Source organism: Nonomuraea sp. NPDC049028, assembly GCF_043197735.1.
Lineage (GTDB): Bacteria > Actinomycetota > Actinomycetes > Streptosporangiales > Streptosporangiaceae > Nonomuraea.
Genome location: NZ_JBICTR010000009.1, coordinates 56,025 through 111,646 on the forward strand (window position 1 = coordinate 56,025; position 55,622 = coordinate 111,646).

At 68.9% G+C, this 55,622-nt stretch carries 57 protein-coding genes and 2 pseudogenes (2 of these 59 cut by a window edge); 29 read left to right on the forward strand and 30 right to left on the reverse strand.

The features are described from left to right. The 3 genes from ACGFJ2_RS33755 to ACGFJ2_RS33765 form a co-directional block, all read left to right on the forward strand. Positions 1-650 carry the 3' portion of a helix-turn-helix domain-containing protein gene (locus ACGFJ2_RS33755; RefSeq protein WP_393475211.1) on the forward strand. 448 nt of this gene lie to the left of the window's left edge, so 650 of the gene's 1,098 nt are visible here — the last part of the coding sequence; its start codon lies off the left edge, out of view; it ends in the stop codon at positions 648-650. Next, positions 647-1,192 (forward strand): hypothetical protein, encoded by a 546-nt coding sequence (locus tag ACGFJ2_RS33760; protein WP_393475214.1) that lies wholly within the window; start codon positions 647-649, stop codon positions 1,190-1,192. The genes ACGFJ2_RS33755 and ACGFJ2_RS33760 overlap by 4 nt, the downstream gene beginning before the upstream one ends. Before the next feature lie 136 nt (positions 1,193-1,328). Beyond that, positions 1,329-1,775 carry a GNAT family N-acetyltransferase gene (locus ACGFJ2_RS33765; protein ID WP_393475217.1) on the forward strand — a complete coding sequence of 149 codons (447 nt, stop codon included), beginning with the start codon at positions 1,329-1,331 and terminating at the stop codon, positions 1,773-1,775. Between the two features lie 56 nt (positions 1,776-1,831). Here the strand turns inward: ACGFJ2_RS33765 and ACGFJ2_RS33770 are convergent, their stop codons facing one another. From ACGFJ2_RS33770 to ACGFJ2_RS33810, 9 genes are all read right to left on the reverse strand, one after another. Beyond that, complete coding sequence (locus ACGFJ2_RS33770) at positions 1,832-4,684, reverse strand: CDP-glycerol glycerophosphotransferase family protein (RefSeq protein ID WP_357944422.1); 2,853 nt, start codon at positions 4,682-4,684, stop codon at positions 1,832-1,834. Between the two features lie 95 nt (positions 4,685-4,779). After that, a complete protein-coding gene (locus ACGFJ2_RS33775) occupies positions 4,780-5,103 on the reverse strand; it encodes an MGMT family protein (RefSeq protein ID WP_357944419.1) in 324 nt (107 codons plus the stop codon). After that, on the reverse strand, positions 5,091-5,450 hold the full coding sequence (locus ACGFJ2_RS33780; protein ID WP_357944416.1) for a hypothetical protein: 360 nt from the start codon (positions 5,448-5,450) through the stop codon (positions 5,091-5,093). Before ACGFJ2_RS33780 ends, ACGFJ2_RS33775 begins: the two co-directional genes overlap by 13 nt. A 22-nt stretch (positions 5,451-5,472) precedes the next feature. Beyond that, entirely contained in the window at positions 5,473-6,630 is a 1,158-nt protein-coding gene (locus tag ACGFJ2_RS33785) for a S8 family serine peptidase (RefSeq protein WP_357944413.1), read from the reverse strand. Further along, a complete protein-coding gene (locus tag ACGFJ2_RS33790) occupies positions 6,624-7,424 on the reverse strand; it encodes a hypothetical protein (RefSeq protein WP_357944410.1) in 801 nt (266 codons plus the stop codon). The genes ACGFJ2_RS33785 and ACGFJ2_RS33790 overlap by 7 nt, the downstream gene beginning before the upstream one ends. Positions 7,425-7,579: 155 nt before the next feature. After that, positions 7,580-8,842 (reverse strand): S8 family serine peptidase, encoded by a 1,263-nt coding sequence (locus ACGFJ2_RS33795; RefSeq protein ID WP_393475222.1) that lies wholly within the window; start codon positions 8,840-8,842, stop codon positions 7,580-7,582. Further along, a complete protein-coding gene (locus ACGFJ2_RS33800) occupies positions 8,836-9,555 on the reverse strand; it encodes a hypothetical protein (protein ID WP_357944406.1) in 720 nt (239 codons plus the stop codon). The genes ACGFJ2_RS33795 and ACGFJ2_RS33800 overlap by 7 nt, the downstream gene beginning before the upstream one ends. 91 nt (positions 9,556-9,646) lie before the next feature. Next, positions 9,647-10,828 carry an adenylyltransferase/sulfurtransferase MoeZ gene (gene moeZ, locus ACGFJ2_RS33805; RefSeq protein WP_393475225.1) on the reverse strand — a complete coding sequence of 394 codons (1,182 nt, stop codon included), beginning with the start codon at positions 10,826-10,828 and terminating at the stop codon, positions 9,647-9,649. 47 nt (positions 10,829-10,875) lie between these two features. Next, positions 10,876-11,775, reverse strand: a complete 900-nt coding sequence (locus ACGFJ2_RS33810) for an alpha/beta hydrolase (protein WP_393475228.1) — start codon at positions 11,773-11,775, stop codon at positions 10,876-10,878. A gap of 406 nt (positions 11,776-12,181) precedes the next feature. Here ACGFJ2_RS33810 and ACGFJ2_RS33815 point away from each other — a divergent pair, with 406 nt between their 5' ends. Then, positions 12,182-12,538 carry a hypothetical protein gene (locus ACGFJ2_RS33815; RefSeq protein ID WP_357652003.1) on the forward strand — a complete coding sequence of 119 codons (357 nt, stop codon included), beginning with the start codon at positions 12,182-12,184 and terminating at the stop codon, positions 12,536-12,538. Positions 12,539-12,845: 307 nt separating this feature from the next. On the opposite strand, the gene ACGFJ2_RS33820 is transcribed toward ACGFJ2_RS33815, so the two are convergent. Continuing rightward, the gene (locus tag ACGFJ2_RS33820; protein WP_357944393.1) at positions 12,846-13,733 is read right to left on the reverse strand and encodes a Ku protein; all 888 of its coding nucleotides are present in this window, start codon (positions 13,731-13,733) and stop codon (positions 12,846-12,848) included. Positions 13,734-13,793: 60 nt separating this feature from the next. Here ACGFJ2_RS33820 and ligD (ACGFJ2_RS33825) point away from each other — a divergent pair, with 60 nt between their 5' ends. The 5 genes from ligD (ACGFJ2_RS33825) to ACGFJ2_RS33845 all read left to right on the forward strand — a co-directional run bounded on the left by ligD (ACGFJ2_RS33825) (position 13,794) and on the right by ACGFJ2_RS33845 (position 16,820). After that, positions 13,794-14,696 carry a non-homologous end-joining DNA ligase gene (ligD, locus tag ACGFJ2_RS33825; protein WP_393475232.1) on the forward strand — a complete coding sequence of 301 codons (903 nt, stop codon included), beginning with the start codon at positions 13,794-13,796 and terminating at the stop codon, positions 14,694-14,696. Continuing rightward, a complete protein-coding gene (ligD, locus tag ACGFJ2_RS33830) occupies positions 14,693-15,574 on the forward strand; it encodes a non-homologous end-joining DNA ligase (RefSeq protein WP_393475235.1) in 882 nt (293 codons plus the stop codon). The genes ligD (ACGFJ2_RS33825) and ligD (ACGFJ2_RS33830) overlap by 4 nt, the downstream gene beginning before the upstream one ends. Positions 15,575-15,607: 33 nt before the next feature. Further along, entirely contained in the window at positions 15,608-15,820 is a 213-nt protein-coding gene (locus ACGFJ2_RS33835) for a hypothetical protein (protein WP_358179376.1), read from the forward strand. A 62-nt stretch (positions 15,821-15,882) separates the two neighbouring features. Then, positions 15,883-16,503: a TetR/AcrR family transcriptional regulator gene (locus ACGFJ2_RS33840; RefSeq protein ID WP_357944383.1), complete on the forward strand. Its 621-nt coding sequence runs from the start codon at positions 15,883-15,885 to the stop codon at positions 16,501-16,503. A gap of 83 nt (positions 16,504-16,586) precedes the next feature. After that, a complete protein-coding gene (locus tag ACGFJ2_RS33845) occupies positions 16,587-16,820 on the forward strand; it encodes a DUF3107 domain-containing protein (protein ID WP_225300631.1) in 234 nt (77 codons plus the stop codon). A 105-nt stretch (positions 16,821-16,925) separates the two neighbouring features. On the opposite strand, the gene ACGFJ2_RS33850 is transcribed toward ACGFJ2_RS33845, so the two are convergent. Then, the gene (locus ACGFJ2_RS33850) at positions 16,926-17,570 is read right to left on the reverse strand and encodes a ferritin-like fold-containing protein (RefSeq protein ID WP_358551581.1); all 645 of its coding nucleotides are present in this window, start codon (positions 17,568-17,570) and stop codon (positions 16,926-16,928) included. Between the two features lie 337 nt (positions 17,571-17,907). Between ACGFJ2_RS33850 and ACGFJ2_RS33855 the strand changes: the two genes are divergently transcribed. The 3 genes from ACGFJ2_RS33855 (at position 17,908) to ACGFJ2_RS33865 (ending at position 21,871) form a co-directional block, all read left to right on the forward strand. Then, positions 17,908-19,878: a DEAD/DEAH box helicase gene (locus ACGFJ2_RS33855; RefSeq protein WP_358179372.1), complete on the forward strand. Its 1,971-nt coding sequence runs from the start codon at positions 17,908-17,910 to the stop codon at positions 19,876-19,878. Positions 19,879-20,049: 171 nt separating this feature from the next. Further along, positions 20,050-20,946, forward strand: coding sequence for an alpha/beta hydrolase (locus ACGFJ2_RS33860; protein ID WP_357944374.1), 897 nt, complete (start codon positions 20,050-20,052; stop codon positions 20,944-20,946). Positions 20,947-20,959: 13 nt separating this feature from the next. After that, positions 20,960-21,871: an oxygenase MpaB family protein gene (locus ACGFJ2_RS33865; RefSeq protein ID WP_357944371.1), complete on the forward strand. Its 912-nt coding sequence runs from the start codon at positions 20,960-20,962 to the stop codon at positions 21,869-21,871. On the opposite strand, the gene pqqE is transcribed toward ACGFJ2_RS33865, so the two are convergent. The 9 genes from pqqE to ACGFJ2_RS33910 all read right to left on the reverse strand — a co-directional run bounded on the left by pqqE (position 21,822) and on the right by ACGFJ2_RS33910 (position 28,678). Continuing rightward, the gene (pqqE, locus tag ACGFJ2_RS33870) at positions 21,822-22,979 is read right to left on the reverse strand and encodes a pyrroloquinoline quinone biosynthesis protein PqqE (RefSeq protein ID WP_358179370.1); all 1,158 of its coding nucleotides are present in this window, start codon (positions 22,977-22,979) and stop codon (positions 21,822-21,824) included. The genes ACGFJ2_RS33865 and pqqE overlap by 50 nt on opposite strands. Then, positions 22,976-23,263: a pyrroloquinoline quinone biosynthesis peptide chaperone PqqD gene (gene pqqD, locus ACGFJ2_RS33875; protein ID WP_393475242.1), complete on the reverse strand. Its 288-nt coding sequence runs from the start codon at positions 23,261-23,263 to the stop codon at positions 22,976-22,978. The genes pqqE and pqqD overlap by 4 nt, the downstream gene beginning before the upstream one ends. Further along, the gene (gene pqqC / locus ACGFJ2_RS33880; protein ID WP_357944362.1) at positions 23,260-23,931 is read right to left on the reverse strand and encodes a pyrroloquinoline-quinone synthase PqqC; all 672 of its coding nucleotides are present in this window, start codon (positions 23,929-23,931) and stop codon (positions 23,260-23,262) included. Before pqqC ends, pqqD begins: the two co-directional genes overlap by 4 nt. Next, positions 23,928-24,728 carry a pyrroloquinoline quinone biosynthesis protein PqqB gene (gene pqqB / locus ACGFJ2_RS33885; RefSeq protein ID WP_393475246.1) on the reverse strand — a complete coding sequence of 267 codons (801 nt, stop codon included), beginning with the start codon at positions 24,726-24,728 and terminating at the stop codon, positions 23,928-23,930. The genes pqqC and pqqB overlap by 4 nt, the downstream gene beginning before the upstream one ends. A 12-nt stretch (positions 24,729-24,740) precedes the next feature. Then, on the reverse strand, positions 24,741-24,896 hold the full coding sequence (pqqA, locus tag ACGFJ2_RS33890; RefSeq protein ID WP_357944357.1) for a pyrroloquinoline quinone precursor peptide PqqA: 156 nt from the start codon (positions 24,894-24,896) through the stop codon (positions 24,741-24,743). A gap of 108 nt (positions 24,897-25,004) precedes the next feature. Next, positions 25,005-26,162, reverse strand: coding sequence for an MFS transporter (locus tag ACGFJ2_RS33895; protein ID WP_393475249.1), 1,158 nt, complete (start codon positions 26,160-26,162; stop codon positions 25,005-25,007). Between the two features lie 101 nt (positions 26,163-26,263). Then, complete coding sequence (locus ACGFJ2_RS33900) at positions 26,264-27,286, reverse strand: RecB family exonuclease (RefSeq protein WP_393475252.1); 1,023 nt, start codon at positions 27,284-27,286, stop codon at positions 26,264-26,266. Beyond that, positions 27,267-27,977 (reverse strand): MBL fold metallo-hydrolase, encoded by a 711-nt coding sequence (locus ACGFJ2_RS33905; RefSeq protein ID WP_357944349.1) that lies wholly within the window; start codon positions 27,975-27,977, stop codon positions 27,267-27,269. Before ACGFJ2_RS33905 ends, ACGFJ2_RS33900 begins: the two co-directional genes overlap by 20 nt. 77 nt (positions 27,978-28,054) lie before the next feature. After that, the gene (locus ACGFJ2_RS33910; protein WP_357944346.1) at positions 28,055-28,678 is read right to left on the reverse strand and encodes a DUF6758 family protein; all 624 of its coding nucleotides are present in this window, start codon (positions 28,676-28,678) and stop codon (positions 28,055-28,057) included. A gap of 74 nt (positions 28,679-28,752) precedes the next feature. On the opposite strand from ACGFJ2_RS33910, the gene ACGFJ2_RS33915 reads away from it, so the two are divergent. Next, positions 28,753-29,175 carry an NUDIX domain-containing protein gene (locus ACGFJ2_RS33915; protein WP_358179363.1) on the forward strand — a complete coding sequence of 141 codons (423 nt, stop codon included), beginning with the start codon at positions 28,753-28,755 and terminating at the stop codon, positions 29,173-29,175. 47 nt (positions 29,176-29,222) lie between these two features. Here ACGFJ2_RS33915 and ACGFJ2_RS33920 read toward each other — a convergent pair whose 3' ends face one another. Then, on the reverse strand, positions 29,223-30,536 hold the full coding sequence (locus tag ACGFJ2_RS33920; protein ID WP_393475257.1) for an RNA-guided endonuclease InsQ/TnpB family protein: 1,314 nt from the start codon (positions 30,534-30,536) through the stop codon (positions 29,223-29,225). Positions 30,537-30,589: 53 nt separating this feature from the next. On the opposite strand from ACGFJ2_RS33920, the pseudogene tnpA reads away from it, so the two are divergent. Further along, positions 30,590-30,997: pseudogene (gene tnpA, locus ACGFJ2_RS33925) on the forward strand (IS200/IS605 family transposase); the annotation flags it as partial. 205 nt (positions 30,998-31,202) lie between these two features. Here the strand turns inward: tnpA and ACGFJ2_RS33930 are convergent. Further along, entirely contained in the window at positions 31,203-32,507 is a 1,305-nt protein-coding gene (locus tag ACGFJ2_RS33930) for an MFS transporter (protein ID WP_357944341.1), read from the reverse strand. A gap of 125 nt (positions 32,508-32,632) precedes the next feature. Between ACGFJ2_RS33930 and ACGFJ2_RS33935 the strand changes: the two genes are divergently transcribed. Continuing rightward, on the forward strand, positions 32,633-33,142 hold the full coding sequence (locus tag ACGFJ2_RS33935; RefSeq protein WP_393475260.1) for a GNAT family N-acetyltransferase: 510 nt from the start codon (positions 32,633-32,635) through the stop codon (positions 33,140-33,142). 78 nt (positions 33,143-33,220) lie between these two features. Here the strand turns inward: ACGFJ2_RS33935 and ACGFJ2_RS33940 are convergent, their stop codons facing one another. After that, positions 33,221-33,736: a GNAT family N-acetyltransferase gene (locus tag ACGFJ2_RS33940; protein WP_393475263.1), complete on the reverse strand. Its 516-nt coding sequence runs from the start codon at positions 33,734-33,736 to the stop codon at positions 33,221-33,223. A gap of 200 nt (positions 33,737-33,936) precedes the next feature. On the opposite strand from ACGFJ2_RS33940, the gene ACGFJ2_RS33945 reads away from it, so the two are divergent. Then, positions 33,937-34,779, forward strand: coding sequence for an SMP-30/gluconolactonase/LRE family protein (locus ACGFJ2_RS33945; protein WP_357944332.1), 843 nt, complete (start codon positions 33,937-33,939; stop codon positions 34,777-34,779). 74 nt (positions 34,780-34,853) lie between these two features. On the opposite strand, the gene ACGFJ2_RS33950 is transcribed toward ACGFJ2_RS33945, so the two are convergent. Beyond that, complete coding sequence (locus ACGFJ2_RS33950; RefSeq protein WP_357944329.1) at positions 34,854-35,597, reverse strand: class I SAM-dependent methyltransferase; 744 nt, start codon at positions 35,595-35,597, stop codon at positions 34,854-34,856. Positions 35,598-36,099: 502 nt separating this feature from the next. Between ACGFJ2_RS33950 and ACGFJ2_RS33955 the strand changes: the two are divergent. Continuing rightward, positions 36,100-36,924: pseudogene (locus ACGFJ2_RS33955) on the forward strand (ATP-binding cassette domain-containing protein); the annotation flags it as partial. Positions 36,925-37,163: 239 nt separating this feature from the next. Here the strand turns inward: ACGFJ2_RS33955 and ACGFJ2_RS33960 are convergent. After that, the gene (locus ACGFJ2_RS33960) at positions 37,164-40,037 is read right to left on the reverse strand and encodes a hypothetical protein (protein ID WP_393475267.1); all 2,874 of its coding nucleotides are present in this window, start codon (positions 40,035-40,037) and stop codon (positions 37,164-37,166) included. A gap of 274 nt (positions 40,038-40,311) precedes the next feature. Next, the gene (locus tag ACGFJ2_RS33965) at positions 40,312-41,313 is read right to left on the reverse strand and encodes a CPBP family intramembrane glutamic endopeptidase (protein WP_393475270.1); all 1,002 of its coding nucleotides are present in this window, start codon (positions 41,311-41,313) and stop codon (positions 40,312-40,314) included. Positions 41,314-41,412: 99 nt separating this feature from the next. On the opposite strand from ACGFJ2_RS33965, the gene ACGFJ2_RS33970 reads away from it, so the two are divergent. After that, the gene (locus ACGFJ2_RS33970) at positions 41,413-42,144 is read left to right on the forward strand and encodes a hypothetical protein (RefSeq protein ID WP_393475273.1); all 732 of its coding nucleotides are present in this window, start codon (positions 41,413-41,415) and stop codon (positions 42,142-42,144) included. Next, positions 42,141-42,683: a DUF6529 family protein gene (locus ACGFJ2_RS33975; RefSeq protein ID WP_357944317.1), complete on the forward strand. Its 543-nt coding sequence runs from the start codon at positions 42,141-42,143 to the stop codon at positions 42,681-42,683. The genes ACGFJ2_RS33970 and ACGFJ2_RS33975 overlap by 4 nt, the downstream gene beginning before the upstream one ends. 14 nt (positions 42,684-42,697) lie before the next feature. Here the strand turns inward: ACGFJ2_RS33975 and ACGFJ2_RS33980 are convergent, their stop codons facing one another. Next, entirely contained in the window at positions 42,698-43,636 is a 939-nt protein-coding gene (locus tag ACGFJ2_RS33980; protein WP_357944315.1) for a CoA ester lyase, read from the reverse strand. Between the two features lie 560 nt (positions 43,637-44,196). On the opposite strand from ACGFJ2_RS33980, the gene ACGFJ2_RS33985 reads away from it, so the two are divergent. Further along, positions 44,197-44,568, forward strand: a complete 372-nt coding sequence (locus ACGFJ2_RS33985; RefSeq protein WP_393475277.1) for a hypothetical protein — start codon at positions 44,197-44,199, stop codon at positions 44,566-44,568. A 284-nt stretch (positions 44,569-44,852) separates the two neighbouring features. Here the strand turns inward: ACGFJ2_RS33985 and ACGFJ2_RS33990 are convergent, their stop codons facing one another. Beyond that, positions 44,853-46,118, reverse strand: a complete 1,266-nt coding sequence (locus ACGFJ2_RS33990) for an ATP-binding protein (protein WP_393476271.1) — start codon at positions 46,116-46,118, stop codon at positions 44,853-44,855. Positions 46,119-46,472: 354 nt separating this feature from the next. On the opposite strand from ACGFJ2_RS33990, the gene ACGFJ2_RS33995 reads away from it, so the two are divergent. Next, on the forward strand, positions 46,473-46,880 hold the full coding sequence (locus ACGFJ2_RS33995) for a RidA family protein (RefSeq protein WP_393475280.1): 408 nt from the start codon (positions 46,473-46,475) through the stop codon (positions 46,878-46,880). A gap of 222 nt (positions 46,881-47,102) precedes the next feature. After that, positions 47,103-47,468 carry a hypothetical protein gene (locus ACGFJ2_RS34000; protein WP_393475283.1) on the forward strand — a complete coding sequence of 122 codons (366 nt, stop codon included), beginning with the start codon at positions 47,103-47,105 and terminating at the stop codon, positions 47,466-47,468. Positions 47,469-47,547: 79 nt separating this feature from the next. On the opposite strand, the gene ACGFJ2_RS34005 is transcribed toward ACGFJ2_RS34000, so the two are convergent. Continuing rightward, positions 47,548-48,534, reverse strand: coding sequence for a DMT family transporter (locus tag ACGFJ2_RS34005; RefSeq protein WP_393475286.1), 987 nt, complete (start codon positions 48,532-48,534; stop codon positions 47,548-47,550). 71 nt (positions 48,535-48,605) lie between these two features. Between ACGFJ2_RS34005 and ACGFJ2_RS34010 the strand changes: the two genes are divergently transcribed. Then, positions 48,606-49,817, forward strand: a complete 1,212-nt coding sequence (locus ACGFJ2_RS34010; protein ID WP_393475289.1) for a magnesium transporter MgtE N-terminal domain-containing protein — start codon at positions 48,606-48,608, stop codon at positions 49,815-49,817. Next, positions 49,807-50,295 (forward strand): DUF1003 domain-containing protein, encoded by a 489-nt coding sequence (locus ACGFJ2_RS34015; RefSeq protein WP_357944296.1) that lies wholly within the window; start codon positions 49,807-49,809, stop codon positions 50,293-50,295. Before ACGFJ2_RS34010 ends, ACGFJ2_RS34015 begins: the two co-directional genes overlap by 11 nt. A gap of 56 nt (positions 50,296-50,351) precedes the next feature. Here ACGFJ2_RS34015 and ACGFJ2_RS34020 read toward each other — a convergent pair whose 3' ends face one another. Next, positions 50,352-50,855: a MarR family winged helix-turn-helix transcriptional regulator gene (locus ACGFJ2_RS34020; protein ID WP_393475293.1), complete on the reverse strand. Its 504-nt coding sequence runs from the start codon at positions 50,853-50,855 to the stop codon at positions 50,352-50,354. A 158-nt stretch (positions 50,856-51,013) separates the two neighbouring features. On the opposite strand from ACGFJ2_RS34020, the gene ACGFJ2_RS34025 reads away from it, so the two are divergent. From ACGFJ2_RS34025 to ACGFJ2_RS34045, 5 genes are all read left to right on the forward strand, one after another. Beyond that, positions 51,014-52,150 (forward strand): Mrp/NBP35 family ATP-binding protein, encoded by a 1,137-nt coding sequence (locus tag ACGFJ2_RS34025; RefSeq protein ID WP_357944292.1) that lies wholly within the window; start codon positions 51,014-51,016, stop codon positions 52,148-52,150. Between the two features lie 104 nt (positions 52,151-52,254). Beyond that, positions 52,255-52,740: a SigE family RNA polymerase sigma factor gene (locus tag ACGFJ2_RS34030; protein WP_357944289.1), complete on the forward strand. Its 486-nt coding sequence runs from the start codon at positions 52,255-52,257 to the stop codon at positions 52,738-52,740. Then, positions 52,737-53,915: a hypothetical protein gene (locus ACGFJ2_RS34035; RefSeq protein ID WP_393475297.1), complete on the forward strand. Its 1,179-nt coding sequence runs from the start codon at positions 52,737-52,739 to the stop codon at positions 53,913-53,915. The genes ACGFJ2_RS34030 and ACGFJ2_RS34035 overlap by 4 nt, the downstream gene beginning before the upstream one ends. Before the next feature lie 163 nt (positions 53,916-54,078). Beyond that, complete coding sequence (locus ACGFJ2_RS34040) at positions 54,079-55,011, forward strand: sulfotransferase domain-containing protein (RefSeq protein ID WP_357944285.1); 933 nt, start codon at positions 54,079-54,081, stop codon at positions 55,009-55,011. A 45-nt stretch (positions 55,012-55,056) separates the two neighbouring features. Continuing rightward, positions 55,057-55,622, forward strand: partial view of a peptidogalycan biosysnthesis protein gene (locus ACGFJ2_RS34045; RefSeq protein ID WP_393475300.1) — the start only. It continues 637 nt past the right edge of the window; the window shows 566 of its 1,203 coding nt (coding positions 1-566); the start codon lies at positions 55,057-55,059; its stop codon lies beyond the right edge, outside the window.

The window sequence follows — 55,622 nt, forward strand, 5'->3', positions numbered from 1 at the left end:
TTGATCCCATCGACTCGATGATGTCCGTATGCGAGCGACTCGGACAGCTGGTGGCCATAGTCGAGACGCCCGGTGACGGAGCTTCCTTGGTCGAAGACGATATCGCCGTGGCGGTCGTCAGCAGCAACGGCGATCCAGGCCGCCGCCGCGCGACGGCGGCCCACGAGCTCGGACATCTGATAATCGGCGACGAATACTCCTCCGACATCGGTGTCCACAGCTCGCGCGCCGAAAGGGAGTCGATCATAGATTCCTTCTCCGCGGAATTACTGCTGCCGATCGACACGCTCACCGAGTGCGTCCCCGCCGGCCCGACCACGAAGCGGGACATACTGATCACCTTCGCCGCGAAGTACCGGACATCGTGGTCGTTGACCCTTCGTCAGGCGACCGAGGCCGGTTTCATCGACAGGGACGCCGCCAAAACACTGCGTCAACGCAATCCGACGCGAGCGGAGCTGATGGAAGCGGTCGGCTGGGCTCCACAGCCGGATCTCGAGGCGGTTCTCGTTCCGCCGCGCTACGCGCACGCCGTACTGCAGACGTTCAAGAACGGGCTCATCACGACATCCCGCGCGGTTGAGATGATGCGCGGCCAGGTCTCGGCGGCCGACCTCCCTGCCCGGGATTACACGGACCTGGAGCCATGAACGGCGACGAGCCCGATCCCCCTTTGGTGTTCGACGCAACCTGTCTCAGCCATTTCTGCCGCGCCGAACGTTTCGATGTGCTGCGAGATCTACTGCTCGGGTCCACCTGTCTCACGACTCATGTGGTGCGCGAAGAGATACGACAGGGACTGACAAAATATCCAACTCTCCGCAGCGCTCTGGACGCGGATTGGCTGGGCGTGGCAAGACTTGACTCCTTCGAAGAGCTCCAGTGTTTCGCCAGATGGGTCAAGCGCATCGGCTCCTCCGACAGGGACCGAGGAGAAGCAAGCGTGTTCTCAGCGGCCGAACTGTCCGGCGGCATCGCGATCACGGATGACAGGGAAGCCGTGCAGGTGGGCCGGGCCTACGGTTTGAAAGTGCACGGCACCATCTGGTTGCTCGCCAACGCACGTCGCGATGGGAAGCTCACCGACGTATCAGCCGGGAACCTCATCGATGCCTTGCGCGCGACCAGCATGCGGTTGCCGTGTTCTGGATCGACGTTCGGTGCGTACATTCGCTCGTTCGATCCGCGCTGAGGCGAATAGCGTCCACCGGGTGGTGTACCGAGGTGGTCCTTAGATTCAGCCGAAGAGTGGCTGTGTCATAGGAGACCACTCTGCCCCTACCTTGTGGCGTGCCGCGACCGACCGTGCGAAGTCCTCAGGAGGCGCCGTGATCAGCATCCGCAAGCTCCGCCCGTCTGACAGAGCGGCTTGGGAGAGCCTGTTCCGCGCCTACATCGACTTCTACCAGCGAGTCGAGCCGGACCTGATGTACGACAGGGCGTGGGATGAATTCCAGGCGGACACGCGTCTACACGCCCTCGGCGCGACACTGGACGGCAGGCTCATAGGGATCACGCATTTCCTCACCCATCCGAGCACCTCGGCACCGGATACTGACGTCTGCTATTTGCAGGACCTGTTCACGGCTGAGGATGTGCGTGGGCTGGGTGTGGGTCGTACGTTGATCGAGAGCGTGGTCGACTGGGCCCGGGATCGTGGTTGCGATCGCGTCTATTGGAACACCCACGAGTCGAACGCCACCGCGCGGCGCCTTTACGACAAGGTGGCCGTGAACCGGGGCTTCATCCGGTATCAGATCGACCTGCCGCGATAGGGATCGATCCTGGGTTCTCGACGGCCACCCACCCAGACGGGTGGGTGGCCAGCTGTCTAGGAGAACAGGTGGTCCACAACTCGGGCCGTTGCCTTGCCGTCGTCCCTAGGAGCGAAGGTGGCGCGGAAGGCGTCGTAGCGGTCCGCGTGGGCCGCGGCCACCGAGTCGATCGAGCGTAGTGCGTCGATCACCTCCGCCGACGTCGACAGCACCGGCCCCGGCGCCTGCTCCGGGAGGTCGATGTAGAGACCGCGCTTCGATGAGTATTTCGCCAGGTCGTACCCGTAGAAGACGATCGGGCGGCCGGTGGCGGCGAAGTCGAACATGACCGAGGAGTAGTCCGTGACCAGCACGTCCGTCACGAGCAGCAAATCCGCCATATCGGGATAAGTCGTGACGTCGTGGGCGATGTCGGGGACGGCGGGCATGGCTTGCATGGGGTGGGCTCTGACCAGGAGTTCGTGGTCGGCGCCCAGTGCCTCGCGGGCCTTGGCCAGGTCGAGCTTCACCATCGCGTTCTTGCGGTCATAGTCTCGCCAGGTCGGCGCGTACAGCACCACGCGCTTGCCCTCGACCAGGCCCAGCCGCTCCCGCACCGCGGCCGCCAGCGAGTCGCGGTCCGGCGAGGTGAGCACGTCGTTGCGCGGCAGCCCACTCTCCAGGATCTCCCCCTGGTAGCCGAACGCGCGCCGCAGCACCGGCGTGGCCCAGGGCGACTGCGACAGCAGCACGTCCCAGCCGCGCACCTCGGCCGCCTGCCGGTGCCAGATCGGCGGGCGGGGGTCGCGGGTCATGTGCGGCTGGTCGTTGCCGATGCGCTTGGCCGGCGTGCCGTTCCAGGTCTGCAGGACGACCTGGTCCTCGCGCGAGCGGAACCAAACCGGCAGGAACGCATTTGTCACGATAAATCTGGAGCGGGCGAGCGCAGCGTGGTGCTCGCGGCTGCCGGCGCGTACCGAGGTGGTGCCCGGAGGCGGCGTGAACGCGCCGTCCTTGACGATCCAGATGTGCTCGCGGTCATCACCCCGCCGCACCCGCTCCTCGTAGATCGCCCGGACGCTGTCGGCGTAGAGGCGGCCGTCGTTGACCACGTAGACGGTCGCGTCGGTCAGCGGCTCGGTGCGCTGTGCCGGATAGAAGACCCGCCGCAGCACGTGAGTGCCCGCGACGCCCTTCTCGTCGGCCGGCCGCTCCTCTTCCACGGCCACCACCGGCACGTCGAAGCGCGTCGAGAGCATCCGGAAGGACCGCCCCTCGGACGCGCGCGGCTCCTCGTCGAGGCCGGGCAGCGCCGCGTGGTCCATGCGGACGGGGACGATCTCCCCGGACGGGTGCCGGAGCGACATGTTCCAGGTTCCGGACGACAGCGGCACCACCTCGCCGAAGCGGTCCATCGACGCGGGCTCGAGGCGTACGGAGAACTGATCGCCCGTACGCTCCATCGGCACGTGGTAGGACAGCCCCGACCGGTGGCGCAGCGTCAGCACGCGCGGCCCGGCCGCGTCGGGGTAGTTGCCACGCAGCACCAGCGTGAGCCCCTCCCACACCGCCGAGGTGATCACCGGGCGGATGCGGTGGGCGGAGACGAGCACGCGGTCGCGCCGGTCGCCCAGCACGGTGATCTCGCGGTCGCCGGACGGCATCCTGGTCTCCACCAGGTCGGCGAGCATGACGGACGCGGCGGGATCGCCCTTCGGCTCGACCCAGAGCCGCCGCCCGTCCTTCTCCTGCAGCAGGGCGGACACGGCCTGGCTGACCAGCACCTCCGTGCCGTTGGCCACCGGCGTGAACTCGGCGGCCATGCGGTGGCCGCCCAGCCGGGCATGGCCCTTGGTCACCGTACGGCCGGCCAGGAAGATCTTCAGCTCCAGGCGGTCGCCCTCGACGGAGACCCCGGTGAGCTCGGCGCGGTTGGGCTGGAGCACGACCTGCAGCGCCCGGTCGGAGGTCCACACCGGCCTGGCCCACCAGCCCGGCCGCAGCTTGAGCCCGGCGGGACGCTCGGTGCGGCCGGGGGACGCGCCACGCAGCAGGCCCGTCGCCCGCGCGCCGCGGCTGTAGAAGACGATCTCGGCCCGCCACGTCGTGGTGTCGTGGACGGCGGGCCGGTGGCGCATCCGCCTGCGTACGGCGTGCACGAGGCCGCGCACGGCTCCGCGCCAGCGCAGGGACCATGGGCTGAGGTCGGCGGTGAACCCGGACCAGTCGTAGTTGCAGCCGGGCTCGCGCGCGCCGTGCGTTGCCTCGGGGGCCAGCACCCGGCGCGTGCGCAGGCGCACCGGAGGCAGCCAGCGCGGCCCGCGCAGCACCACGGTCGCCCAGTTGAACCGGCGGCTACGCACGGACAGGCCCGCCAGGTAGGCGAAGCCGGTGACGCGCAGCTTGCCGTTGACCCAGACGATGTCGTCGATGTGGGTCACGGGCACCAGGTCGGCGCGCCGCAGCCGGTAGAGGGCGGCGGGGAGCTCGTCACGGAAGGGCAGGTCGGCGTACCAGCGCAGACCCGCGCGGATCCGCTTGGACGGCTCGGCCGCCGCCGCCACGACCTTGGTGAGCGTGTCGCCGTCGACGAGCTCGTCGTCCGGGCGATGCTCGATGAGGTGGCAGATCAGGCGCCGCGCGACCGGCAGGTCACGCTTGACGCCCGCGTCCACGGCCGCCAGGTAGGGGCGCAGCAACGTGATGAGCTCACGCCTGCGCGCCGCGCCACGCTTGACGGCCAAGTCCATCCGCGCGCCCAGCGGTCCGCTGAGCACCTCGGTGTCGAACGCCGAGTCGCGGCCGCCCGGTCCGACGGCCTTCATGACCGCGTCGAGCGGCTCGCCTCGGTCACAGAGATCCTGGACAGCCTTCAGGCGATCGGCGATCAGATCGCCGCCCTGACTCAGGGCTGTGACGCCGGTTGCCATCGGTAAGGCACCGCCTTTCGAACCGCCATCACTGGTTCTAGCCATCGTAAGGGGAGTCACGTGCGGCGGATTCGCTTAACGAGCGAATCCGCTGGTCAAACTCGTTTCTGAGAATCGGCTGAACGACCGTCCCAGCGCGCCTGGCGCATGTCGACGCGCTCACCGCGCAGGGGGGTGCCCTCTTCGCGCCAGTGCTCCAGACAGCGTCGCACGTGGTCAGGGGCCGCGCCGGTGCCGTCGGAGTGCACCACGCGCCACCACGGCACGCCGCCGCCCCAGGTCGACATGACCTGCCCGACCTGACGTGGTCCGCCCTCGCCGAGATATTCGGCGATGTCGCCGTAGGACATGACCATGCCCGGCGGGATGGACTCCACTACCTCGAGGACCCGTTCGGCGAACGGATTCACGGAGTCCATGCGTTGGGCCCCGCCTCGATCATTTCGTGAAACTTGCCGATCTCGACCACCGAACCGCCGGCCACCAGCTCCACGATGCCGTCGCGCAGCGTGTAGCTCTCGCCGTCTTCGCCGACGAGCCTGGCGCCGAGGGCGGCCGCCAGCAGGACGAGCTGCGCCACTTGCCAGTCGGAGCCCGGCTCGCCGATCACCTGATCGCGCCAGTGCCCCACGACGTGCGTGTCACCGGCGTGTCCGGTGACGATCTCGTCCGACCCGCGCACCCCGAAACCGGCCGGCGCGATCGCCTTCGCGAGCTCGGAAAACGCCAAGGGCGCCTCACGAACCACGCGCAGCTCGTATCCCATGACGCGCGACCATAGCGGATCTTTACTCTCTACGCTGATTGAGCACGATGATGGCCCCGCAGAACATCACCAGCGCCAGCAGCACGCCCCCTCCATAGAGCCACAGCCGCCACGGATCGGGCCCCGGACGCGACGGCCCGGGCGAGTCCTCGCCGACGCCGAAGTGCCGGTCGTCGGGCACGGCGACCTCGCGCTGCTCTCCGGCCAGCCGTTCGGCCGCGTTGAGCGCGGCACCGGCGTCGACCACCCCGAACCCGGTCTTGTCGTCATAACCGGCGGCGGGCCGTCCCCGGGCGCTCGCGGCCAGGGCCTGCGCGACCTGCTCGGGCGCCATGGCGGGATAGCGCGACTTGACCAGCGCGGCCACCCCGGCCACGAGCGCGCTGGCCGAGCTGGTGCCCTCCGAAAGCTCGTAGCCGCCCTTGCGCTTGACGACGGGTACGCCCACCCCCGGCGCGGAGACGAGGACGGACAGGTTGTCGCTGCTGAACGTCGCGCCCTTGCCCTGCTTGTCGACGGCCGCGACGCCGATGACGCCCGAATAGCCCGCGGGGAAGCTCCAGAACGAGGTGCCGTTGTCCTTGGCGTACTTGGTCTGCCCGTCGTTGCCGACGGCGGCGACCAGCACGACACCCTTGCCGAGCGCGTAGGAGACGGCCTCGCGTTCGGACTTGAGCGGCCCGTAGGAGCCGATCGACATGCTGATGACCTTGGCGCCGTGGTTGGCGGCGTAGCGGATGGCACGGGCCAGCGGGCTCTCCAGCGCGCTCTGCTCCTCCTGCTGGGGGTCGATGGTGCCGGCGCCGGGATCCTCGTCGACCGCCAGGGCCAGGGAGAGGATGCCCGACTCCGGTGCCACGCCGATCAGCCCGTCGTCGGCCCCGGACCCGGCGATGAGGGCGGCCATCGCGGTGCCGTGCTCGCCGGGTTTGGCCTGGCGCTGGACGGTGGCCTCGGTCATGTCGGGACCGGCGGTCACGCGGCCGCGCAGCTCCTTGAGCTTGCCGTCGACCCCGCTGTCGACCACGGCCACGGTGACGCCCTTGCCCTTGGTGACCGTCCACGCCTGCTCGACGTTGAGCGCGTCGAGGACCCACTGCTGCTGGTCCCGGACGGGGGCGGCCGCCGGGGCGTGCAGCATGACCAGGGCGGCGGTCAGCGCGCGTACGACGGTCAGCACACGTTCCCCTGAGTGCAGGGCGGAACCTTCGGCGGGTCCGCCAGGAAGTAGGCGATCTGGTTGCCGATCGACTTGCCCGCCGGCCACAGCTCGCTGTGGAGGATCTCCTCGGGCGGGATGGCCGCCCGGGTCCTGCCGTCGGTGTAGCCCGCCGTCGAGAACACGATGTACGGTCCGGCGCCCACCCAGCCCGTACGCTGGCGCTGGTCGGCCCCGAACCGCTCGGTCACCGTGCCGGGGAAGGCCACGGGCAGCACGCCGACCCGGTCGTCCTGGGTGAGCTGCTCCGTCGCCGATAGCCTGGAGTCCTCGTCCTTGAGTACGGCCACGCCGACCGTGAAGACGAACATGGCCGTCTGATCCACGTAGGTGGCGCGGAGCATGGTCACGCATCCGTTGTCGTCGAGGACGCCCGCCACGGACGGGTCGACGCCCTTGCCGCACTCGGTCTCGGGGGCGATGCCGACGCGCCGGGCGTATTGCTGGGCCTTGTCGAGCCCGACGTACTTGACCTCTTCGGGGAAGACGTCGGTGGCGGGCCACGCCTGCCAGCGCCTGGCGATCTCCTCTTGTTTGTACTGGTTCTGCTCGGCGGCGGTCAGCGGGCGCGACCGGGTCTCTTCGAGCAGCCCGATCGTGCCGAGCAGCACGAGGACGGCCGAGGCGACCACGATGGTGCCGACCAGCGTCACGAACAGACGGCGGAAGCGCACACCCTGCCGGAGCACGGCCTGCTCCACCCGCTCCTTGCTCGCCAGCCTGTCGCGGCCGGTGGCGGCCGGCCAGGAGCGCACGCGAGAACGGCGGCCGGCTGGAGCACCGAGCGGGTTCCTTCGTCCCGATGTGGCTCCCCCGGCGCGCGGCAACCCTGAGGTGGACCTACGTGCCTTCACCACCGCCTCGTTCCCAGGCTCGGTTCGTGTCTATTTCGTCCCCCTTAGCGGGCGGATCATGCGTCTTGCCCATTCTGAGCGCGACGCACGCGTCTGACCAGGGCGAATATCGCCCACATGGAGGAGAGCGCGCCGAGGGCGGCCGCCAAGGCGATCGTCCCATAGACCTTTACGCGCGCTTGGTCCCTGTTGACGACCTCGATCCGGCCCACCGATCCGCCGGCGAGCGGCCGGGCGGGGTCCTGCGCCTGCGCCCCCGCGGCCGTCTCGGTGTGCTTGGCGAGCCGGGCCGCCTCGGCGAGCGCCTTGGCGGCGTTGACAACGCCGAAGCCGGTGGCGGTGTCGTAGCCGCCCGGTGGCCGGTCGGTGGCGCTCGCCGTCATGGCCTGCGCGACCAGCGGCGGCGACATCGCCGGATATTTGGCCTTGATGAGGGCGGCCACCCCGGACACCAGCGCGGTGGCCTGCGAAGTGCCCCTGCCGACCCAGTACTCGTCGTCGGGGCCCGCGCCCATGATGTCGACGCCGGGCGCGGCCACCAGCACCGATGAGTTCCAGTTGGAGAATGTCGCCCGCCGCAGCCGCCGGTCCGTCGCGCCCACGGACACGACGCCGGGGAAGGCGGCCGGATAGGAGAAGGGGGCGAATCCCGTCTCATCGGGCTTGCCCGCGCCGTCATTGCCCGCGGCGGCCACCAGCACGACGCCCTTGGAGATCGCGTAACGCACGGCCGCCCGCTCCTCAGCGGTCGCCAGATCCTTGGAGATCGACATGTTGATCACGCGCGCCCCCCGATCGACCGCGTAGCGAATGCCCCTGGCCACCACGTTCTCGAAGCGCACGGCGGTGTTGAACTCCCTGAACCCCGGCTCCTCGTCTTCCAGTATCACCCGGACCGACAGCAGCCGCGCCTTCGGAGCCACCCCGATCACGCCGAGCTTCCCCCCGTGTCCGTGGCCGTGCCCGGCGATCAGCGAGGCCATGTACGTGCCGTGCAAGCGACGCGGCGGCACGTCCGGCGGGTTGGCGCCCTCGGTGAAGTCCTTGCCCACGGTCACGGAGCCGGCCAGGTCGCGGTGGCCGGGATCGACGCCCGAGTCGAGCACGGCCACGGTGACGCCCGCGCCCTTGCTGATCCGCCACGCCTTCTTCAGCTCCAGCGTGCTGATCACCGGCTCCTGACCGCCGCGCACGTCGTCCGCCAGCGCGGGCGCGGCGTTGAAGAGCCCCGGCGTGGGCCCGGCGCTCAAGGCCCCCAGCGCGGATCCGGCGCTGAAGAGGAGCGTCGCCGTGATGAGCACGGCCGCGCGGGTCAGCACCGCCACTCCTGGGAGGCGCAGTCGGGCATCCGCGGCGTGCTCAGGTCGGCCAGGATCCGCTCGGAGATCTCGCCGGCGAAGGCGAAGATGGCCGGCCGCTGCTCACCGACCGTGCGCGCCGGACGGCCGTCGACCTGGCCCGCCGTGGTCAGCACGAGGTACGGGCCGGCCTGGCGTACCGAGCCGGCCTGACGTACGGAAGGGGTGAAACGGTCGGAGACCGTGTCCCGGAAGGCCACGGGCCGCAGGCCGGGCACGGGGGCGCCGGCGGCGGAAAAGGCGGACTTGGCGCGTACGGCCTTGGGCTCGTCGGGCAGGGCCACGACGCCGACGGTGACGAGCACGCCCCGCAGGGCGTCGATGTAGGTGGCGCGCAGCACCCCCAGGCAGCCCGCCTTGCGCAGGGCCTTGGCGGCTTTGGCGTCGACGGAGTCGGCGCAGGTGACGGCCGGTGAGATGCCGATCCGGCTGGCACGTTCGCGGCCGCCCTGCTCGGCGGAGTAGGGCAGGCTGGCGGGGAAGATGCGCCCGCTCGCCCAGGTGCGCCACCGCTCGGCGACCTCGCGCCTGGCCGCCGAGTGGAGTTCGGCCGGGCTCGGGCCGCGGGACAACTCCGCGCCCGCCACACTGGCCGCGACCCCGGCGGCGACCGCGCAGACCATGGTCAGCACGGAGGCCGCCACGAGAGCGGGCCAGGGGCGGGCGTCGTCCACGGCATCGACCTTAATGCGGGCGACCGGGCGCCATCCGCAGAAAGCAGACGCCAGTGGACGGACTCACGGAACGGACATCACGGAAAAAGTATCAGTAGGAGGGCAGGCTGGGGTCGACGGTCGCGACCCAGCTGAGCACCCCGCCGCCGACGTGCACCGCGTCGGAGAACCCGGCGTTCTTGACGATCGCCAGCGCCTCCGCCGAGCGCGCGCCCGACTTGCAGTGGAGCACGATGCGCTTGTCCTGCGGCAGCTTCTCCAGGGCCGAGCCGTTGAGGAACTCGCCCTTGGGGATCAGCGTGGCGCCGGGGATGGAGACGATCTCGTACTCGTTGATCTCGCGGACGTCGACGAGGAAGATGTCGTCGCCGTTGTCCTGCATGGCCTTGAGCTCGCGGGCGGTGATCGTCGAGCCCGTCGCGGCCTCGGCGGCCTCGGCGGAGATCGCGCCGCAGAACGCCTCGTAGTCGTCGAGCAGCTCGGTGACCGTCGGGTTCTTGCCGCACAGCACGCACTCGGGGTCCTTGCGGACCTTGACGTCGCGGTACTTCATCTCCAGGGCGTCATAGATCATCAGCCGGCCGACCAGCGGGTCGCCGATGCCGGTGAGCAGCTTGATGGCCTCGTTGACCTGGATGGAGCCGATCGAGGCGCACAGCACGCCGAGCACGCCGCCCTCGGCGCACGAGGGCACCATGCCGGGAGGCGGGGGCTCGGGGTAGAGGCAGCGGTAGCAGGGGCCGTGCTCGGCCCAGAACACGCTCGCCTGGCCGTCGAAGCGGTAGATCGAGCCCCAGACGTACGGCTTGCCGAGCAGCACCGCGGCGTCGTTCACCATGTAGCGGGTGGCGAAGTTGTCGGTGCCGTCGACGATGAGGTCGTAGCCGGAGAAGATCTCCATCACGTTGTCGTTGGTCAGCGCCGTGTTGTGGACGACGACGTTGACCAGCGGGTTGATCTCGCGGACCGTGGCCGCGGCGCTCTCGGCCTTCGGCCGGCCCACGTCGGACTGGCCGTGGATGATCTGGCGCTGCAGGTTGGACTCGTCGACGACGTCGAAGTCGATGACCCCCAGCGTGCCCACGCCCGCCGCCGCCAGATACATCAGCGCGGGCGAGCCCAGGCCTCCGGCGCCCACACAGAGCACCTTGGCGTTCTTCAGCCGCTTCTGCCCGGCCATCCCCACGTCGGGAATGATCAGGTGGCGCGAGTAGCGGCGCACTTCGTCGACGGTCAGCTCTGCGGCCGGCTCGACCAGCGGTGGCAACGACACTTTCTACGCTCCCGTTCGAGGGGGACTATCCCATCCACCTGTGAAACCTAGTTGGCGAGTGGGGCATTCCCCAAGCGTGTCTCACCGATCAGACGGCGGGCCTCCGCGGCGACCACGCGGGGCGTCTCCATCATCGCCACGTGCCCGGCTCGCGGCAGGAGTACCAGTCTGACCTGCCGGAACGTACGGGCCGCCTTGGCGGCCATGGCGGGGCGCACCAGGCGGTCGTGCCTGCCGTGGATGATCAGGGTGGGCGCCTCGATCAGGGCGGCCTGGCGCCACAGGTTCGCCTCGCCGCGGCGGAAGTACTCGGCCACGATGCCCCGGGCCGAGCCGATCATGGCGGCGGCGGCATGGGGCAGCCCGTCGCGCCTGCGCTGCTCCTCGATCGCGTCGCGCAGCCGTAGCGGATGGACCGCGGCGATGTCCGCCCAGACCATGGCGAAGGAGGACCTGATCCGCTGCTCGGCGGGGATCAACTGGAGCTTGCCCGCCACCCACTCGCCCAGCCGGGGCAGTGCCGCGGCGGCGATGCGCATCGGGCCGTACCTGGGCAGCAGGTCGGGCAGCGCCGGCGAGATGAGGACGAGCGAGCGCACCAGGTCGGGGCGGGTGGCGGCCACCCTGACGGCGACCGCGCCGCCCATCGAGTTGCCGAACAGGTGGGCGGGACCGGTCTCCTCCAGCAGGCCGATCACCGCGCGGGCGTGCGCTTCGATGGTGTAGTCGCCGTTCGCGGGTTCGGGTGAGAACCCCGCGCCGGGCAGGTCGATGGCGTAGCCGGTGACGAGGTCTTTCAGCTCGTCCATCAGGTCGGTCCAATTGGTGGCCGCGCCGGCCAGGCCGTGCACGAAGACCGCCTTCTCGGGGGCGCCTTCGGGGGTCTTCCTTACGTGCACCGACCCGAACATCCGTCCTGGCCAGTGCGGGATCGGTGCTGCTGTCATGCGTCCTCCTCGCCTCCTCCAACGATAACCGCCGTCGCCCTCCAGCCTACATTTCGGATAAATGCTCCTTTATTGGCATTTATCGGTACGCGATTCGCGGCCTTTAGCCGGATTTCTCGGCGGCGCCCCGCTTCCGGGGCCGTCGCCGCGAGCCGGAATCGGGGCGACCGCATCGCGGACGACCTGCCCCCATAAAACGGACAAATCATTTCATTTCATTTCATAAATGCTTAATAAGAGCAATGAGAGAGTTAGCGTATAGCAAAACACAACTACGGCCGTTTATCCCGCCGGAACGTCGGAAATAAATCAGCACGGATGACGCATTCAATGTCATCCAAGATATTTACCGTTCACTCCGGCAAATATCTGGAACAGGGCAACCGATCCTTTAGGGGGGAATTCAATGCCCAAGTTCAAGAGTGTCATCGCAGGGCTTGTGATCAGCACGGGTATGTCCGGCGGCCTCATCAGCCTCGGCGCCCTGACCACCGCCACCTCCGCCAGCGCCACGACCGCCTCCGCGAGCACCAGCGCCTCCACCTTCTCGTGGGGCTGTGGCCGTCGCTGCGGCGGCTGGGGCGGCTGGGGCGGCTGGGGCCGTCGCAACCACGGCCGCAGCGGCCGGGTCAAGGTCCACATCCACCTGCACAACAACAACCAGAACACCGTGCGTACGGACTCTGACGCCGACGCCAACGCTCGCTCGTTCAACTTCGAGCGTGAGGAAGAGGAGCGCGCTCGTCGCGAGGCGCTTCAGTAACAACTCGGAGACGGCCGATCCGGTCGTCGAGGAGATAGCCATGCAACCGGTTACGCGGTTGAGGTGAGCTCCGGACGCACCGCCGGGTGCCTGTGTCCTCGATAAAGGACACAGGCGCTCGGTAAAAGTCGCCACGCCAACGCGTCCGGGTTCGGCGGGAATTAATTCCCATGGCCTTTCGGGGGAGCAGTGAAGCGGAATTCCTCCGGCCAAGCCTCCCCCTCCGATAAATGCGGGGCGCCTTCGGCATTTGATGCCGAAGGCGCCTTTGCATTTGCGGTGGCGGATCAGCATTTGCGGTGGCGGATCAGGCGGACTTGCGGGCCTTGCGCTTGGGGGCGGCCTTCTCCCCCGTGTCCTTGTCCCCCGCGTCCTTCGACGCCTTGGTGGCCCGCTTGGGCTTGGCGGCCTCGCCGGAACGCTCGCGCTTGGCCGCGTCGACGCTCGCCCGCAGCGCGGCCATGAGGTCGACGGCGGGGCCCGCCTCCTCCTCGCCCTCCGGCGGCGCGATGACCTCCCTGCCCTCCACCTTGGCCTCGATCACCTGCTGCAGGGCCTCGCGGTAGGCGTCGTGGTGCTCGGTCGCGTCGAAGTCCGCCTTCATCGTGGTGATGAGCGACTCGGCCATCTTGAGCTCCTGGGCCCGTACCTCGATGTCCTCTTCGAGGAACCCGAAGTCGGGCACGCGGATCTCGTCCGGCCAGTACATGGTCTCCAGCACGAACACCCCGTCACGCACCCTGAGCGTGGCCAGCGACTCCCGCTGCCGCAGCGCCACCTTGACGACGGCGACCTGCCCCGAGCTCTCCAGGGCGTTGCGCAGCAGCACGTACGGCTTGTCGCCCTGGCCGTCCGGTTCCAGGTAGTACGACTTGGCGAAGTAGATCGGGTCGATCTGGTCGGCCGGCGTGAACTGGAGGACATCGATCCTGCGCGAGGTGCTGAGTGGCAGATCCTCGAAGTCCTCGTCCGTCAGCACCACGATCTCTCCGGTGGCCAGTTCGTAGCCCTTGGCGATGTCGGAGTAGGGGACCTCTTCGCCGTCGACCGTGCACACGCGCTTGTAGCGGATCCTGCCACCGTCCTCGCGGTGTACCTGGTGGAAGGTCACGTCCTTTTGCTCGGTCGCGGAGTAGAGCTTCACCGGGATCGTGACGAGGCCGAAGGAGATCGCCCCTTTCCAGATGCTGCGCATGGGCACTCCTCAGCTCTAGCGGGCTCGCCCTATGGGCACATACCCGTCATGGTGCAACCAATGCCATACCCCATCGAACCAATGCTCGCCGTACCCGGACAACTACCGGAAGATCGCGAGCGGTATGGCTTGGAGGTCAAGTGGGATGGCATCCGCGCCATCCTCCACCTGGACCGTGAACTGAAGGTGACGGGAAGGCACGGAGTCGAGTACACCCGCCGGTATCCCGAAATTTCGGGGTTCGGGGTGAAGAATGCGGTGATCGATGGCGAGGTGGTCGCGCTCGATCCCCGAGGGCGGCCCAGTTTCGTCCGGCTGCAGCACCGCATGCACCTCACCGACCCGGAAGAGGTGATGCTGGAGCTGTACCCGGTCACGTACCTGCCGTTCGACCTGCTCTACCTCGACGGCACCACACTGCTGGATCTGCCGTACCGCGACCGGCGCAGCCTTCTCGACGAGCTGGAGATCGGCGCCCCGCCGTACTTCCCGGGAGATTCCGACCTGCTCGCCGCCACCCAGGAGCAGGGCCTCGAAGGCGTCGTCGCCAAGCGGCTCGACTCGCCGTACCGGCCGGGCACGCGCTCGCCGTCGTGGATCAAGGTGAAGCACCTCAGTACGAGGGACGTCGTGATCGGCGGCTGGAAGCCGGGCAAGGGCCGCAGGTCGGGTGGGATCGGCTCGCTGATCATGGGCGTGTTCACGGAGCACGGCCTGACGTACGTCGGGCACGTCGGCACCGGCTTCACCGAGGCCGTGCTCGACCAGCTCCACGCGTTCCTGAGCCCGCTGGAGATCCCCCGCAGCCCCTTCCAGAACGTCGTCCCGTGGCGCAACCGCTGGGTTAGACCCGAACTCGTCGGGGAGGTGGCCTACACGATGTGGACCGACGATCTGCGGCTGCGCCACCCGGTGTGGCGCGGCCTGCGCCCGGACAAGCTCCCTTCGGAGGTGACGCTGTGAGCCCAGCGAAGGTCCCGGTGCGGGTCGACGGGCGGCAGCTGGTGCTGACCAACCTGGACAAGGTGCTCTATCCCGAGGTCGGCTTCACCAAGGCCGAGGTGATCGACTACTACAGCCGCGTCGCCCCCGCGCTCCTGCCGCACCTGAAACGCCGGCCGCTCACCGTCAAGCGCTACCCGAACGGGGTGACCGGCCAGTCCTTCTTCGAGAAGAACGCCCCCGACCACACCCCGGACTGGGTCAGGAGAGCCACCCTGCCCGTGCCGGGCAGCACCAAGAACCGCGACGAGATCGACTTCGCCGTGATCGACGGCCTGCCGTCGCTCGTCTACTACGCCAATCTGGCGGCGCTGGAGCTGCACGTGCCCCAGTGGCGGGTGTCCGACGACGGTGAGGCGCTGCCGCCCGACACCCTCGTGTTCGACCTCGACCCCGGGGCGCCGGCGACCATCGTCGAGTGCTGCCGGGTGGCCCTCATGCTGCGCGAGGTGCTGCGCGCCGACGGCCTCACCGCCCGGCCGAAGACGAGCGGGAACAAGGGCATGCAGCTGTACGCGGAGTGGGACGGCCGCGAGGAGCCCTCCGCGTACGCCAAGAGACTGGCCCAGCTGCTGGAGAAGGCCCACCGCGACCAGGTGGTCAGCGTGATGGCCAAGAAGGCGCGCCCCGGCAAGGTGTTCATCGACTGGAGCCAGAACAACCCGGCCAAGACCACCGTGGCCCCCTATTCACTGCGCGCCGGGCCACGGCCCACGGTCTCGACGCCGCTGCTGTGGAAGGAGGTCGAGGGCTGCGGGCATCCGGAGGACCTGGTGTTCGCGACACACGACGTACTGGCCAGAGTCGAGGAGCACGGCGACCTTTTCGGTCAGGCGTAGTCTGGTTCCGTCCGCACCTAGAAGGGGACTGCAATGTCGGAGATGGACGTACGTGGGGACGACCTCCCCTTCGACGAGATGGAAGAGCTGTCGATCGAGGCCCCCGAGGCCGACGCCGCCGAGCAGCACCGTGACGTGCGCGACGCGGAGGGCGGGAGCCCCCGCGAGACCCCGCTGGAGGTCGATCCGGCCGACGCCGCCGAGCAGTATCGCGAGGTGGACCTCGATGATGACGACTATCGCTGATGAGTCGTTGAGTCGCACGTAGGATGTCCGAACAGCCGACTCGGAGCCCCATGGAGACCAGCGTGACCGCAACCCCGGACGCCAAGCCCCGGGGCACTCGGCTGCCCCGACTAGCCCGCCGCCGGCAACTGCTCAGCGCCGCGCAGGAAGTGTTCGTGGAGAACGGATATCACGCGGCCGCCATGGACGAGATCGCCGAGCGGGCCGGGGTCAGCAAACCCGTCCTGTACCAGCATTTCCCCGGCAAGCTGGAGCTCTACCTCGCGCTGCTCGACCTGCACGTGGACGACATGGTCAACCGCTGCCGTGAGGCGCTGGCCTCCACCCATGAGAACAAACTCCGCGTCCAGGCCACGTTCAGCGCGTTCTACTCCTTCGTCTCCACCCAGGGCGAGGCGTTCCGGCTCGTCTTCGAGTCCGACCTGCGCAACGTGGCGCCGGTGCGCCAGCGGGTGGAGCGCTCCCTGCGCGAGTGCGCCGAGATGGTCAGCGCGGTGATCCAGGAGGACACCGGCTGCACCAGCGACGAGGCCCACCTGCTCGGCGTCGGGCTGGTCGGCATGGCCGAGGTGAGCGCCCGCTACTGGGTGACCACGCAGGGCTCCATCCCGAAGGACGCCGCCGAGCAGCTCATGGCCCGGCTGGCCTGGCGCGGCATCAGCGGTTTTCCGCGTACGGCTTAAACCCGTTCGCTGGGCGCGATCATCGGCGTTTCCTGGCTCACCAGCGGCGACGATGGGAGGAGCCAGCCCCGTCGAAAGGGAGCATGATGGAAGTCAAGATCGGCGTACGCTCCGTACACCGCGAGCTCGTTGTCGAGACCGACCTGTCCTCCGAGCAGGTCGAAGAGGAGATCAGAAAGGCGCTCGCCGCCGATCGCGGCGTCTTCTCCATCACCGACGCGAAGGGGCGGCGCGTGATCGTGCCGGTCGCGTCGATCGGCTTCATCGAGATCGGCGAGGACGAGTCGAGGCCCGTGGGCTTCGGCGGCACCCTCTAGCGCCTCCGCAGCGACTCTCCAGCGGCTCAAGAGCGGCTCAAGCGGGGTGCGGCGGCACCCGCCGTACCCTCGCTCGAGCGGCGCGCTCACGGGGCGCGGGACGGTTCAGAGGCCGAGGGCGGCCATCCGCTTGCCGTGCTCCTCGGTCAGCTTGGCGAACAGGCGGGAGATCTGCGTAGGGTCGTCGGCCGCCGGGCCGACCACCAGCAGCGCCAGCTCCGGCCGGGCCGCCGCGACCTGCTGCCCCTGGCTGAGCGCCTCGCCGACGAGCCGGCGCGCCCACAGCGCCAGCCGGCCGCTCACCGCCGGGTCGGCCGCGACCCCGGCCCTGACCCGCTCCACCGCGAACTCCGAGCGGCCCTCGTCCACGAGCACCTCGTCGACCAGCTTCGCGATCGACGGTTCGAGGTGCCTGGCCGCCTCCCGGTAGAAGTCGAGCGCGATGCCCACGCCCACGTACGCCTTGACCAACGCCTGCAACCAGTCGGCCGGAGCCGTCTGGGTGTGCCAGGCGTCCAGCGCCTCGACGAACGGCGACATCGACTGCTCGGGATCGGCGCCGAGTTCCGTCAGCCTGTCGTGCAGGAGACGAAAGTGGGCATATTCGGCTACGGCCAGCTCGCTGAGCGCGGCCTGATCGGCCAAGGAGGGGGCCAGGGAGGCCGCGTCCTCGGTCATCCGCGCGAAGGCGCTGAGCTCGGCATAGGCCAGCACACCGAGCAGATCGACGACTCCTGGAGACTCGTTCATGGAAGGCAGCGTACTTCGGGAACATTCGGAAACTCGGCCAACGTTGTGGTATCGAGTACACTGCTCTGTGAAAGTGCGACCGCACTGTGTTAATTCGGGGGAATTCCCCGTTAACCCCCCGCTTCCGGGTCTGCGGTCGCGATGACGCGAGAGGGCTGGCTCTACCGCGAGGACCCAGGCACGGGGTTTGTTTTCCGCCCGTCGGTCCCGGCAGGCCCGCCTTCATTTGAGACTGAGGCAGGCCACGCTGACGACTTTCCGAGACCTCGGAGTCACACCAGAGATCGCTGATGCCCTCGAGACCGAGGGCATCACCACACCGTTCCCCATCCAAGAGATGGCACTCCCGCTCGCGCTGAGCGGCCAGGACCTGATCGGTCAGGCACGCACAGGCACGGGAAAGACCTACGCGTTCGGCATCGCGATGCTCCAGGGCATCGGCAAACCGCGTAAGAACCGTAAGAAGCCACGCGGGCTGGTCGTCGTGCCCACCCGCGAGCTGGCCGTACAGGTCAGCGAAGACCTCGTCACCGCGGCCGGCAAGCTCGGCTCGCGGGTCCTGACCGTCTACGGCGGCCGGGCGTACGAGCCGCAGGTCGAAGCGCTCAAGGCCGGCGTCGACGTGATCGTCGGCACCCCCGGCCGCCTGCTCGACCTGGTCAAGCAGAAGCACCTCGACCTCAGCCAGATCACCTCGCTGGTGCTCGACGAGGCCGACCGCATGCTCGACCTGGGCTTCCTGCCCGACATCGAGCGGATCTTCAAGCTGATCCCCGAAGAGCGGCAGACCATGCTGTTCTCGGCGACCATGCCCGGCGAGATCGTCGCGTTGTCCCGCAAATACCTCAACCGGCCCACGCACGTACGGGCCGAGCACGAGAACGGCGAGGGCGGCGAGGGCATCCCGCACCCGCAGGTACGCCAGATCGTCTGGCGCGTCCACCGCATGGACAAGATCGAGATCGTCGCCCGGCTGCTCCAGGCCGAGGGCCGCGGGCTCACCATGGTCTTCTGTGAGACCAAGCGGGCCTGCGACATGGTCGCGGAGCAGCTCGAGACCCGCGGCTTCGCGGTCGCGGCCGTCCACGGCGACCTCGGCCAGGGCCAGCGCGAGCAGGCCCTGCGCGCGTTCCGCAGTGGCAAGATCGACGTGCTGGTCGCCACCGACGTGGCGGCGCGCGGCATCGACATCGACGACGTCACCCACGTGGTCAACTACGACTGCCCCACCGAGGACAAGACGTACGTGCACCGCACCGGCCGCACCGGCCGGGCCGGGCGCACGGGCATCGCGGTCACGTTCGTGGAGTGGGAGGAGCTGACCCGCTGGAAGATGATCAACCAGATGCTCGGGCTCGACTTCGCCGAACCCGAGGAGACCTACTCCACTTCGCCGCACGTCTTCACCGAGCTCAACATCCCCGAGGGCACCAAGGGCGTCCTGCCGCACGCCAGCCGTTCGCGAGCGGGCCTGTCGGCGGAGCGCATCGAGGACCTCGGCGAGACCGGCAGGACCCGCACGCGCAACGGCGGCCGCCGCCGTGACGAGCGGGAGGGTCGCCGTGACGAGCGGGAGGAGCGTCCGGCGCGCACGCCGCGCCAGCGCCGCCGCACCCGCGGCGGCATGCCCATGGAAGAGGGCACCGCACCCGTCGAGACGCCGGAGGTCGAGCCTGTGCCCAGTCGCTCCAGCAAGGCGAGCGCCCGAAAGACGGAGGAGACACCCGCCATCATCTCAGCGGACGAGATCGAGGCGGCCGCCGAGCCGCGGCGCGGTCGCACTCGCAGGGGGGCCGCGACGGCCGCCATCGAGAACGCCCTCGCCGACGCCCCGGAGGCCCCGCTCACCGAGCGCGAGCCGGTCACCGAGCAGAAGCCGGCCCGCAGGGCGTCCCGTGCGTCGACCCGTGAGCAGGTCGCTGAGCAGGTCGCTGAGCCGATCGCTGAGCAGGCTCAGGCCGGCGAGCGCAGGCCGGCCCGTACGCGCAAGCCCGCCGCCGGGCGGATCGTCGAGCAGGCTCCCACTGTGGAGCGGATTGTGGAGGAGCAGGTCGTGGAGGAGCGGGTCATGGAGCGTGCACCGATCGCCGAGCCGAGCTTCCTGTCCACGCCGCAGCCCGCGGCGCGCCAGGAGCCGGAGCGCATCGTGCCGGCCAGCCCGTTCATGGTGATCTTCCAGTCACCCGACCTGGCCACGGACGACGACGACATCGCCCCGTCCGCGGCCACCGAGCGCAAGCAGCAGCGCCGCCAGCCGCGTGGCGGCGGCAACAACGGCGGCGGTGGCAACCGCCGTCGCGCCGGCTAGACCGCTCGGCCTCTGGCCGACGCAAGCACGTCGGCCAGACTCCTGGCAGACGCAGGCACCTGACAGACGCAGGCGCGCACCGCATCCCGCGGTGCGCGCCTGCGCCGTTTCGCACCAGCGTGGGGAGTATGCCGGTGTCGAGGCGCTGACCTCTGGGTATTGTTGCCTCACGTGAGTACGCCGCGCTTCCTCGACCTGCCTCCTGGCGTTGCACCACAAAAGATAGAAACGTCCCAGGGCACCTTCGCGGCCCTTGAGGCGCTTCCGGTCAGTGGTGTGGTGGAGCGCTGGCCCGCGCTCCTGGTTCCCGGTCTGACCGGCAGCAAGGAAGACTTCATCGCGATCCTGCAGACCCTGGCCCAGTCGGGCCGCCGGGTGGTGGCCGTCGACCTGCGCGGGCAGTATGAGACGCCCGGTCCCGACGACCCGGCCGCCTACTCGTTCGCCGCGCTCGGCGCCGACGTCGACCTGCTGGCCCAGACGCTCGGCGGCGCGGGCGGCGAGCCGATGCATCTGGTCGGGCACTCCTTCGGCGGCCTGGTCGCGCGCGAGGCGGTCATCGACGGCCGGACGAAGTTCGCCTCGTTCACGCTGATGAGCTCGGGGCCGTCCGGCATCGTGGGCGAGCGGGCGCGCAGCGGCAAGACGATCATGAAGGAGCTCCCCACCCTGGGGCTCGAACACCTCTGGTCCACCAGGTTCGAGCCCGAGGCGCTGGCCAACGGCGTGCCCGATGAGATCATCGCCTTTCTTCACAAGCGCCTGCTGGCCAACTCCCCCACCGCGCTGTCACGCATGGCCGAGCAGGTGCTGGCCGCGCCCGACCGTACCGACGAGCTCAGGCAGATCGAGGTGCCCACCCTCGTCCTCTACGGCGAGCGCGACGACGGCTGGCCGGCCGAGCTGCAGTCGGAGATGGCGGCCCGGCTGGAGGCGGAGTGCGTGGTGCTGCCCGGCGCGGCCCACTCACCGGCCGTGGAGGCTCCGGAGACCACTGCCACGGCACTGGTCCGGTTCTGGAACGCCGCGGAGCATCAGCAATTGGACATTCGATCCAATGATCTGTAACCATGTACTTACTATGACGAGCATCGAAGATATCGTCGTCCAGCCGCCGCACAGCGTGACCTGGCTGGTGCACCTCGACCGCGCCATGTGGGTCGGCGGCGTGCGCGGTTTGATGCTCCAGGCGCTGCATCCCCTCGCGATGCGCGGCGTCTGGCAGAACTCCAATTTCCAGGAGGACCCGTTCGGCCGCCTGCGCCGTACCGCCGACTTCGTGGGCCGCGTGACGTTCGGCAGTCCGGCCGAGGCCGACGAGATCGGCCGGCGGGTGCGCGGCATCCACAAGAGCCTGCGCATCAGCGACCCCGACACCGGCCGGACGCACCGGGTGGACGACCCCGAACTGCTGCTCTGGGTGCACTGCGCGGAGGTCTCGTCGTACCTGGAGGTGGCCAGGCGCGGCGGGCTGGGGCTCACCGAGCGCCAGGCCGACGCCTACCTGCGGGAGCAGCGAAAGAGCGCCTCCTACGTCGGCCTGCACCCCGAGGACGTGCCGGGCTCGTGCGCGGAGATGGACGCCTATTTCAAGCGGGTACGTCCCGCGCTGCGCGTCACCGAGGAGGCCGCCGCGACCGTGCGGTTCCTGCTGTGGCCGAGGCTGCCGCAGGAGTTGCGGGCGCTCACGCCCGGCAAACCCGCCTATTTCCCGTTCGGCGCGCTGTGCTACTACTCGCTGCCGGAGTGGGCCAGGCGGATGTACGGGGTGCTGCCGGCGGTGCCGCGGGCCACGGTGACGGCCGGGCTGAGAGCGTTCCGGCTGGCCATGAACTCCTTGCCCGAGCCGCTGCACGACCACGCGTTCATGCCGGCGACCAGGGAGATGCTGCGGGCCGCCCGCGAGCGGCTCGCCGCCGCCGGCTACGACACCGGCAAGGGGCTCAGGGGGCTGACCGATCCGCGCCGCCGGCCGAAGGCGCTGGCCGCCTGACGGTCCCCGTGCCGCCATCTGCCAAAGGCGCCCTGAGGGTCTCCGTGTCGGCACCCACCGTAGGCGCCGGTCGCCTGAAGGTCCATGTGCCGCCGCTCGCCAGGTCGTCGAGGAGATGGTGGTCGGGTGACAGGCGGCAGGCCGGGTCGGTGCGGCTCGCGTCGCCGGTGAGGGCGTACGCCTGACAGCGGCACCCGCCGAAGTCGAGCTCCTTGCGCGGGCAGCTCGCACAGGGCTCGCCCATCCAGTCGGTGCCCCGATAGGCGTTGAAGGCGGGCGAATGCTCCCAGATCCAGCCGATCGAGTGGTCACGGGCGTTCGGCAGCTCCAGGGGCAGGGCGTAGGCCGCCGGGCAGGGCAGCACCCGGCCGTCGGGCGCGACGGTGATCGAGATCGCGCCCCAGCCGCCCATGCAGGGCTTCGGCACACCGTCGAAGTAATCGGGGATCACCCAGATCAGCTCAACATCGGTCTTTTCCCGATATTTCGTGACTGTGGCCTCGGCGCGGGCGAGTTGCTCCCTGGTGGGCAGCAGCGCGGTCCTGTTGAGCAGCCCCCACCCGTAGAACTGGGTGTTGGCCAGCTCGATGCGCTCCACGCCCCACGCCAGCCCGAGCTCGATGATCTCGCCGACGGCGTCGAGATTCTCCCGGTGCAGCACCACGTTGAGCCCGAACGGCAGCCCGCTCGCCGCCACGGCGTCGGCGGCCCGCTCCTTCCACGCGAACGAGGCGACTCCGGCGATCCGGTCCGACTCCACGCTCGTCGCCGACTGGACCGAGAGCTGCACGCTGCGCAGCCCCGCCGCGGCGAGTTCGCCGAGCCGCCGTTCCGTGAGCCCGACGCCGCTGGTGACGAGCTGGGTGTAGACGCCCTCCCCCGCGGCCGCCGCCACGATCGCCGCCAGATCCGGCCTGAGCAGCGGCTCCCCACCGGACAGGTGGGCGTGCACGACGCCGAGCGCCGCCGACTCGGCGAACACCCGCTGCCACTCGGCGGTGCTCAGCTCACTCGACCTGGCCGCCAGCTCCGTCGGGTTGGAGCAGTACGGGCAGCGCAGCGGGCACGCGTGCGTGAGCTCGGCCAGCATGGCCCACGGGGCGCTCATCGCACCCACCCCTCGGCGCGCACCCGGTCGAGGAACTCCACCACGTCGGCCTCCGCGCCCTCGGGAAGCTCGGCGAGGATGTCGGCCACGGTCCGCTCGCCGTCGCAGAGGCCGACGATGGCCGCCGCCTCCTCGTTCAGCACGACGATCCGCTCGGGCACGATCAGCAGGTCGGCCTGCCGTACCGGATCGTGGCGCAGCATGGCCGCGCGGGACAGCACGGGGCGCCAGGTGGCCGGCGCTGTGGTCGGCTCGGCCGTCGGGCCGGTCGTCGGCTCGGTCATCGGTAGGCCCCGTCCACCGCGTCGAGCAGCGCCCACAGCACGTCGCACTTGTAGCCGAGCGCCGCAATGGCCCTCTCCTGGTCCGTACGGGACCGTGCCCACTCCAGGACCAGGGCCAGTGCTTCGCCGCTGTCCTGGCGGCCCTGAGAGACGCGTACGCGGAAGTAACGCAGCCCCTCGGGGTCGATCCACGGGTAGTGCCGCTCGAAGGCGGCGATCCGGGTACGCATCAGGTCCGGCGCGAACAGCTCCGTCAACGAGGCGGCCACGGCTTCGAGCGCGGAGCCGTTGCGGCACAGATTCACGTAGCCGTCGACGGCCAGCCGCACGCCCGGCAGCACGCCCTCGCCCGACAGCAGCAGGGCCCGGTCCAGTCCGGCCGCCTCGCCGAGCCGCAGCCACCGCTCGATGCCACCCTCGCCCGGCGCACTGCCGTCGTGGTCCTGGATCCGGCGCAGCCATGTCCTGCGCAGCTCGGGCGTGGCCAGCTTGGCGAGGATGAACGCGTCCTTGATCGGAATGTGCCGCTGGTAGTGGAAGCGGTTGAGTATCCAGCCCCGCAGCTCGTCACGGGTCAGCTCGCCCGCGTGCATGCGCTGGTTGAAGGGGTGCAGGTGGTGGTAGCGCTTCTCCGGTACGGCACGCAGCTCGGCCTCGAAGCCGTTCACAGGTCGATCACCATCCCGTCGGCGGCCACCTCGATCCCCAGCTCGGCGAGCACCTTGTGCTGCTCGGCCGCCGGGTCCACGAGGGGGTTGGTGTTGTTGAGGTGGGTGTACAGGCGGCGGCCCGGCAACCGGGACAGGCGCTCCATGGTCGCCTCTATCGGGAGGTGGCCCATCTGGGTGGCGGTCTTCGCCGAGATCCCGGTGCGGCGGGGCTCCTCGTCGTCCCAGAACGTGCCGTCGATGATGACGCACTCGGCCTCGTCCAGCGCCTCGGGCCACACGCCCATGGCGGGCGCGTACACCACGGCTCCCCCCATCAGGCGCAGGGCGGAGACCCAGTCCGGAGCCTCCGGGAAGTCGGCGTACCGGGGTCGCTTCGCCGATATCGGGATGAGGTCGGCCTCGGCCCAGGAGATCCGCACGTACGGGCGGAGGATGTCGGCGAGGGGCCGCAGCGCCTGCCGTACCACCGGGGTGCAGCGGACCTCCAGCTCGTCCGCCTCCCTGAGCCTGAGCAGGCCGATCGTGTGGTCGAGCTCGGCGTCGGTGAGGATCACGCCCTTCAGCGGCGACTCGCGCGGCCCCGGCCCCGGCCGCAGCCACGCGCACGCCTCGATCTGCTCGGCGATGTCGGGCGTGGCGTTGACGACGTAACACCCGTCGTCCATTTGTACGGCCAGGCTGGCGTGGCGTCTGCGGCGGCCCGGATGAGCGCGTGCCCCGGAGCAGCCAGGGCACGCGCAGTTCCACTGGGGCACGCCGCCACCGGCCGCGGTGCCGAGCACCTGCAGTCGCATGGCGGTGCCCGGTTACCTGGTGGCCAGGAAGTAGGCGGTCATCTCCATCGACGCCTCGACGACCTGGTAGTCGGGCTTGTGCCAGGTCATCTCCTCGCCGCGGGCCCTGACCTTCTTCTCATGGATCCTGCGTGGCTGCCTCTTGCCCTGTTCCTTCGGCTGGGACATGCGCACCTGCCTTCCATAGGGGTTACACCAGATATGACCGCTTTGGAAGCTTTGCGTCAATGGCTGAGATCGGAGCTATGCCCTGGGATTTCTCCCTATTGCTGGTTTTTAGCTCTTTTGACGAGATTCTTCATCCGATGTCTCGACGGGGATGACAAATCCGGCGAGCAGGATGAGCGTCGAGGCCGTCACCATGACCCAGCCGCTTGGGGCCATGGTCTCGGGGGCGTACAGCACGCCCGTGATCGAGGCGGCGGTCGCGGCTCCGATGTACCGCGACGCCTGGAAGAGCCCCACGGCCAAGCCGGTCTCGTTCCGGTCGGCGTGTACGAACACCAGCGAGTTCAGGCCGAACTGGCTGAACGCGGACGCCAGGCCGATCAGCGACGTGATCACCAGCACCACCCCGACGGGCCCGACGAAGAACATGACGCACGACCCCGCCAGCAGCAGCCCCGCGCTCACCAGCAGCACGGCCCGCATCCCCACACGCGCGGCCAGCGCCACCGCCACCGGCGTCATGAGAACCGCCGACACGGCCATGGGCAGGACCAGCAGTCCCGCGAGGTGCGGCGGCAGCCCGGCCGAGCGCTGCGCCCAGAGCGGCACCATGATGAACGCCAGATAGAACACCACGTTGACCATCGCGAACACCCCGTAGGTGGCCAGCAGCGCCGGCTTCGGCCTCGGCAGCCATGCCTGCCGCCGCCGCACGGAGGCCACCTTGGGCAGCCAGCGCAGCGCCGGTACGAGCGCCACCGCCGCGAGCGGGACGTTGACCAGGAAGATCGCCCGCCACCCCCACAGGCTGACCAGGAACCCCGCCAGCACCGGCCCGGCGGCGGCGCTGGCCGTCAGCACCATCGAGATCAGCGCGATGACGCGGGGCGCCGGCCGCCCCTTCTCCGCCGTCGCCGTGATGATCGCCATCCCGGCCGGGAGCGTCGCGCAACTCCCGAACGCCTGCAGCAGCCGGGCCACCACCAGGACGGGGTAGGAGGGGGCCAAAGCGGCCAGGGCGCCGGTCAGGCCCACCATGACCAGCCCGCCGCAGAACACCCGCCGGGGACCGAAGCGATCGGCCATCGCGCCCATCAGGGGCGGCACGGCGACGGCGGTCAGGTAGAAGCCCGCGGCCAGCCAGGTGACGGCGACGACGCCGACGCGGAACTCCGTCTCGATGCGGGCCAGGGCTATGGCGATCATGGAGGAGTTCAGCGGGTTGAACAGGGCGCCGAGCGCCACCGCCACCGGCAAACGCCCCACCCGACCCACTATCCGACCATAACCGGATGTCTCACCATGGTCACCTGGCCACCCGGCCGGAGGCGTCGTACGACCACCGACCGGGTGTCAGGTTGTAGGCGTTATTCGGCCAGGCCGTCCCAGGGGCGGTGCTCGGGTGCGGCGGCCAACCCTTCGGGGCAGTGGCGCCGGAAGTCGCACCAGCCGCAGATCGGGCCGGGGCTGGGGGCGAACATCGTGTCCAGCTCGGGCGACACCGCCGGAGGCCCGACGTGCGGCCGCTCCTTGGGACCACTCGCCTCCTGGGCGGCGGGCACGCCTGCGACCGCCTCGGCGCCGTCCCGAACGCCCTGACCAGTCGTGCCAGGGCCGCCGCTCGTCGTACCGGATGCTCGACCGCGGGGGCGTACCGGGCCCGGTGCGCCCATCACCTCGCGGTAGCGTTCGTCGGCGGTGGCGGCCTCGACCGCGACCTCCTCCGCCCGCCCCAGATGACGGCCGAGGGACTCGTCCGTGTGGCGCCATTCGACGATCTCGCCGGTCGGCAGGTGGTGCAGCTCGACCGAGTGGCACGGCGTGCGCATCATCCTGGAGGCCGCGATCGCGTAGATGGCCAGCGCGAGCGAGGACCGCGCGTCGTCCTGGGTGAGAGGCCGCCGTCCGGTCTTGTAGTCGACCACGACCAGCTCGTCGCCCCGCCGGTCGAGCCGGTCGATGCGGCCGGACACGGCGATGACCTTGGTGCGCGTGGCCACCGTACGCTCGACGCCGACCGGATCATCCGACGGATCCAGTGTGCCGACATATCCGGACACGAGGTCGCGGGCGCGCCCGAGCCACTGCGCCGACTGTTCGGCGTCCCTGAACCCCTCGGTGATCCACCCGTTGCTCAGCAGGATGGCCGCCGTCAGCGGCGTCCGCCGCTCATAGGGCTCGCGCCACCAGGCCGCGAGCGCGTTGTGCACGCTGGCTCCGACGCTGTTGTGCGCCCACCCCGGCCCCTTGGACGGCTGCGGCCGGTCGAGGTAGGTGAACCGGTAGCGGCGGCGGCAGTCGAGCCAGGCGTTCAGCCGCGACGGCGTACACGAATAGAGCCGTCGCGGCATCCCTTCCAGCGGCAGCTGGTCATACACCCCGGTTGTCATCCGGATCGAGCCTGATCCCGGCGGCCTTCGTGCCGTCGGTCAGCGGGCCCTCGTCCGCGTCGTCCGGCTCGCTGATGCGCCACTCGCCGAAGTGCGGCTCCAGGTCGCCGATCGTCACCTCGTCGCCGTGTGCGGCCAGCACCCGCGTCTCGGGGGGCAGCGTGAACAGCCGCGCCCCGATCGCGTTGAGCTGGAAGTTGAGGTCGGGGTATTCGCCGCCGATCTTGCCGGGCCCGTCGGCCTGCAGCGTCTCGCCGCTGAACACCACCCCGAGCGCCTCGCAGTAGAGCGAGACCCCGCCGGGCGTGACGCCGGGCGTATCCATGACGTCGAGCCGGACGTCGGCCACCTCGAAGATGCCGTCGTCCTCCATGTCGATGTCGGGCCAGGTCTGCGACCAGGTCTCCCGCCAGAGCGGCTTGTCCTTGGGGTGGAGGGCGATCACCGCCTCGTCCCTGCTGGCCACCTCGATGGCCGCGCCGACGTGGTCAGGCAGACCGTGGGTGCAGATCACGGCGAGCACCTCTCGCTCGCCGACCTTCTCCAGGATCTTGTCGGCGTCACGCGCCGGGTCGATCACGATCACCTCGTCGTCGTCGCCGACGATCCAGATGTTGTTCTCGACCTTGTGCTCGGTGCCGTCGATGTCGACGACACCCTCGCTCACCACTCGCTCGATACGCGCTGTCACGCCTCCGCACTCTAGTCCGTCTGAGTGACAGAGCGAATCTCGTTGACCGTGCCGCGGTCGAGAGGCGTCCGTACGGACTACTCCAGCCTCGGCGAGAAAGCGCCGAAAGGCAGGTCAAGCTCAAGGTCACGCAGGTCGTGAAGGCTCAGCTCGGCCAGCGCGATGAGGCACCCGGCCTCGGCGGGCCAGGCGATCGTCCACAGCCAGTTTCCCATCGCCTCGCCGGCGTAGACGGCCCGATCGGCGGCCGCGCCCACGCACCACAGCGCGGTCGGATGCCCGAGCACGACGATCTTCGCGTTCGGCGGCCCGGAGTCGAACCCCTCGCCGGGATCGGGCCCGTCCAGTCCCGCGAACGCGGCCCCCAGCCCGACGCCGGGCTCCTCCGCGATGACCAGCAGGTCGGCGGGCCCCCGCGTCAGCGAAGGGCCGCACAGCGCGACCACGCTGGCCCGGCCCCCCGTACGCTCGTCGCCCGCCTCCGCGAACCCGGTGACGAGCCAGCCGGGCGGCAAGGGCCATGGCAGCCAGACGGGCACCATCGAGCTCTTCCGCATCGTCTCGACCGCCCTGGCGGACGGGGGCCAAGGTGGCTGGTAGGGCAGGACATCACCGTGGGCGTCACACCGCCAGGCGCTCGACCACGCACTTGGCCCGTGAAGTGAACCAAAACACCGTGGGCAGGTTGGTACCGCTCTCACAGCTATTTACGCTGCGTCCTAGGGCACCGCCCCGTCAAGGCCGCATGCTGTTGTCCAGCCGTAATCTTGACCATGTGCGCGTAAATTGCGTGGGCGCCATCATCGGCGACGCCTCGGGCCGGCTCCTGCTGATCAAGCGCGGTCACCCGCCGGGCGCGGGCCTGTGGTCGATCCCGGGCGGCCGGGTGGAGGCCGCCGAGACGGACGCCGCCGCCCTGCGCCGCGAGGTCCTGGAGGAGACCGGCCTGGTCGTCACGATCGGCCCTCTGGTGGGCACCGTGGACCGTCCGGGGCCGGGCGGCGTGACGTACGAGATCCGCGACTACCGCGCCACGGTCACGGACGGCACGCTCACGGCGGGCGACGACGCCGCCGACGCCCGCTGGTGCTCACGAGAGGACCTGGTACGGCTACCGCTCACGGACGGCCTGCTGGAGGCACTGACGTCCTGGGACGCGCTACCGGGACAGGCGTCCAGAGCCGATCCATCGCCATGACTTGACGTGCTCCTCCACCTTATAAATGTGGAGGATTCCTGTGCTGCTTACGCAGCAGCTCGCAGCGCGGGTGCGGGCGAGACTGTGGGACAGGATGCTTGACGCTTCACAGGCCCCGCTATCGCGGAGTCTCCACGTCCTGTGACCGCCCATCCGGCGGCGGAGTTGTACCGATGAAGCTGGTTTCGGGCGGCGTTGGTATCAGCGTTGCCGATCCATCCGCACGCCAGGTTCTTGCACGCGAACCGCGACTGCCTCTCGCGTGACCCTTTCGTGGTGGTGTGGCAGCGGTGGCACTCCTGGCTGGTGCCGCGCGGGTCAACCTTGGCGACCACGCCACCGCGGTCGACGGCCTTGTAGGTCAGCAACTCCACCGTCCGGCCCCACGCCTGACCCGCGATCGACCGATTCAAGCCCCGCTTCTGAGCGACATTGACCCCCGGCTCCCGCACGGTCCCAGACGCCGAGGCCATCATGGTGGTGATGTTCAGGTCTTCGACCACGATCGCGCTGAACCGCCGCGCGAGGCGGGTCGTGCTCTGGTGCTGCCAGTCGACGGCTCGGCGCTTGGCTGTCGCGCGGAGCCGGGCGATCTGGTCATAGGTGCGACGCTCCCGGTTGGAGACCGGGTCGCCTTTGCCGCGGCTGGCACGCTGACGGGCGCTTTTGCGCTCCAAACGCAACAGCCGCTCGCGCTGCCCACTGGACAGCCATGGGCCGTGCCGAAGGTGTTCTCCGGTGGACAGGGCCAGGGGGACCGCGATGCCCCGGTCCATGCCGGCCTTCGGCCCGGTGTGCGGCACGGGGGCGGCGACGAGCAGTTCGGTACGGAAGGCGATGGTCCACCCGTGGGCTTGTTTCACCAGTCGAGCCCCGGTGATCCTGCCGCGGGGGCCGCTCTTGGTGAGGCCGGGCAGGTCTTTGGTCCACCGGAACTTCACCCGCCCGAGTTTGGGCAGGTTCACCGCGCCCCACCTGCGGTTGATCCTGGCGATCTGCAGGTCGCGGGATTGGGGGACGTCCACGGCCATCCGAGACCGCAAGCGGTCCTTGAACGTCGGGCGTTCGGCCGGGTGGTCGGGGTTGAAGAAGTTCGCCCACGCCTGCCGGTAGATCTTCAGCACCGCCTGCGCGGCCTGAGCGGGCAGCAGCCCCATCCACCCGATCTCATGGCGGGCCTGCCGAATCGCCGCGTCGCACTCCTTCAAGGACGCAAGGCGGCCCTGACGGAAGGTCGTGAACTCATGAAGCAGGTTCCACACGGCACGCGCGGTGTGGGCTTGACCGTCCAAGACGGCTGATTGCCGCTTGTCCAACGCCAAGCGCGCCACGTGCGCACGAGTCCGCTTCACCTTCTCCACGTGCTGATCGTATCGTTTGGTTTATGTCACCGCGGTGAAATGCGAATCCCGATGTGAGAAGAGGGCGACATGTCGTCCACGACCCTGCATGCCCATTTGGTGTTCGTGACAAATTTGGCGTTTGTGACAATTTCCGGTGTGGGGTGTTCACCGGCGAGATGCTGATCCGCTGCGAGGAACTCATGCGCGAGGTATGCGCCGACTTCGAGGTCGAACTGCGCGAGTTCAACGAGCACGACCACGTCCACCTCCTGGTCCACTACCCGTCCAAGGTCGCCCTGTCCAAACTCGTCATTCGCTGAAGGGGGTCTCAGCCCGAATGCTTCGCAAGGAATACAGCACACACGTCCACAAACACCTCCGGGCCGGACATTTCTGGTCTGGTTCCTATTTCGCCGGATCGGTCGGCGGAGCGCCCGCTCACCGTACTCAAACAGTACATCGAGCAGCAGAAGCGACCCGTGTCACTGAAGCTGCCGACAAACCTGAAAGATCAGGACACCCTCGCGCCCAGGCGGGCACCCACACGCGAGCCTTCACCTCCGGCGTGAACACCGGTGCACTGGCCCACATTCTGGTAGAGCCGATCGTCGTGGCGGAACGACTGTCTGCCCGCTGCAATGCGGGATCTGTCCCCACTTTTATGCGGGATCTGTCCCTGCCCGGTCAGCCGCGCAGTTCCTCTCGGTGGTCGCTCCCGCGCAGACCGGCCAGTGCCACGGCGCTGACGACGCAGGCCGCCACCACGTAGTAGGCCGGGATGTCGACGTCCTTGGTCGTCTTGATCAACTCAGTGATGATCAGCCCCGCGGACCCGGAGAAGACCGCGTTCGACAGCGAGTACGCCAGCCCCAACCCCGTGTAGCGGACCGTGGTCGGGAACATCTCCGCCAGCATCGCGGGCCCCGGTCCCGCCATCAGGCCGACCGCCACCCCGGCCACCAGGACGGCCAGCCCCTTGGCCCAGCTCGGAGCGCCGGGGTCCTGGAGCAGGTTCAGCAGGGGGAAGGCGAGCACGATGACCGAGATCGCCCCCGCCAGCATGACCGGCCGCCTGCCGACCCGGTCGCTCAACACGCCCGCCGGGATGATCGCCAGAGCGAAGCCCAGGTTGGCCAGCACCGTGGCGACCAGCGCCTGCTGGAAGGTGGCGTTCAGCGTGGTCTGGAGGTAGGAGGGCATGACGACCAGGAACGTGTACCCGGCGGCCGACCAGCCCATGAGCCGCCCGATACCCAGCACGATCGCCTTGGTCACCTCACCGGCGCTCGGCTTCGTGAGCGGTCCCGCCGTACGCGCCCGCTCGAACGACGGCGTCTCCTCAAGCCGCAGCCGCAGCCAGAGCGCCACGAGACCGAGCGGGAGGGCCAGCAGGAACGGCACCCGCCATCCCCAGGCCGCCAGGTCCTGCTCGGGCAGCGCGGTCGCGAGCACGGCCGCCGCGCCGGCTCCCCCGAGCAGCCCCAGCGCCACGGTGAACGACTGCCACGACCCGTACAGCCCACGCCTGCCACGCGGCGCGAATTCCGTCATGACCGAAACCGCGCCCCCGAATTCCCCGCCGGCCGACAGCCCCTGCACGATCCGGACGAGCGTCAGCAGCCACGGGGCCGCCGCGCCGATCGTGGCGTAAGTCGGGAGTACGCCGATCAGCGTCGTGGCGCCAGACATGAGCAGGACGACCAGGATGAGCAGGGGCTTACGGCCGACCCGGTCTCCGAGCCGTCCGAAGAGCGCGGCGCCGAGCGGACGGAAGAAGAACGCCAGGGCGAAGGAGGCGTACGTCTTGACCAGCGCTTCCATGTCGCTCGCGCCGTCGGGGGTGAAGAAGTTGGCGGCGATGATGGTGGCGAAATAGCCGTAGACGCCGAACTCATACCACTCGATGAAGTTGCCGACCGAGCCGGCGATGAGGGCCCGGCGGGAGCGGGCGGGGTCGGTGTGCTGGGGGTCGGGGGCCGTCGCCGTCATGTGGTGCCCTTTCGGCTGTCCGGTATGACGACAAGCTTCATAGATGCCTATAGGCGTGTCAATTACCTTCAGGGGGCCGCCTAAAGCAGTTGCGATCAGGATGTTCGGGGCGCCAGGCTGCCCGGATGATCGAATTGCAGGAGCTGTCGGCCGATGACTGGGCCCTCTGGCGAGAGCTTCGGCTCGTCGCGCTGGAGGAGGCGCCGTACGCGTTCGGAGTCCCGCTCTCGGAATGGCAGGGCGACGGCGACCGGGAGGAGCGGTGGCGGGACCGTCTGAGCATCCCCGGCTCGCGGAACCTGATCGCCCTGCTGGACGGCAAGCCCGCGGGGATGGCCAGCGGCATCCCGGGCGAACGGGACGGCGTGACCGAACTGATCTCGATGTGGGTCGTTCCGGAGGCGCGGGGGCGTGGGGTCGGCGACCACCTGATACGCGCCGTAGCGGCGTGGGCCGTGGAGGTGGGGGCCGAGGTCCTGGAGCTGGCGGTCGCGCCGTTCAATGACAAGGCGATCGCACTGTATCGGCGGCACGGGTTCGAGGACACTTCGCAGCTCGGAGACGAGTTGCCGAACGGGCTGCGGGAGCTGGTGATGGCGAAGAAGCTGGCCATCAGAGGTGACGCTGACGACTGAACAACTCCAGCCCCTCTCCGCACCGAGTGCCGAAAGCGCGTCCGCTTCGACACTCGGCGCGGAGACTGTTACCGCTTGTTACCGCTGCGGTAGGTCTGCCGTCGTGGCGCGGTACCTGGCCATGTCCTGCTCAATGCTCCACCTCTCGAAGCCGGCCTTCTCCAGCACTCGGATCGAGGGCGGGTTCGACAGCTCCACATTGGCGTACACGGTGTGCACACCTGGTGCGGTGAGGGCGTGCGCCGTCATGGCCCGGGTGGCCTCGGGGGCGTAGCCACGGCCGCGCCGGGAGGCCACGATGCCGTACCCGAGCTCAAGGGTGCCGTCGCCGGGCGGCCAGAACAGGCCGATCGAGCCGACCACCAGGCCGCTTTCGCGCTCTATGACCTGCCGGTGGCCGTATTCGCCCAGCCACGCGGGATGCTCCGCGAAGAGGCCGACGATGACGCCGTCGCCCTCGGCGGGGAAGTCCGCCGCCCAGTGCGCCTGCCGGGTGCCGCCCAGGACGGCGGCGGCCTCGCCATCGGTCCATGCCCGCAGGATGAGGCGGGCAGTGGTCAGATCGGGGTGGGTCGGTGAAGGGGAAGATGACACGTGTGACTCCTGGTCGTTTTCGTACGACCCGGACCGCGCTAGCTTCGCGCGGGCCGGACAAGGGCATGCTGATGAGGGCTGTTCGCAGCCATATTCATCAACCTCCCTCGTCACACGGCGATCACGCGCCCCTCGCGCTGGCGCGATGCTATCGACGGGTCGACGGGCCGGGCAAATCGTTGTCGCGAAGGGAGACTTCGATGTCTGAACTGCGTACCTGGCTCACCGGCCTCGGACTGCTCGAGGCGCCGCGCTGGCACGAGGGCCGCCTGTACTTCTCCGACTGGACCGCGCACGAGGTGATCGCGCTGGACCTCGACGGCAAGCACGAGGTCGTGGCCCGGGTGGAGTCGATACCCCTCTGCACGGCCTGGCAGCCTGACGGACGGCTGGTGATCGTCGACTCGGCGCGGGCCCTGCTGCTGCGCATGGAACCCGACGGTTCGCTGGTGACCCACGCCGACCTGACCGGCGTCGGGCAGGGCTGGAACGACATCGTCATCGACGGCCGCGGCAACATCTACGTCGACCGCGCGGGCTTCGACATGCTCAGCGGCGGGGAGTTCGCTCCCGGAGCCGTCACACATGTCGGCCCCGACGGCTTGGCACGTGACGTGGCCGACGGCATCTCGTTCCCCAATGGGCTGGCCGTGACGCCGGACAACGCAACGCTGATCGTCGCCGACTCGTACGGCAAAAGGCTCATGGGGTACGACATCGGACCCGACGGCAGCCTGGCGAACGGCCGGGTGTGGGCCGACCTCGGTGACAGCGTCCCCGACGGGATCTGCGTCGACGCCGAGCACGCCGTCTGGTACGCCGACGTGCCCAACCGGCAGTGCGTACGCGTCCGCGAAGGCGGAGAGAAGGTGCAGACCGTCCAACTCGACCGCGGCGCCTTCGCCTGCGAACTCGGCGGCGCGAACCGCTCGACGCTCTTCATCGTGGCCGCGGAGTGGCGCGGCATGCCCGAGATGGTGCCACCCGGAACCGGCCAAGTCCTCTCCACCGAGGTCGAGGTCCCCGGCGCCGGCTGGCCCTGAAGCGGTGTCGGACTCTCGTTCCGGGTGTCAGCGTGACTTCTTAGACGGCTTCACTCTATGGCGCACGCCCTCAGTCACCTATCGGCCGCGTTATCCGCCGGCCGCCGGAACAGGGCGGCCAGCAGGAAGGGAACGCCGAAGGCGAGCGCGTCGGGCGCCTGCTCCTCCATGAGCCGCAACTCGATCTCGGTGTAGTCCGAGAAGATCCAGCGCAGCGCCTCAGGCGTGTAAGCCAGCCCTCCGTGCAGGCGACCTTGGCGATAGAACTCCTCGTCCGGCAGCTCGGAGCCCATGACACCGGCGGCGAAACAGGTGAGGCCAAGATGACCGCCAGGGGCGAGCAGACGCTCCAGCAGGCTCAGATAACTCACCCGGCGATGCGGCGGCAGATGGTGGAGGCAGCCGGAGTCATAGACCAGGTCGTAGTGCCCGGGCGGCAGGTCGACGGCGAAGATGTCGCCACAGTGGAAGCGGACCTCGACGCCCGCCTCACGGGCCCGCTCTTTCCCCCAGGTCACGGCGGCCGGAGAAAGATCGACGGCGTCCACCTCGAACCCGAGCGAGGCGAGATGAACGGCGTTGCGCCCTGGCCCACAGCCGAGGTCCAGGGCTCGTCCTGGGGTGAGCAGGCCGCGATCGAGGTAGGACACCAGGCTCTCGTCCGGCTTGTCGACGAAGAAGGGGATGGGTGTGGAGCGGTCGGAGTAGAAGTCGTCCCACCAGGAGGAGGCGTTCGGCGTCCATCGGTCGGCATCCGCGGCGAATAGGCGGTCCAACATGGACAGGACGTCTTCTACCGTACGGATATCCCGGTTCACTCACAGCCTCCTCAGACCCCGGCCGCCCACGCAATCGGGTCCCTGAATTTTAGCCGTTATTGGCCACATTTGCCCACGTCAGCGGCCATTTCCGAGATCATCCAGCGGCGCCTCAAGGGGCGGCAGAGCGACATGAAGAGCCCGCCGCACCTCTCCTTGGAGAGGGCTGTCTTTGCCCGGCAACGCCCGCGTCAGAGGCGCCCATAGGGCTTCTGAGCGTCACTCCAAGCCCCGTTCTACGGCAGCAGTCGAATTTCTTCGCAGAGACCGCCGGCGAGGTGCCCTTGTCGGTCACACGCCGTACCCCCGGTAGATGTCCGGGCTTCGGCCGTGCCCAAACGCCCAGTGGGCACGACACCTCCGGCCGGTTCGTCTCGCCCTGCTTGATGAGGGCGACACCGTGGTGCCGCTCGCCCTGCTTGACGAGGGCGAGACCGCGTTGCCGGGGCCAGCCGGGCCGTACAGCGTCGTCCCGGTACGGGCGGCCGGCTCGCCTCGCGCGGTCAACACCCTGCAGCAGACCGCGGCCAACAACGACGCGCTGGCCTCGTCCTACCGGGCCGCCCGCACCCGGCTGGTCCGCTTCGAGGAGGCCGGCCCGCCGCAGCGCCCGCCCAAGCGGCAGAACATGCGGATACGGCTGCGCGGCGGCCGTACCGGCAAACGCGCCGTCATCTGCGCGGACCTGGAGATCACCGGCCTGACTCGGCCGTTCGGCACCGAGATCTGGTACGGCGAACGCGTGGGCGTGCTCGGCTCCAACGGCACGGGCAAATCCCACTTCCTGCAGATACTGGAACAGGCCGCGGACGGCGCGGTGCCCGCGATGAGCCACAGCGGTACGGTGCGGCTGGGCGCGCGGGTGGTGCCCGGCCGGTTCGTGCAGACCCACGCCCGTCCGGACCTGCACGGCCGCACCCCGGTCGAGCTGATCATGACCCGCCACCCCCTCATCCTGAACGAGTCGATGGCGGCGCTGGCCCGCTACGAGCTCGCTCCCGCCGCAAACCAGAAATTCGACACCCTCTCCGGCGGCCAGCAGGCTCGGCTGCAGATCCTGCTGCTGGAGCTGTCCGGCGCCACCCTGCTACTGCTGGACGAGCCCACCGACAACCTCGACTTGGCGAGCGCGGAGGCCCTGCAACAGGGACTCAATAATTTCTCCGGCACGGTGCTGGCGGTCACCCACGACCGGTGGTTCGCCGCCGACTTCGACCGGTTCCTCATATTCGGCGCCGACGGCACGATCCAGGAGAGCGACGAGCCCGTCTGGCACGAGGGCCGCAGCGAGCGCGCTCCCGGGAGGCGAGCCGCCGACCTGGGCTGACGCAGAAGATGTTGCATGGTGAGCCGCACCAGCGTTGGGCCGGCCTGACCTCGCCCTTCATCCGACACGGCCGACAAGCACCACACGCTGTCGGCTTCGGCCGTGCCTGAACATCCAACTCACCCGCCCACCACCTAGCGCGGCACCGCCCCCGAAGGAGGAGTCGCCACGGTCCACCTTCGCCACTGATCCCAGCGTCGTGCGCTCAATCACCTGGCGTCCCCTTCTCGCTCGGCACTTCAGCGGTCAGACGAAAGAGAGGAGGTCCAAAGGATCATGTGATCGGCGTTGTAGGTCGTCGAACGGCCCAATGCCACCACCTCCGATCCCATCACCGTCACCGCCGCCAGCCACTGCATCCCCGCCCCCGCCAGCCGCCCCTTCGTCAGGTCCACCCGGTTCCATGACAAACCATCCTCAGACAGCCAGACCGCGCTGTCCCCCTCTCCCGGTGTGCCGTGCCAGCCGACCGCCACCAGCCCCTGGTCGGCCGCCGCGAGGTCGTACACGGCCGCCGCCTGGTCGGCCGGCAGCCAAGCCGTACGCCAGGTCGTACCGTCGTCTTCCGAGACCGCGGCGAAGGCGCGGCGCGAGCCGGGTGTCTGGGCTGTTCCGATGGCGATGAGCTTGTCCTGGTACGCCACCACCTCCCGCAGTCCGGCGGAGCTGGCCTCCGGTGGCGAGACGCGGTCACGGGACTTCCAGTTGACGCCGTCCTCCGAGAACCAGACCACGGCGCTCTCCCGGTCGCCGCTGCCCGAGCCGCCTATGGCGACATATCCGGATTGTGTGGCGGCCACGTCGTACACGCGCACACCGGAGCCCCCCTGCGGCAGCTTCTTCGACCGGGTGAACTTGCGCAGGTCTGGCGTGAACCAGAGCGCGGCGCCCGGAATGCCCGCCGCGTTTCGGTCCTCGCCGGCGAGCACATAGCCCGACTCGCCGGCAGCCACGACGTGGAGGGCCAGGTACGGATGGTCCTGGGTACGGGCCAGGTCACCGGAGGCCGTCACCTTCTTCCAGGTGCGGCCGTCCTCGGAGGACACCAGGAGCGGGTCGGTGACCGATGTGTCCGCCTGGGTGCTGCCGACGGCCAGCCAGCCGCGGCGGCCGTGGGCGACGTCGTCGAGGGTCTGCTGGTTCGCCCCGCCGAGGCTCATGGAGGTCCAGGACTGCCAGTTCAGGCTGGTCCAGATGCCGGCGTCGCCGGAGGCCGAGCCGACCGCGACGTACCGGCCGTCGAAACCGGCCAGGCGGTTGGTCTGGCGGGCGATCCGTGACAGGCCGTCGACGCCGGCCAGCCGTACGCGCGTCGCGTCGCCGCGCGGGGGCGCGGTCATGAGGACGAGCTGGTTCTCGACGTCCGCCGTGGCCTGGTCGCCGCCCGCGAACAGGGTGCCCGAGTCGGAGATCGTGAAGCCGCGCAGCGTGGCGCCCGGCAGGTTGCGGAGGTCGGTCCGCTTGGCCCAGCCGCGCCCGTCGGCGCTGGTCAGGATGGAGTACTTGCCGAGGTCCGCCTGGCTGACCGCGGCGATCCCCGACGGGTAGCTGATCAGTGAGTCGATGCCGGGGCTCGTACCGCTCAGGCCGCGGATCGAGCCGCACTGCGCCCACTGCGCGCCGGTCGGTGAGCAGTAGACGCGCACGTCGCCGGTGATCGTTCGCTGCCTGGTGGGGACGAGGACGAACTGCTTGGGCAGTACCGCCAGCGACGACCCGGTCCGCGCCTCGGGCAACTGGAACCCGGTGGCCTGGTACGTGGCGCCGCCGTCGCTCGACCGGACGACCCTTGAGCCGTCGCCCGGGGCGGACTCGGCGATGGCCACGACGGTGTTCCCCTTGGCCACGACCGCCTTGAGCTCGCGTACGTCCAGCCCGCCCATGTTCACGCGCTCCCATGCGCGCCCGTCCGGCGACTGCCAGGCCGCGGGTCCCGTCGCGCCGCCGGTGAGCGTCGTACGGCCGACCGCCACGAACCCCGACGACGTCCGGGCGATACCGGAGATCAGGTCACCGTTCCTGAACGCGGACAGACCGCTCTGCTCCACGGCCGCCCAGGTGAACCCGTCGGTGCTGGTCCACAGGCCGCGCTCGGCGCCCACCCCGTCGCCGCCGCTGGCCAGCCAGCGCCCGTCTCCGCCCACGACCCGCTGGACCGTCGCCGTGGTCGACCCGTTGACCTGGCCGAGCTGCCACGTCTTCCCGCTGTCCGGCGAGAACAGGAACAGCGGCCGCGGCGTCGGGCTCGTCGTGTCACTGCCGACGGCCACCACGGCACGGCCCACGGAGGTCATGTCGTTGAGCTTCTGATCGGAGCCGTCACCGGCCGACGGCACCGTGAACAGCTCGTCGCCCGAGCGTTCCGTGCCCTCGGACAGCGCCAGTCCGGGCTTGTCGGAGGAGCGCCACTGCCACACGAGCACACCGCCCGCCACGAGCAGCACCAGCGCCAGGAGTATGGCCGTCGGCGCGGCCAGGCTGCGCCTCCGTACCGGACTCGACCGGCGGACCGCCGACGGGGCGGGGCCGCGGTGGTGCCTGCCGCTGGAGCCGCCGGGACGCGGCGGGCCCGACGCGACGAGGCGGTCCGGTCTGGTGGGACGACCGGCGGGCGGGCGTCCGACGCGCCGCACCTCGGGCTCGTGAAGGTCCTCGGGGGCGTCTTCCGGATCCTCCGGCGTGCCGTACTGGGGCTCATCCTCGTGCTGCGGCTGGTCCTCTGTCTCGAGCCAGGGTCGGGGTGCGGCCTCGGGGGGCTCATCCTCGGTCCGGGGCTCGGGCTCAGTCCGGGGTGGGCCGCCGGCCACGAGCTTGTCGGGGTGGTTCACGACCCGGCGGCGGCGCGGCTCCGTCTCGGGTTCCGCGGTCGGGGAGCTGTACGGCCGGCGCCCCTTCGGCGGGTCCGGAGGCTCGTCCCCAGGGACGGGGGAGGAGAACGGCGGCATACCCCACGGTGAGGCCGCAGGCAGGCCACGAGCCCGATCATCGGTGGGGCCCGGCGGAGAGTGCCGGATCCGGGGCTCGTTGGCGGCATGGGGGTCGGCGGCTCTCTCGGGCCGCGGGTCGTCATCACCCGGCGGTCGCCGTGGCGGGTCGCTGGGGCCGGAGGCCACGCGTCGCACCTCCTAGTACGTACTGATCGAACTGAGCGAACGACCCGGTAGAGAGAGGTATGCCAGATCGTTCCAGGGCAGCCTGTCCACGTTTATGCGCTTATTTCGTTTTTCATGTCACTGCGGCGTGAAATATCGCACATGAGGGCTAGTTACCCTGTCTCGCCGAGATGATCACCTCCGGAATCCTCGCCCACCCACTGGATCCAGAGCAACACGACTGAGCCCGAATGGCGAGACCTCTCTAGCGAGATTCCTGGCACCAGCTAGCTATTTATCCCGAAAGATCGCTAACTGACCGTTTTTTGGCCAGGTACAGTACCCCCACCGCGTACGCCCCCAACTGCACCACGGTCCCCACCAACGCCTGCCAGGGCACGTCCCCCTGCTGCAGCGCCTTGTCCAGATGCCCGGCGGCCGCGCTGATCCCGAACGCCAGCATGTTGTTCGCCACGTGCAGGGCGATCGGGGCCTCCAACCCTCCGGTCCGTACCGCCAGCCACGCCATGAGGGCGCCGAAGCTGAAGACGTCGATGAGCCCGATCCACGAATACCCGTGCAGGGACGCGAACAGCGCCGAACCCAGCACGATCCCCCATACCGGGCTCCGCAGATGGGCTCCGAACGCCTGCATGACCCAGCCGCGGAAGATGTACTCCTCGGTGGCGGCCTGGAACGGCACCAGCAGCACGATCACGATCAGCGCGGGAAGGAACGCGCTCCACCCGGCCCAGCCGAACATGTCCGTGACCGGCTCCCTGGTCACCGTCATCATGGCGAGCTGGGCGACCTGCCCCAGCGCCAGGGCTATGACCGCCACTCCCAGGCAGCGCAGCAGCCACCCCCACCGCAACCGCCCGGCGACCGAGGAGAGCGACCCGGGCCGCCGCCGCTGGATCAGCGCGACCGTACCGAACACCGCCGGGAGCACGGCCGCGATCGAGAGCAGCAGCACCACCAGCGAGAACACCGGATCGCCGAACAGCTCTTCAGGCGTCAGCGACGCGGGGATGCCGAGGATCATCGCCAGCACCGCGCCGACGCCTATGACCACCGCACCGATGACGAAGAACGCGACGCCCACCAGGATCGTCCCGACGATCTCCCGCCAGGCACCGCGGTCACCGACTCGGGCCAGGTAGTCGTATCGCGCGCCCCTGGGCGTCGGCCGGAACCACGGCTCCCGCGCGGGCATGGGCGGCGGCTGGTGAGGGTAGGCCGGCCGGCCCGGCGGCTGCGTCCCGTACGGAAGCTGGGGTCCAGGATTTTCCTGCATCTCTACATTCTGTCTGGGAGATGAGCATTAGTTCACAGACGATCCGTTAGTTTGAGCGGATGCTCGGTGGAGTAAGCATTTCGACCCTGGGAGCAGTTCATGTCAAGGCTGGGACCTGTCATCACCCTGACAGCGGGCGCCGCGCTCGCCGTCGGGCTGGGTGTCGCCAGCATCACCGCGACACCGGCGGCGAACACAACGGTTGCCGCCACCTCCAACGAACCCCCCGCGACCGAGACCGCCGCCGCGGCTGAACCTTCGGCGGAACCCGCCGCCACCGCCGCCACCGTTACCCCCGAACCCACCGAAACCGCCGAAGCCGCCCCGAAGACCATCGACAAGGCGGACTACGGAGGCTACGTACGCGGCAACGGCGGCTTGATCGCCATCTCCACACGCGACGGCAAGACCATCGGCTACTTCTGTGACGGCAAGTCCGAGGCCTGGTTCAAGGGCAACGAAAAGGACGGCAAGATCACCCTGCGGGGCTTCGGCGCCGCGGCCGTCGGCGGCACGCTCGGCGGCGGAAGGGCCACCGGCTGGCTGAAGATCGGCGGCAAGAAGTGGACCTTCGCCGCGAACACCGTCGTCAAACCCTCCGGCCTCTACCGGGCGACCGCCCAGGTAAGGGGCGCCAAGCTACGAGCCGGCTGGATCGTACTGAAGCGCCCGCAAGGCGGCTTCACGCAGGTCGGCGCCGCGTTCGTGGACGAGAAGCAGCTGCAGATCCCGCAGCTGAACGCCTACCAGCCGACCGCGCCGGTGCCGCTCGACGACAACACCACCCTCTACCCGAAGGACGTCGACGGCTTCATTCAGGAGATGCAATGAGCGTCACCTCGCACCGGCCGACCAGCTTCCACCCCCTGTCCGTCCCGCTGCTGATCGGCGGAATGGTGGCGATCGCCCTCGGCGTCTTCGGGCGCATCCACGCCCCCACCGGCTTCGCGGTCGGCCCCGCCGGCTTCTCCGCCGCGCTGCCGATGAAGGCGTGGCTGACGACGGGCGCGTTCGTGCTCGCCGCCGTCCAGGTCATCTCCGCCCTGTCGATGTGGGGCAAGCTCGGGGTCTCCATTCCGCCGGGCGTACATCGCTGGTCGGGCCGGCTGGCCTTCCTGCTGACCATCCCCGTCGCCTTCCACTGCCTGTACGCCCTGGGGCTGCAGTACGACGTGCCCAGGGTGCTCGCGCACTCGCTGCTCGGCTGCTTCTTCTACGGGCTGTTCACGGCCAAGATGCTGGCCCTGCCGAAGCGGGGCACGCCAGGCTGGACGCTGCCCGTGATCGGCGGGCTCGCGTTCACGGCACTGGTCGGGCTCTGGCTCACGTCGTCGTTCTGGTTCTTCACCACGATCGGCTTCAAGGTCTGACAGCTGTTACGACCCTAGCTCTCCGGGCTGAACGTCTTCGTACGGCTCAGCCCGGCAGCCCGCCCCTTGGCCACGACGACGAGCGCCATCTTGCGCGAGGCCTCGTCGATCATCTCGTCCCCCAGCATGACCGCGCCGCGCTTCTCCACGGTCGTGTAGTAGTCGTACGCCTCCAGGATGAGCTCGGCGTGGTCGTAGTCCTCCTGCGTCGGCGAGAACACCTCATTGGCCGCCTCCACCTGCGACGGATGGAGCACCCACTTCCCGTCGAATCCGAGCGCCGCGGCCCGCCTGGCCACCCGCTTGAACCCCTCGACGTCCCTGATCTGCAGGTACGGCCCATCGACCACCTGCAGATCGTGCATCCGCGCGGCCATCAGCAGGCGCATCAGGATGTAGTGGTACGCATCGCCCTCGGTATAACCCGGCGGCTGCTCCCCCACGACCATCGTGCGCATGTTCACCGACGCCATGAAGTCGGCCGGCCCGAACACCAGCGCCTCCAGCCGCCTGGACGCCCCCGCGATGGCGTCCACGTTGACCAGCCCGCGCGCGTTCTCGATCTGCGCCTCGATCCCGATCCGCCCGACCCCCAGCCCCATCGTCTTCTCGATCTGGGTGAGCAGCGTGTCGAGCCAGACGACCTCGGTCGAGTCCTGCACCTTGGGCAGGATCAGGCAGTCGAGATTGTCCCCCGCACCCTCCACCACCTCGATCACGTCACGGTAGGTCCACTGCGTCGACAGATCATTAACGCGTACGACCCGCGTCTTCCCCGTCCAGTCCCCCTCCCGCAACGCGGTCACGACGTTCTTGCGAGCCTCATCCTTGACCAGGGGCGCGACAGAATCCTCCAGATCGAGGAACACCTCGTCGACCGGCAGAGTCTGGGCCTTCTCCAGAAACCTCGGGTTACTACCGGGGACGGCGAGAACAGATCGACGTGAGCGCATGCGCACACGCTAGCCCCCTCGCCGCCGCCTCTTCGCACCCCCACCCACCACGCCCCACCCGTTACCCACTTACCGGCTTGACCGTCTGATGCCCACCTCTCCACAAAGGCCTTCGCGGGTGGGCGCTTCGCGCTTCGGGGGCAGGCGTTGCTTCCAGTCGGGCCGAGGCCCGACCCCTGCAGGCCCTCGCTCCGCTCGGACGCCCTATCGGCGCGGGCTCCGCCCGCGCACCCTCCGGCCCCTCGGCCATCTGCTTCGAAAGCCCGCTGTGACCAGGAGGCATAGCAAAGTCAGGCACCAGGCGACGCATCGACGTGCCATACACGGATTCACCGCTTGCTGGTTGACCACTCCAGCCCACCCGCTTACCCACTTACCGAACGATCGCTGTCGCAGCAGACTGTTCTGTGACACCGAACCTTGAGCTTGTGCCATGGATGAGTGAGCGGTGCAGCGTGACCTCCAGTTGCGGGATGGGGGGAGTTGCAGCCGCACCCGGAACGTGACGCCATCGCCGGGATGGGATGAACCGCCGACATGACCGCCTGGACAATGGTCGCATGGCGATGTTTAAGGGCGCTCGAATCGAGGTCCACGACGAGGTGTGGGGCGAGGATCACGGCGACACTGTGGAGTTCGGTCTCACGGTCGCGGCAGGGGGACGTACCGCCGCTGGACATTGGCTCACCCGCAATGACGCGCGATCCGCGTTGCACGAGGAGGACATTGACGTCCTGATGGAGAACGACGGCTCCGCGTTCATCAGCGAGGAGGGGAAGGAGCAGGTGGTCGATCGGCTTGCGCAGGCGTTTCCGGGTTCCGAGGTCCATTACTACTCCGATGACGAGGATGACGGAGGAGAACTGGATGTGGCGGGGAAGGCTCCGATCTTTGAGGTCGAGTTCCGGTGGGAGGGGATAGGGACCGACTGATAGCCCCCAGAGCCGCCCGCACGCGGGGCGGAATGTCACCGCCATTGACGGGCTCCCCTGTCCTGTCGCGCACCGACCCTATTCAGGTCCGGCCCGGCCATACCGAGTCCACGTCCACGATCAGACGTCACGCTGCACCGCTCAACCTTCGATGGCACAAGCTCAGGGTTCGGTGTCACAGGACACAGACCGGCAAACGCTGTCACATGTCATCGACAAAACCAGCCGCCGAAGCCGGTCGGGGGTTCCATGTCTCTGCGTCGATGCGCCGGCAGTCTGAGCATTCACGATTGGCTTGTGGTGCCGAGCATCCACAGCGATGACATGGGCAAAGCTCTCAGCTTCTCACCGAACGACAGGCTCTGTTCGCCGGTATACAGGACGAATCCCGCCCGAAACCGTGATCCAAGCCGGTCGGCCAAGTGGCGGAGTCCTCGGAAGTCATCACCGCGCACGGTTTCCGCGGCTTTGACCTCCAGGCCGATCACTTCGCCGGAAGCGTGCTCCAGGACCATGTCCACCTCGATTTGGTCGCGGTCCCGGTAGTGGAACAGCTGAACGGATTCGTTGGCCCAGGTGAGCTGACGGGCGACCTCCCCGATCGCGAAATTCTCAAGCAGTGGGCCGACTGGCGCCGTGACATCCCTGGCGCGCTCAGGCGACATGCCGATGAGCCGACCGCCCAGCCCGCTGTCTGTGACGATCAGTTTGGGGGTGGAGATGGCGCGGGTGGTGAGATTCGACGACCAGGCCGGTATGCGCTTGATGACGAAGATCAATTCCAGGAGATCCAGATAGCGCGAGAGCGTCACCCTGGGAAGCCCTACGTCGCCGGCGATCGACTGGACCACGGCCAATCCGCCCATCCGAGCCCCGATGACGCTGAGCAGCCTGCGCATCTCCGCTGGACGTTCGATGTCGGAGATCTGGCGCACATCACGGGTGACCAGGTCGGTGATGTAGGAATCGAAGAACCTGTTGCGCCTGCGTCCAGGATCCCTCCGGACCGCCTCCGGGTAGCCACCGCGCAGTGCGCGATCCACGTAGTCAGCCTTATGGAGTGGGGAGGGGTCCATGGCGACATCGGCGCCATGAGTGAAGACATGGTCCACGAATCCGTCCGGAGCGCTGTCGATCTCTCCTTGGGACAGTGGCCACAACTCGATGGTCTCCGTCCTCCCGGGCAGAGCGTCCGGGAGATCACGTAGGCCCAGCAGGCGTGCTGAACCGGTGAGAAGAAAACGGCCCGCACGTGGATGCCGATCAACCTCGTGCTTGATCGGCAGGAGTAGCTGCGGGGTGCGCTGGATCTCATCGATCATCAGAAGGCCGTCGTGCTGGACGAAGGCGACGGGATCCTCCTCGGCTGCGGCCAGGATCGCTGGATCGTCCAGGTAGAGCTGGCGGGCATTGTCCGCCTGCGCGGCGATCAAGCTCGCCAGCGTGCTCTTGCCCACTTGCCGAGCGCCGTTCACAACGACGACTCGCGTGTCCGCCAGCGCTTCGAGTGCCATTGCCTCGGCGCGTCGCGGGAACAGAGACGAATCCATCACGCTCCGCACGTTACCGCAGTTGAATGCAGTTGTGTGGGCGGTCTGCCGGAAGATCGGTGGGCGTTCTGCCGCTGAGTGCGTGGGCGTTCTGCCGGATGATCCATGGACGTTCTGCCGCTGAGTGCGTGGGCGTTCTGCCGCAGGGTGCGTGGACGTTCTGCCAGAGGTCCGTGCGCTCCCTGAGGGCCGGAGGGCCGGAGGGTCCGTGCGCTCGCTCCCTGCGGAAGGTGGCGGCTCGCGCCACCGACATCCCCCCGGTCAGTCGGGAGACGGAAGCCCCCTTCGAGACCTTCGCGAGGCGCTGAAACAAACCAGATGATCCGCCGACCCCGGAACCGCCACAATCTCCGCATGACGATCACCCGCCTGAACCCCGACGAACTGCACAAGACTCCCGGCTACAGCCACATCACCGTGGTCGAGGCCGGGCGGACAGCGTTCCTGGCCGGACAGTGTCCGCTGGATGTGACCGGCGCCCTGGTCGGCGAAGGAGATCTGGACGCCCAGGTGGACCAGGTCGTCGCCAACGCCCTGACCGCGCTCGCGACCGTGAACGCCCGCCCCGAGCAGGTGGTCCGCTCGGTCATCTATGTGGTGGTGAGCCAAGACACCACCGCGCTCGGCGGAGTATGGCAGCGTCTGCTCGACTCACCCCTCGCCGCCGCCTTCACCACCGCGAGCACGCTGCTGGGGGTTGCCCAGCTCGGCTTCGCCGGCCAACTCGTCGAGCTCGACCTGACCGCCGCCCTCGGCGCGTAAGGCCGTGGCCGCGGACCTGCGCAATGAGGGGCGCGACCGCTCTCGACAGCCGAAGTACGGGCCGCGCATCAGCGTGGAGGTGCGACCTGCGGGCGATGCTGAAGAAGTTCGGCATCTCTGGCGATCAGCTGGACAAAGACGTCAAGGCGCTGGTGCGGCTGCGGATGCGTCATGCCTTGATCGGCGCCACCGAAGCGCCTACCACCCCGGTACAGTCGAGGCGTGAGCGACATATCCGCGGCCATCGAAGAGGGCGCGAAGAAGTCCGGCGTCCTCTGGCTCACCCTCGATCGCCCGCGCCTAGCCTGGCATGCCTGGCACGACGGTGCCATCTACCTCGTCACGGGCGGCGGCGAGCAGCAGTTGCCGGGCATCGAGGGGCTTGACACCGTCCAGGTCATCCTGCGCAGCAAGGACAACGGCGCCAGGCTGGCCGACTTCGAGGCCGAGGTCCGGGTGGTGGATCAGGCGGCGGAGCCTGAGGCCGTCGCCGCGCTGGCCAAAGAGCGGCTCAACGCGCCCGACAGCGAGCACCTGACCGACCGCTGGGCGCGCGAGTCGACCGTACTGAAGCTCACCCGCCGCTAACGCTCGCACGCCGCTCTGCTCTCGCACGGCGCCAGAGCTCGCACTGCCGTAAAGCTCACGCCGCACTAAAAGCCGAAACTCACACCACGCCGACCGGCTGCTCAAGGTCGTCCGGGCTGGGCTTCGTGCTCGGTTCCGGTCGTTGTTCGGTTGCGGTCTGGGCGAGGAGGGCGCCGGTGAGGACGATCAGCCCGCCCACGATCTGGAACACTCCCAGCGTCTCCCCCACCAGCGCCCACGCCACCACCGCCCCGCCGATGACCTCCAGTGAGGCCACCGTGGCGCCCACCGCCGCCGTCAGTCGCCGGACCGCGTTCACGCCCAGGATGTAGGCGACGACCGTGGCGATCAGGACCATCCACAGGTACGCCCCGAGCACCGGCAAGGTGTGCGCGCCCGCCGAGGGGGTGACGGTCCGGGTGAAGGCGTCCCACGGGATGTTCCACGGGCGGGCGAAGGGCACCAGGATCACGGCCGACCCGATCAGGCCCCAGCCGATCAGGCCGAGGGGGTCCACGTCGTCGCCGAAGCTGTCGCTCATCAGGAAGTAGCCCGCGCAGCAGGCTCCGGCGAGCAGGCCGAGGAGCAGGCCCAGGGCGTCGAGTCGCAGGCCCTGCCATGCCTCCACGACGATCGCGAGGCCGACGACGGCGGTTATGGCGCCGGCGAAGGCCGCGCGGGCCAGCCGTACCCGGCGGACGAAACGTACCCAGAGCACCACCATCACCGGCGCCATGAACTCCAGCAGCAACGCGATCCCCACCGGCAGCCGCGTGATGGCCACGAAGTACAGTGACTGAACCGCGGCCACCGCCACGATCGCGTACATGGCGAAGAACGGCAGCCGTGACCGCGGGATCCGCAGGGCGCGCGGCTTGACCAGGGCCAATACGACCACCATGAGCACGCCGGCGCCCGCCATGCGCGTCCAGACCGCCTCGATCGGGGCCAGTCCGGCGGCGATCAGGTACTTGGCCATCGGGCCCGAGAACGCGAAACAGCACGAGGACACGAAAGCCAGCGCGAGCCCTGGGTACTTCACGATCAACCCCAACTTCGTAATCACCGTAATCGACTTTTGATACTGACATGTCAGGCATCCGGAGCGCAATGGAGGGGCACTGTTAGCCTGCTGACGTGAAGATCTTCGTGGCCCGCCTGGCGGGGACCCCGGTCTTCGACCCCGCGGGCGATCAGATCGGCCGCATCAGAGATGTCGTGGTCGGGCCGCACGACGGCAATCCGCCGAGCGTGCATGGCATGGTGGTCGAGATCCAGCCGCGGCGCCGGGTCTTCCTGCCCATCACCAGGGTGCGCGGCATCGAAGCGGGCGCGGTGGTCTTCACGGGCCGGCTGAACATGCGCAGGTTCGAGCAGCGCGACACCGAGACGCTGGTCATCGCCCAGATGCTCGACCTCACCGTGCGGCTCGACGGCGAGCCGGTCACCGTCTACGACGTGGCGATGGAGGAGACGAAGCCGTCGTTCTGGCAGATCACCAAGGTGGCCGTCTACCGGGGCCGGCGGCGGCGTGAGACGAGGATCGTCGACTGGAGCGAGGTGTCGGGGTTCGGTGTCCTGCAGAAGGACCAGGGAGCCGCCGGGCTGATCGCCGCCTTCGAGTCGATGCGGGCCGCCGACCTGGCCAGTGCCCTGCACGACCTGCCGGACAAGCGCCGGATCGAGATCGCCCGCGCCCTCGACGACGACCGGCTCGCCGACACCCTGCAGGAACTGCCGCCCAACGACCAGATCGCCATCGTGCGGTCACTGGAGGTGGAGCGGGCGGCCGACGTACTGGAGGCGATGGACCCCGACGACGCCGCCGACCTGCTGCACGACCTGCCCAGCGAGCAGGCCACCCAGCTGCTCGCGTTGATGGAGCCCCAGGAGGCGGCGCCCGTACGGCGGCTGCTCACCTACGCCGACGACACCGCGGGCGGCATGATGACCAGCGAGCCGGTGATCCTGCCGCCCACCGCCTCGGTCGCCGAGGCGCTGGCCCACATGCGGCAGAAGGATCTGGCGCCCGCCGTCGCGGCGCAGGTCTATGTGACCAGGCCGCCCACCGAGACGCCGACGGGCGCCTACCTGGGAATGGCCCACTTCCAGCGGCTGCTGCGCGAACCGCCCTCCACGCTGCTCGGCTCGGCCATCGACCCTTCGGTCGACCCGATCAGGCCGGAGCTGACCGTGTACGAGGTCGCCTCCTACCTGGCGAACTACAACCTGCTGGCGGCGCCGGTCGTGAACGAGCTGGGCAGGCTCGTCGGCGCGGTGACGGTCGACGACGTACTCGACCACATGCTTCCCAAGGACTGGCGCGAGAGGGCACACCGTGACGACTGAACGCCTCGACCAGCCACGCGCGCTGCGCCGCTCACTGCGCCCGCACTACGACCCCGAGGCGTTCGGCCGCCTGTCGGAGCAGATCGCCCGCTTCCTCGGTACGGCCAGGTTCCTCGTCTACATGACGGCGTTCGTCGCGGTCTGGGTGACCTGGAACGTTCTGGCGCCCGCCGGCCTGCGGTTCGACCCCTATCCGTTCATCTTCCTCACGCTCATCCTGTCCCTGCAGGCGTCGTACGCCGCGCCGCTGATCCTGCTGGCCCAGAACCGGCAGGACGACAGGGACCGCGTCCAGTACGAGCAGGACCGGGCGGCGGCCGACCGCAACCAGGCCGACGTCGAATATCTGACCCGCGAGATCGCCGGGCTCCGGCTGGCGATCAGCGAGGTGGCCACCCGGGACTATCTCCGCTCGGAGCTCCAGCGATTGGCGGAGGAGCTCAACTCGAGATCCGGCAATGAGCGCGGCGGCGCTTAAGGAGCGGCAGCGCTCAGGGAGCGGCGGTGAGCCCGCGAAGAACGGGTGGCGGCCGCTCAGGGAGCGGCGGTGATGGGCAGTTTGGCGAGCATCTCGCGGACCAGGCGGATCTCGCCGGCCCCCAGCAGGTCGAGGAACTCGGATCTGATTCCGCGCAGGTAAGTGGGGGTGGCCTCGGTCAGCCGGGCCGCGCCACGGTCCGTCAGCACCGCGAACAGCCCCCGCGCGTCGCTCGCGCACGCCTCGCGCGCCACCAGGCCGTCACGCTGGAGCCGGTCGATGAGCCTGGTCAGGCCGCTGCGGGAGAGCAGCACCCGGCCGGCCAGGTCGTTCATCCGCAGTCGCCGGTCCGGCGCCTCGGCCAGCTGCGTCAGCACGTCGTAGGAGGCCAGCGGCAGGCCGTGGGCCACGAGCAGCTCGGCCTCCAGATGGCGGGTGATGTGCACCTGAGCTCGCTGCAGCATCCGCCAGACCGCCAGCTCCTCGGCGGTGAGGCCGGTGAGGCCGGTGGGGCCGGTGGTGCGGCCGGTGGCGAGGCCCTCGTCACGCAGAAGAGTCACGGAGTAACCTTAGAACGTTGCACGGACACCTAAACAGCACGGATTATCCGCACGGGGTCCCTGGTTCATACGATGGAGGGGCATCCTCACCGGCGTGCAGCGCCAGGTCACACATATACGACTAAGGAGGGACGGCACTCCCTCGTGCCGAGACTTAGATGGCACCAACACAGGAACAGGTGACGGCCGCTCTAGCCACCGTCATCGACCCCGAGATCCGTCGCCCGATCACCGATCTCGGTATGGTCAAGAGCATCGACATCGGTGCCGACGGTGTCGTTCGCGTGGGTGTCTACCTCACCGTGGCCGGATGTCCGATGAAGGACACGATCCGTCGCGACGTCGCCACTTCGGTGACCAAACTCGAGGGTGTCACGGGCGTCGAGATCGAGCTCGACGTGATGAGCACCGAGCAGCGCAAGAAGCTCCAGACCACCTTGCGCGGCGATCGAGGCCCCGAGAAGGAGATCCCCTTCAACCAGCCGGGCTCGCTGACCCGTGTCTTCGCGGTGGCCAGCGGCAAGGGCGGGGTCGGCAAGTCGTCCGTCACCGTCAACCTGGCCGCTTCCATGGCCGCCAACGGGCTCAAGGTCGGCATCGTCGACGCCGACATCTACGGCCACAGCGTCCCGCGCATGCTCGGCGCCTCGGAGCGCCCCACCAAGGTCGAAGACATGATCATGCCGCCGGTGGCGCATGACATCAAGGTCATCTCAGTGGGCATGTTCAAGCCGGAGGGCAACAGCGCGGTGGTCTGGCGCGGGCCGATGCTCGACCGCGCGCTCCACCAGTTCCTCGCCGACGTCTACTGGGGCGACCTCGACGTCCTGCTGCTCGACCTGCCGCCGGGCACCGGTGACATCGCCATCTCGGTGGCACAGCGGCTGCCGTCGGCCGAACTCCTCGTGGTCACCACCCCGCAGATGGCCGCCGCCGAGGTGGCCGAGCGGGCGGGCTCGATCGCCGCGCAGACGCACCAGCAGATCGCCGGCGTCATCGAGAACATGGCCTGGCTGCCGTGTCCGCACTGCGACGAGCGCATCTCGGTCTTCGGCGAGGGTGGCGGCCAGACGGTGGCCGACGCTCTGACCCGGACGCTGGGGACTCGGGTGCCTCTTCTGGGCCAGGTGCCCATCGACCTGCGCCTCCGCGAGGGCGGGGACGAGGGCAAGCCGCTGGTCCTGACGGACCCCGATTCTCCGGCCGCGGCCGAGCTCCGCACGATCGCCGCCGGGCTGAGCAAGCGCTCCAGCAGCCTGAAGGGCCTTCAGCTGGGCCTGTCTCCCAACCGCTGACGTCCAACGTCCATAGGGGCCCGCTCCTCAGAGCGGGCCCCTTCGGCAACTGCTGATTTCGTAGAAGCCCCAACCGTTCATCCCCTCTCGGGCGTCTTGTCTATATGACGGATTCCGAGGCGTTCGAGGCCTTCGTCGCCGCCTGGCACCCGCGGCTGCTGCGTGCCGCCATCCTCATCAGCGGTGACAGGCATCTGGCCGAGGACGTACTCCAGGATGCCCTGATCAAGCTGGCGCGCCGCTGGTCGAAAGTACATACCGACCCGGTCAATTACGTACGTACCACCCTGTACAGGGACGTGGCGTCCACGTGGCGGCGGCGACGGGAATTCGCCTACGGAGAGCCGCCCGAGCAGGCGGATCACGACACCTCGGAAGCGTCGGACCTGAAGGTGGTGTTCGCCCGCGCGCTGGCCAGGCTGCCGGTGAAACAGCGGGCGGTGCTGGTGCTGCGCTTCTACGAGGACCTGCCGGTCGGGGAGGTCGCGGCGATCCTCCGGGTCTCGTCCGGGACGGTCAAGAGCCAGACGCACGCGGCCCTGAAGCGGTTACGCGAGGTCGCTCCCGAGCTGGAAGAGGTGTTGATATGACCGACCAGGGGCTGCGGGAGCTGTTCCATGATCTGGCCGAGACTCTGCCTGAGGGGTCGTCCCGCGCGGGCGAGCTGTGGCGGCAGGGCACGCGGAGCCGTACTCGCCGCCGGTGGACGGTGCTCGCGGCGGCCGCGACGGTCACTGTGCTCGTCGTGGTGGGGATCGTCGTGTCTCCGGAGCCGGTCGAGCGCGGCGTCACCGTGTATCCCAGCGTCACGCCCACACCCACGCCCACGATCCCGCCGACTCCCCCCATGGACACGGCTCCGCCGCCCAGCGATGAGGCGGGGCTGCCCACGCTGGCGACCGCGCTGCCGGAGAGGTGGGCCGACATCCCCGTCGTGACCACCGTTTCCGGGCCCGTCCTGGCGCTGGCCGAGTTCGGCGACGGGCGGATCTACATCATGAAATCCGGCGGGCGGATCCCGCTCGATGTGAAGCTGGGCGATTCCGTGGACTCGGCCGGCAACGGCGGGACGCCGCTGAAGCCCAACTCGCTCGCCCCCGACGGGACGATGGCCGCCTTCCCGCAGAAGGACGAGGTGGTCGTCGTCGACCTCGTGATCGGCCAGGCCAGGCGCTACCCGGTGCCGGGGTTCAACGAGATGGTGCTCTGGCGCGGCGAGCAACTCCTCGTCGAGCAGGAGAAGGCGAACTACCTGCTCGACCTGGCCACGGGGAAGGCGCGGCGGCAGCCGTACAAGGGATTCACGGGTGTCGCGGGCTACCGCGACCTCAGGATCGTCTCGCCCGCCAAAGGCGGCTGGACGGTCATCCAGGAGGGCGGGTCGGAGGTGGCGCTGAACGTCCGGGACATCACCGACAAGGGCAGCATGCCCGTGGGCGTCCCGGGCAACCACGGATGGCAGCGCGGCGGCCTCGTCGCCAGGTCCGCGTTCGCCGACCACGACCGGGCGGAGGAAGCCGATGTGGCCGTCGTGGCCGACATCGCCACGGGACGGGTGGTCAGGACGCTGCTCCTGCCCTGGGGTGATTCTGCCGGCAGGAGGTGCGGGAAGGGCGGGTGCCCCGTGCGCGGCTGGATCGGCCAGGACACGGTGATCGTCGAGAGCGGGGACAGGCTGCTCGGCTGGAACATCGGCACCGGCGCCCTGTCACGCGTCGCCGACCTGCCCAAGAGTGTGACCGCCTATTCCCTGCGCAGCGGGTGAGCCGTCAGATAAATAGCACACGTCTTACCAGGGGATTTGTTGTTGCTGGAATTCCCCTGCAGCCAGATCGGAAATGTCATCAATTTGCGCATTATTATCACTGAATGCACACAGGCAATCACATACCTTCCTTAACTCGCATAATGTGATTAAACTCACGTTGATGACGACGCATCCAGTCCGTTACCTCACACCGATGGAAGACAGCTCCCGGTGGGACGCGTTCGAATTCCGGCCAGGCGATATTGTCATTAATTCGCCGGCCAAATGCGGCACCACCTGGACCCAGACGATCTGCGCGCTCCTGATTTTCCAGACGCCGCAGCTACCCGCTCCACTGTCGAGCCTCTCACCGTGGATCGACATGCTCGTACGTCCGAAACAGGAGGTTTGGGACAACCTCGCCGCGCAGCAACACCGCCGTTTCATCAAAACCCACATTCCGCTCGACGGCATCCCGGTCGACCCGCAGGTCACCTACATCACGGTGGGGCGAGACCCGCGCGATGTGGCCATCTCCCTGCGTAGCCACGGCAAGAATCTCAAGCGTGACGTGATTCGTCGCTTGATCCATCAGGCCGCCCACCCCGGAAACGCGGCGACTGACGTTCAGGTCGACGATCATGACGAGAGGGACTTCCTCGACGAACGGGAGTACTTATTACGCTGGGTGGACAACGACGACTCGCCGTACGACAATCTCGACTCGCTGCGTGCGCTGATCTGGACGCAGAGCCGCGCATGGGTTCGCCGCGCGGAGCCGAATGTCATTCTGCTGCACTACGCCGACCTCTCCAATGATCTCGCCGGCCAGATGCGACGGCTCGCCGAACGGCTCGGCATCGAGATCGACGAGAGCAAGTGGCCGGAACTGGTCGAGGCCGCCACGTTCCAGCAGATGCGCAATCGCGCCGATGAACTCGCACCCGACGAGCAGTTGGGCTACATCCGCGATCACAAACGCTTTTTCCGCAGTGGTAAGTCGGGCCAATGGCAGCAGTTCCTCACCGATGAGGATCGAGCACACTACGACCGTCGGATAGCCGAGCTCGCGGAGCCAGACCTGCGCGAATGGCTCCATCACGGGGCCAGGTGACGGTATGACTGCCGGGTTTCGATGAAACATCAGGAAATTCCGGAAATGTCACCCGAAGCGGCCGGGCTCGTGACGGTCGAGCGCGTGCCCTCGTTGAACGACGTCGCCGGGTGTGTGTGGGATGACGTCGCGGACCCGCGGGACATGTTCCAGAGTCGTGCGTGGCTGACGGCTCTTGAGCGATCCGGTGACGGGCCCATCATGTACCTGATCGCCCGACAATCTGGGCACCCGCGAATCGTCGGTGCCTTTCCCCTCTATGACTCGCTCCCCAGTCGTGGTGACTACCTGTACTGGCCGGAGCTCCACTTCCAAGACCTGCTGCACGCCGCGAGTTCGCTCGACGGCCGGCTGGGATTGCTGGCCGGTTCGTGCGCGGGATTCAGTACGCGGCTCATCGTGGACCGCACCCTGCCGACTTCGACCAGGACAATGGTCCTGCACGCACTTAGGGATGCCGCCCGCGCCGTCGCGGTCGAGCGCGGGCTCCCGTACACCTTCTTCTTGTTCCTCGACTCCGCCGCGTGGAGAGACCTCGCTCCGGTCGTCGGCGACGGAGACCATCACCGATTGGCGAGCGTCGCACAGACTGAACTGAAGCTCCCCGGCGG

Excerpts from the sequence above, each read along its gene's own strand:
- ACGFJ2_RS33760 (WP_393475214.1), top strand. The coding sequence starts at position 647 with ATGAACGGCGACGAGCCCGATCCCCCTTTGGTGTTCGACGCAACCTGT.
- ACGFJ2_RS33770 (WP_357944422.1), bottom strand. The coding sequence starts at position 4,684 with ATGGCAACCGGCGTCACAGCCCTGAGTCAGGGCGGCGATCTGATCGCC.
- ACGFJ2_RS33775 (WP_357944419.1), bottom strand. The coding sequence starts at position 5,103 with ATGGACTCCGTGAATCCGTTCGCCGAACGGGTCCTCGAGGTAGTGGAG.
- ACGFJ2_RS33780 (WP_357944416.1), bottom strand. The coding sequence starts at position 5,450 with ATGGGATACGAGCTGCGCGTGGTTCGTGAGGCGCCCTTGGCGTTTTCC.
- ACGFJ2_RS33810 (WP_393475228.1), bottom strand. The coding sequence starts at position 11,775 with ATGACAGCAGCACCGATCCCGCACTGGCCAGGACGGATGTTCGGGTCG.
- ACGFJ2_RS33815 (WP_357652003.1), top strand. The coding sequence starts at position 12,182 with ATGCCCAAGTTCAAGAGTGTCATCGCAGGGCTTGTGATCAGCACGGGT.
- ACGFJ2_RS33820 (WP_357944393.1), bottom strand. The coding sequence starts at position 13,733 with ATGCGCAGCATCTGGAAAGGGGCGATCTCCTTCGGCCTCGTCACGATC.
- ligD (WP_393475232.1), top strand. The coding sequence starts at position 13,794 with ATGCCATACCCCATCGAACCAATGCTCGCCGTACCCGGACAACTACCG.
- ACGFJ2_RS33835 (WP_358179376.1), top strand. The coding sequence starts at position 15,608 with ATGTCGGAGATGGACGTACGTGGGGACGACCTCCCCTTCGACGAGATG.
- ACGFJ2_RS33845 (WP_225300631.1), top strand. The coding sequence starts at position 16,587 with ATGATGGAAGTCAAGATCGGCGTACGCTCCGTACACCGCGAGCTCGTT.
- ACGFJ2_RS33850 (WP_358551581.1), bottom strand. The coding sequence starts at position 17,570 with ATGAACGAGTCTCCAGGAGTCGTCGATCTGCTCGGTGTGCTGGCCTAT.
- ACGFJ2_RS33855 (WP_358179372.1), top strand. The coding sequence starts at position 17,908 with ATGGCACTCCCGCTCGCGCTGAGCGGCCAGGACCTGATCGGTCAGGCA.
- ACGFJ2_RS33865 (WP_357944371.1), top strand. The coding sequence starts at position 20,960 with ATGACGAGCATCGAAGATATCGTCGTCCAGCCGCCGCACAGCGTGACC.
- pqqE (WP_358179370.1), bottom strand. The coding sequence starts at position 22,979 with ATGAGCGCCCCGTGGGCCATGCTGGCCGAGCTCACGCACGCGTGCCCG.
- pqqD (WP_393475242.1), bottom strand. The coding sequence starts at position 23,263 with ATGACCGAGCCGACGACCGGCCCGACGGCCGAGCCGACCACAGCGCCG.
- pqqB (WP_393475246.1), bottom strand. The coding sequence starts at position 24,728 with ATGCGACTGCAGGTGCTCGGCACCGCGGCCGGTGGCGGCGTGCCCCAG.
- pqqA (WP_357944357.1), bottom strand. The coding sequence starts at position 24,896 with ATGTCCCAGCCGAAGGAACAGGGCAAGAGGCAGCCACGCAGGATCCAT.
- ACGFJ2_RS33900 (WP_393475252.1), bottom strand. The coding sequence starts at position 27,286 with ATGACAACCGGGGTGTATGACCAGCTGCCGCTGGAAGGGATGCCGCGA.
- ACGFJ2_RS33930 (WP_357944341.1), bottom strand. The coding sequence starts at position 32,507 with ATGACGGCGACGGCCCCCGACCCCCAGCACACCGACCCCGCCCGCTCC.
- ACGFJ2_RS33935 (WP_393475260.1), top strand. The coding sequence starts at position 32,633 with ATGATCGAATTGCAGGAGCTGTCGGCCGATGACTGGGCCCTCTGGCGA.
- ACGFJ2_RS33945 (WP_357944332.1), top strand. The coding sequence starts at position 33,937 with ATGTCTGAACTGCGTACCTGGCTCACCGGCCTCGGACTGCTCGAGGCG.
- ACGFJ2_RS33965 (WP_393475270.1), bottom strand. The coding sequence starts at position 41,313 with ATGCAGGAAAATCCTGGACCCCAGCTTCCGTACGGGACGCAGCCGCCG.
- ACGFJ2_RS33970 (WP_393475273.1), top strand. The coding sequence starts at position 41,413 with ATGTCAAGGCTGGGACCTGTCATCACCCTGACAGCGGGCGCCGCGCTC.
- ACGFJ2_RS33975 (WP_357944317.1), top strand. The coding sequence starts at position 42,141 with ATGAGCGTCACCTCGCACCGGCCGACCAGCTTCCACCCCCTGTCCGTC.
- ACGFJ2_RS33980 (WP_357944315.1), bottom strand. The coding sequence starts at position 43,636 with ATGCGCTCACGTCGATCTGTTCTCGCCGTCCCCGGTAGTAACCCGAGG.
- ACGFJ2_RS33985 (WP_393475277.1), top strand. The coding sequence starts at position 44,197 with ATGGCGATGTTTAAGGGCGCTCGAATCGAGGTCCACGACGAGGTGTGG.
- ACGFJ2_RS33990 (WP_393476271.1), bottom strand. The coding sequence starts at position 46,118 with ATGGATTCGTCTCTGTTCCCGCGACGCGCCGAGGCAATGGCACTCGAA.
- ACGFJ2_RS33995 (WP_393475280.1), top strand. The coding sequence starts at position 46,473 with ATGACGATCACCCGCCTGAACCCCGACGAACTGCACAAGACTCCCGGC.
- ACGFJ2_RS34025 (WP_357944292.1), top strand. The coding sequence starts at position 51,014 with ATGGCACCAACACAGGAACAGGTGACGGCCGCTCTAGCCACCGTCATC.
- ACGFJ2_RS34030 (WP_357944289.1), top strand. The coding sequence starts at position 52,255 with ATGACGGATTCCGAGGCGTTCGAGGCCTTCGTCGCCGCCTGGCACCCG.
- ACGFJ2_RS34035 (WP_393475297.1), top strand. The coding sequence starts at position 52,737 with ATGACCGACCAGGGGCTGCGGGAGCTGTTCCATGATCTGGCCGAGACT.
- ACGFJ2_RS34040 (WP_357944285.1), top strand. The coding sequence starts at position 54,079 with ATGACGACGCATCCAGTCCGTTACCTCACACCGATGGAAGACAGCTCC.